This is a genomic window from Caballeronia sordidicola, from assembly GCF_000729995.1.
Taxonomy (GTDB): Bacteria; Pseudomonadota; Gammaproteobacteria; order Burkholderiales; family Burkholderiaceae; genus Caballeronia; species Caballeronia sordidicola_A.
In genome coordinates this window covers 1-44,839 of record NZ_JNFG01000049.1, presented here as the reverse complement: position 1 = coordinate 44,839, position 44,839 = coordinate 1, and the positions used below count along the sequence as shown (strand labels likewise).

Below are 44,839 nucleotides of genomic sequence, written 5' to 3'. Positions count from 1 at the left end.
GGGTTACCCCGGAAAACACCACCACGCTTAAAGCCAAGCACCAAGCGCCCACACTTATCGGCTGTTAGTTTTTAAAGAACATTCGCTACCCACCGCACGATTCCCATCCCTCAGAACCCTGCCGCTTTCGCGTCGCTGCTCGTGCAGCACAGAAACGAGATTATGTCCTGCGTTTCGCTTTTCGTCAACAGGTTTTTTTACCGCTTCGTGACAAACATCATCTCGACCACCCGGACCTTCCAATTCCGCCAAAGTGCCGTCCTGCTTGGCTCTCCGGGTACCGAAATTGAACAGCTAACGCCTTACTTCCCGCTTCTCTTCGCCTCATCCAGAAGCGAAGAGGCCGAATTCTAGTACCCCCTTAGTCGTTGCGCAAGGGGTTTGTGAAAAGAGTATGAATGGCACGTGAAGAGTACAAGCGAAGCGCGCATGGGTTCGGCAAAAATAAGAGGAGAACTGGGCGCTCACGTGACGTCCATCGAGAAGACTTCCAGACGGACGTGCAGGTCGGACATGGGCTGCCTCGCTACCACTCACGCTCTTCCTTGTAAGGCCGCGCAAGCACCAATGCCCCAAGAACTGCAGCGATTGCTTAATTCCATCGCACTGTTTCAAAAATTACTTCATCTCAGAAATGCGCACGCTTGGTCAATCCACGTGCTGCATTACAGTGAACGGCCCGCAAAGTGCCCACGAGGGGCAAAGCCAATCGCACTATTCAACGCAAAACGATTAATGCCCACCGAAAACAAAAAACCCCGCGAACCGTTACCGGGCGCGGGGTCGAACAACATCTTGATACTTCTTGAAAACCTAAACTGGTGCCGGCTGCAGGACTCGAACCCGCCACCTTCTGATTACAAATCAACTGCTCTACCTGATGAGCTAAGCCGGCGAAGTCAGCGATTTTACTTCATTTGACGACCTTGAGGTGGCCCCGACCAGATGATTTAGATCCATCGTCGTCAGGAGGCGACTCATCGTCATCTCGGGTGTCTCGCGCAGACGCCATCGGCTCGCGCTGCTCGATCCGTTCAGAGCCATTTTCTTCCGGTCCCAGCTCCGACGAACGCGGCCCACCGCCCTCGCCCGACACATCCGGCGCCGCGCCGATCGCAGCAGGATCGACGGGAAAAGCCATGCCCTGGCCATTCTCTCGCGCATAGATAGCCAGCACGTTGGTGACCTGTACCTCGATCTTGTGCGACTTGCCAGAAAAGCGCGCACTGAACTCGATCCACTCGTTACCCATCTGCAACTGGCTCGTGGCCTCGAAGCTGATGTTCAGCACGATCTCGTCATTGCGTACGAACTGGCGCGGCACGCGTGTGCCGTTGTCGACCCGCACCGCGATATGCGGCGTAAAGCCGTTATCCGTGCACCACTCATAGAGCGCGCGCAGTAGATAAGGCTTGGTGGATATTTCTTGCATCGACTTGCCCTCTATCGAAAAGGAGCGCCGCCGGTCGAACCGGCACGCCCGCCAATCGAAAATATTAGCGACGCATCACTTTTTCCGAAGGCGTCAGCGCTTCGATGTAAGCCGGTCGGCTGAAAATCCGCTCGGCGTATTTCATCAACGGCGCAGCGTTCTTCGACAGCTCGATGCCATAGTGATCCAGGCGCCACAGCAGCGGCGCGATGGCGACGTCGAGCATGGAAAACTCTTCGCCGAGCATGTACTTGTTCTTCAGGAAAATAGGGGCGAGTTGCGTCAGACGATCGCGGATGGCGTTGCGCGCCTTCTCGTGATTCTTTTCAGCAGCCTTGCCCTTCTCGTTTTCCAGCGTGCCGACGTGCACGAACAGCTCTTTTTCGAAGTTCAGCAGGAACAAGCGAGCGCGGGCGCGCTGCACCGGATCCGCCGGCATGAGTTGCGGATGCGGAAAACGCTCGTCAATGTATTCGTTGATGATGTTCGATTCGTACAGGATCAAGTCGCGTTCGACCAGAATGGGAACCTGACCGTACGGATTCATCACCGCGATGTCTTCCGGCTTGTTGAACAGGTCAACGTCGCGGATTTCGAAGTCCATGCCCTTTTCGAACAACACCAGCCGGCAGCGCTGGGAGAACGGGCAAGTAGTGCCGGAGTACAAAACCATCATGATTAAAAGTCCCTTCAGAAAAACATAAGGGCCAGCGTGCGAAAAGCGCCTGCTAGGAGGCGCTTTGACGACGCTGACCCACACCGATCGCGGCGTGTTATTTAATTTGCTTCCAGTATGCCGCGTTGAGGCGCCACGCCAAAAAGCTCAAAACTCCCAAGAACATCAGGACCCAGACACCCAGCTGCTTACGCTCCTGCTGGGCCGGTTCCGCCATCCACGAAAGGTACGAAACCAGATCGGCCATAGCCGAATCATAATCTACTGGCGACATTGTCCCCGGAGTCACTTGGGTATAACCCGCGAAATGTTTGATCTTTTCACCGGTTTTTTCGTCGACTTCGGTATCGAACTTCGCCGTCCGCACACCCTGCAACTCCCACAGCACATGCGGCATGGCGACGTTTTCATACACGCGATTGTTCCAGCCGGTCGGCCGGGTATCGTCGCGATAAAAACTGCGCAAGTACGTGTAGATCCAGTCCTTGCCGCGCGCCCTCGCCTCCACCGACAAATCCGGGGGCGCCGCGCCGAACCACGTTTTTGCGTCTTCGGGACGCATGGCGATGGTCATCGTGTTGCCGACCTTGTCGGTCGTGAACAGCAAATTCTCCTGGATCTCCTTTGGATCGATGCCGATGTCCGTCAGCCGGTTGTAACGCATCAAATTCGCGCTGTGGCAATTCAGGCAATAGTTTACAAACAATTTTGCGCCATGTTGAAGCGAAGCAAAATTTTCGGAGCTATCGGGTGCGGCGTCCAGCGGTGCTTCCTGCGCGTGCGCCGGCGTCAAGCCGAACGACAGCAGCGCCGCGCCAATCACCGCGAGGGTAGAAAACCATTTTTTCATCGTCGTGTCTCCTGTGGGCGCGGGGGTCAATGCGGCTTGTACCGCACGCGGTCGGGCGGCTGCTTGAAGCGGCCGCGCGTCGTCCAGAAGGGCATGCCGAGGAAAAACGCGAAATAAATCAACGCACAGATCTGCGCGATCAGCGTGCTGGCCGGCGACGGCGGTTTCGTACCGAGATAGCCGAGCACCAGGAACGCGAATACGAAGATCCCGTAGAAGACCTTGTGGAAGAACGGGCGGTAGCGGATCGATTTGACCGGACTTCGGTCAAGCCACGGCAAGAAGAACAGCGACACCACCGCCGTACCCATCACCACCACGCCCCAGAACTTCGATTCGGTCAGCGCCATGAACACCACCACCAGCAAAGCCAGCACCGGCAAACCAATCCGCCATTTGCCACGCGCTCGCAGCAACGCCAGCACGCCCAGCAAGGCGACCAAGATCATCAGCACGATCTTGAACGGGTCGGTCGTGGCGCGGAGCATCGCGTAGAAAGCGGTGAAGTACCACACCGGCGCGATCTCGTTCGGCGTCTGCAGCGAATTGGCCGGCACGAAGTTGTTGGCTTCAAGGAAATAGCCACCCATTTCCGGCGCGAAGAAAATGATCGCGGCGAAGATAAACAGGAATACGCACACGCCCATGAAGTCGTGGACGGAGTAGTACGGGTGGAACGGGATGCCGTCGAGCGGAATGCCCTTCTCGTCCTTCTTCGCCTTGATCTCGATGCCGTCCGGGTTATTCGACCCCACTTCGTGCAACGCGACCAGGTGGGCGACGACCAGACCGATCAACACCAGCGGAATGGCGACCACATGGAACGCGAAAAAACGGTTGAGCGTCACGTCCGATACCACGTAATCGCCGCGAATCCAGAGCGACAGATCCGGGCCGATGAACGGAATGGCCGAGAACAGGTTCACGATCACCTGTGCGCCCCAAAACGACATCTGACCCCACGGCAGCAGGTATCCAAAGAAAGCCTCGGCCATCAGGCACAGGAAAATGGCGCAGCCAAAGATCCACACGAGTTCGCGCGGCTTGCGATAAGAGCCGTACAACAACCCGCGGAACATATGCAGATACACGACGACGAAGAACATCGACGCGCCCGTGGAGTGCATGTAGCGGATCAGCCAGCCCCACGGCACTTCCCGCATGATGTATTCGACCGATGCGAATGCGAGCGTCGCATCGGGCTTGTAGTTCATCGTCAGGAAGATGCCGGTGACGATCTGGTTCACTAACACCAGCAGCGCCAGCGAGCCGAAGATGTACCAGAAGTTGAAATTCTTCGGCGCGTAGTACTCGGAAACGTGTGCCTTCCAGGTCGATGTCAGCGGAAAGCGCCGGTCGATCCAGCCCAGAAACCCCGTTGTTTCCACTTCCTTGTCGGTAGCCGCCATTACGCCTCTCCCTTTTCGTCCTTGCCAATCACGAGTGACGTCGCCGAAGTGAACATATAAGGCGGGATGTCCAGGTTGTCCGGTGCGGGCTTGTTCTTGAAGACGCGGCCGGACAGGTCATAAGTCGAGCCGTGGCACGGGCAGAGAAAACCGCCGGGCCAGTCGTCAGGGAGATTGGGCTGGGCGCCTTCCTGGAAGCGCGGCGTAGGGGTGCAGCCGAGGTGCGTGCAAACGGCCACGGCAACCAGCAGGTTCTTGTGATCGGCGCGCGAACGATATTCGTTATTGCAGTATTCCGGCAGCGGCAAGCTGAATACTTTCTTCGACTGCGGGTCGGCGAGCTCGGGATCGGCCTTCTTCACATCGGCGAGCATTTCGTCGGTACGGTTCAGAATCCAGACTGGCTTACCGCGCCAGGCAACTGTCATCAGGTCGCCAGGCTTGAGACCTGATATATCGACTTCGACCGGCGCGCCCGCTGCCTTGGCTTTTTCCGACGGCGCAAACGACCCGACGAACGGGACGCAAGCCGCTACGCCACCAATTCCGCCCATTACGGTCGTCGTGATCAGCCAGGTTCGGCGGCTGCCGTCGACGCGTTGATCTTCGTTGTCTCGCATCACACGCCCCACTTCTGAGTTGGATTTATACCGTCAGTTCGTTCTACCGACGCTAGTGTGCGCGAATGGAGTCGTCATTTACAAGAGTTGAATAGCAAAAAACGCTCGAAGTCCTTCATTCTTAAGGGTTTCCCCGCACTTAATCGCGTGTATCGAATGAAGGGGTTATTTAACCCATATGATTATTTATTGCACCGCAAGATAATCACACTGGATTATCGATATCGATAAAGACATGCTCGATATCGAAATGCTCGGCCACATGGGCGCCAAGCGCCTGGACCCCGTACCGTTCAGTGGCATGGTGCCCCGCCGCAACGTAGGCCACGCCGCTTTCTGCCGCAATGTGCATGGTCTGCTCGGAGACTTCACCGCTGATGTAGACATCGGCGCCGGCGGCAATGGCTTCGTCGAAGTAACCTTGCGCGCCGCCTGTGCACCACGCCACGCGGCGCAGTTCCCAATCCGGATTGCCGAACACGAGCGGCTTGCGCCCGACTTCGTTTTCGACGGTCGCAGTGAAATGCTCAAGCGACAACGGCACGGGCAACGATGCGATCCAGCCGAGATCCTGGTCGCCGAAGCGGTTGTCTGCGATCAAGCCGAGGCGCGCACCAAGCTGGGCGTTATTGCCGAACTCGGGATGCGAATCGAGCGGCAGGTGGTACGCGAACAGGTTGATGTCGTGGTCCAGCAGCGTCTTCAGCCGGCGATATTTGCGGCCCGTGACCTGCGGCGCTTCGTTCTTCCAGAAGTAGCCGTGATGCACGAGCACGGCGTCGGCGCCCCACTCGATGGCCGCGTCCAGGAACGCCTGCGACGCCGTCACGCCGGTCGCGAGTTTGCCCACGCGACGCGAGCCTTCAACCTGCATACCATTCGGGCAATAGTCCTTGAAGCGCCCGATTTCCAGCAGATTGTTCAGATACAATTCCAGTTCGATCCGATCCATGAATTCCTCTATTCCATCAAATGCTTAGACGCTTCTGGCTGTTTTTTGCCCAAGCGGTGACCGTGCTTTTGGCGCTGATGTTCATCGTCGCGACCTTGAAACCGCAGTGGCTTCAACGCCAGGGAACGTTCGGCAAGCAACTCGCCGAACCGATCGTCGCGTTGCAGGAAGTTGCGCCAAGCATCGGTTCCCGGCCTGCCCAATCGTCGTATGCGGATGGCGCGCAGAAAGCGATGCCCGCCGTGGTCAACGTGTTTTCGAGCAAGGACGGCACGTTACCGCCCGATCCGCGCGCGAAAGACCCGCTGTTCCGCTATTTTTTCGGCGACAAAAACAAGCGCAAGGGCGACGAAACGCCGGCGTCGAATCTCGGCTCAGGCGTGATTGTCAGCTCCGAAGGCTACATTCTAACGAACCAACATGTCGTCGATGGGGCTGATCAGATCGAAGTTGCGTTGGCGGACGGACGGACTTCGTCGGCGAAAGTGATCGGCGTGGATCCGGAAACCGATCTCGCCGTGCTGAAGATCAACATGACCAACCTGCCCACCATCACGCTCGGCCGCATGGACCAGACGCGCGTGGGCGACGTCGTGCTGGCGATCGGTAATCCGTTTGGTGTCGGGCAGACGGTGACCATGGGGATTGTCAGCGCGCTCGGGCGCAATCACCTCGGCATCAATACCTTCGAGAATTTTATCCAGACCGACGCGGCCATCAACCCGGGTAATTCGGGCGGTGCGCTGGTGGACGTGAACGGTAATCTGCTCGGCATCAATACCGCAATCTATTCGCGCAGCGGCGGCTCGCTTGGGATCGGCTTTGCGATTCCCGTATCGACCGCGCGCAGCGTGCTGGAAAGCATCATCACCACAGGCACGGTCACGCGAGGCTGGATCGGCGTGGAGCCGCAGGACGTCACGCCGGAGATCGCGGAATCATTCGGGCTCGAGCAAAAGTCGGGGGCGATCGTGGCAGGCGTGTTACAAGGCGGACCGGCCGACAAAGCCGGCATCAAGCCCGGCGACATCCTGATCAGCATCAACGACGACACCATCACCGACACCACGCGCCTGCTGAATGTTGTCGCCCAGATCAAGCCGGGGACGTCGGTGAAGGTGCATCTGATGCGCAAGAGTAAGGAACTGGACGTCAGCGTGGTGATCGGCAAACGGCCGATGCAGCCCAAGCAGCCCCAGCCGCCTGACGATGACAACGGCGGTGGAGATCAAAATGACGAGTGAGAGAAGGACGTTGCTGCCGATTCGTTGACCTGCAATGCCTTGTAAGCGCATAAACCGAAGGGGCCGTTCCAACTCACGTTGGAACGGCCCCTTTTGCTTTCCTATCCGTCACCCGCTGGGTGAAACCTTCAATCCTCGTCCCGCTTCGCGTCCTCCGCGGCGTCCGCTTCCTGCTCCTTGATCTTGTCTTTGCCCACGATCAACCGTGCCGCAATGATGCCGACCTCGTAAAGAATGATCAGCGGTACGGCTAGGATCAGTTGCGAGAACACGTCCGGCGGCGTCACCACGGCCGAAATCACGAACGCGCCGACAATCACATACGGCCGGATCTGCCGCAGCTTCTTGATGGTGACGAACCCCATCCGCGCCAGGATCACCACGATGATCGGCACCTCGAAGGTCACGCCGAACGCGAGGAACATGGTGAGGACGAAGCTCAGGTAATTGTCGATATCCGTCGTCATTTGCGCGCCAAGCGGCGCGTTGTAATGCGCCATCACGCGGAAAATGGTGGGAAATACGACGAAATACGCGAACGCCATTCCGCACAGGAACAGGGCATAGCTGCTCCCGACCAGCGGCACGACCAGCTTCTTCTCGTGCTGATACAGCCCCGGCGCAATAAACGCCCAGATCTGATACAGCACAACGGGCAGCGCTATCACCAGCGCGACCATCATGGTCACTTTCATCGGAACGAAAAACGAACCGGTGACGTCGGTGACAATCATCTTGCCGTCCTTTGGCAAGTTTTCCATGAGCGGACGCGCGAGCAGCCGAAAGATATTCGGCGCCCAATAAACCAGTCCGATGAACACGACGATGACTGAAGCGCCTGCGCGAATAATGCGGTCACGCAGTTCGACCAGGTGCGAGATAAACGTCTCTTCGACGGGCTCGTCTTTAATCTGTTGCGGGTCGCTCACGCCGGCCCTCTGCTGGGATTCATCGATGGAAGGGAAGTTGGTGCTCGCGCAATAAACGCGGGGCAAACATCAGAAAAACCGCGTGGGACGCCGCAGCGTCTCAGGCGTATGCCGCGCCACGCGCGCCGCGCCTGATTGAACGCGCGTCTTGCGCAACGTGGTGCGCTTGTACCAGTTCGGAATGGCAGCCTGCTTGACACGCCAGTTCTTGCGTTTCCCGGGCGACGCGTTGCTGCTGCTGAACGTGTTGTCCGGGCTCGAACGCCAGGTGTCGCCAGAAACGTGAGTCAAATTCGGGTCGCCGCCGCCCGCCACGCTGTCTGAGACCGATGTGCCCTGGTTCCAGGCATCGTTGAGTTCGTTTTCGTGCTGGCGCAGATTGTCGTGAATCTTGTTCTCGACATTCGATGCCGCCGTTTCGAACTCGGTACGCATCTTCTTCAACTCGTCGAGTTCCATCTCACGCGAGACTTCGGCCTTGACGTCGTTGATATACCGCTGCGCGCGGCCGAACAGCGCGCCTGCCGTTCTTGCCACGCCGGGCAAGCGTTCCGGCCCGAGCACTACCAGCGCGACGACGCCGATCAGCGCCATTTTGGTCAGACCAAGGTCGAGCATGGAATCGAAGATCCTGAGGGTAGCAAGTGGAGGTGGCCGGTGCCGGGCTTACCGCGCTTAATCAACTTATTAGTCGGCTTACTCAGCGTGATCAGCGGTAATCGCTCGAACGGGTCTTGTCCTTCGCTTCCACGTCGACCGTGCCGTTGCGCGGCAATTCACGCTGCTCGGCCGGCGTTGCTTCGCCTTCCTTCATGCCTTCCTTGAAACCCTTCACCGCGCCGCCCAGATCACCGCCGATGTTGCGCAGCTTCTTTGTGCCGAAAACCAGTGCCACGATCAGCAGAACGATCAACCAATGCCAAATGCTCAACGAACCCATGACTGAAAACTCTCCTTGGCTTCGCCGCGCATGTCGCTCGCGACGAAGAATGTGGACCTTGCGGTCCGAGTCGGAGCGTCGACGCCCCGATGATTAAACCAATATTTTGCGCGCCCAATATTGCGCTGGAAAGACGCTTTCGTTTTCATTACATCCTGACCGAACGATCGCACGCCGGCCAGACGACCGTTCAACCCATCCGGCGCCACGGGCGTTCCCCAGCGAGGATATGCGCGTGAATGTGATACACCTCTTGCCCGCCACCAGGCCCGGTGTTGATGACCGTCCTGAAACCGGTGTCGCCGCCGGTGTACGCCACACCCAGTTCGTCAGCAAGCCGGGCCGTCAGGCTCAGCATTCTACCAAGCAGCGGCGCATCGGCTTCGGTGCAGCTCGACAGCGTCTCGATATGTTTACGCGGGATCACCAGCACATGGACGGGTGCGGCCGGATTAATATCGTGAAAAGCAACAAATTCATCGTCTTCATGGATTTTCTTGCTCGGAATTTCTCCCGCAGCGATCTTACAGAAAATGCAGTTCTCTTGGCTCATGTGTGTCGCGGGATATCCCGTTATGAATGCAAGTTAAGTGGGTCCTAAACCCAGGCACCCGGTTCCAGCGGCTTGTTCTCGTACAAGAACAGCCAGCCCTTTATAACGCGATAAAGCGTCCAGATGCCGACCACGAACAAAATGGGGAAACCGATAAACACCCAGATCAATGCTATGCCGATCACATGACCGAGCAGCGCGAACCAGAAGGTGCGGATCTGCCATCGAAAATGCGCTTCATAGGGCGTTCCGGCGACGTCATCGCGTTTCAGGTAATTGATGATCACCGCGATCAGCACAGTCAGCCCGCCGGTGAGCCAGTACGCGGCGTAGAGCGCGTAAAGCACATGGGTCAGCGTGCGCAAGCTTCGCAGGCGTTCGGATTCGGGCGAGTTTTGATAAACAGGCGGCGGATAAGGCTCGTAAGACTGATTCATTTCATCCTCCTCGGCGACCGGTCTAGCGCGACCCGGTCGAACATGACCCGACCAGAGCTTAGCCGCCGTTTTCGTTTTGCTCGCGATCGCGGGATTTGCGCAACGCCTTTTCTTCGATTCCCGACATCCCCTCCCGTCGCTCCAGTTCGGCAATGACCTCTGCCGGACCGAGATCGAAATGGGACAGCATCACGAGACAATGGAACCACAAGTCGGCCACTTCGCCGACAAGCGCCTTGGGTGCACCACCGTGTCGCGTGTCCTTGGCGGCCAGCACGACTTCGGTTGCTTCCTCGCCGATCTTCTTGAGAACGGCGTCGTCACCTTTATGAAAGAGTCGGGAAACGTAAGATTGTTCCGGGTCTCCGCCCTTACGGCTATCGATAATTGCCGCGAGGCGCAGCAGCGTGTCTTGCGTGGAAAGCGTGGCTTGAGTCATTACTTATAGATATGTTCTGGGTCCATCAAGACCGGTTCAACCGCGACCCAGTCGCCCGTTTCCACCGATCCCTCGAATTTCTGGAAAAAACACGAATGGCGACCGGTGTGGCACGCAATGCCCGACACCTGCTCCACTTTCAGCAATACGACGTCTTCGTCGCAATCGAGGCGCACTTCGTGCACGTGCTGGACGTGCCCCGATTCCTCACCCTTGAACCACAGGCGCTGGCGCGAACGCGAGTAATACACCGCGCGCTTCAATTCGATGGTTTTCGCCAATGCCTCGCGGTTCATCCACGCGAACATCAGCACGTCGCCCGTTGTGGATTCTTGCGCGATCGCCGGCACGAGGCCGTTCGCGTCCCATTTGACTTTATCGAGCCAGCTCGCTTCTTCCGTTTGTGCAGTCACCACTTAAATCCTCACCGAGATGCCCTGATCGGCCATGAAGCGTTTTGCCTCGCCGACCGTGTGTTCGCCATAGTGGAAGATGCTCGCGGCAAGCACCGCATCGGCGTGACCTTCGGTGATGCCGTCGGCGAGATGGGCAAGCGAACCCACGCCGCCCGACGCAATCACCGGAATGGAAATAGCGTCCGATACCGCGCGCGTCAGCGCAAGGTCGAAGCCGCTTTTCGTGCCGTCGCGATCCATGCTGGTCAGCAGGATTTCGCCCGCGCCGAATTCCGCCATCTTGCGCGCCCATTCGATCACGTCGAGTCCTGTGTTCTTACGGCCGCCGTGCGTAAACACTTCCCAGCGCGGGGTTTCGCCCGCAGCGCTAACGCGCTTCGCGTCGATAGCCACCACGATGCACTGCGAGCCATGTTTATCCGACGCATCGCGCACGAGTTGCGGATTCGCCACTGCCGACGAATTCATGCTGATCTTGTCGGCGCCCGCGTTCAGCAGCCGACGCACATCTTCCACCGCGCGCACGCCGCCGCCAACCGTTAGCGGGATAAACACCTGCGACGCCACCTGTTCGATGATCGGCAGGATCAGGTCGCGCTGGTCAGAGGTGGCGGTGATATCGAGGAACGTGAGTTCGTCGGCGCCCTGGTCGTCGTATCGGCGAGCAATTTCGACGGGATCGCCCGCGTCACGCAATTCGAGGAAATTGACGCCCTTGACCACACGGCCAGCGGTGACGTCGAGACACGGGATGATGCGTTTTGCGAGAGCCATGTTGGTGCGAATGCCGTTGCGCTGCTAGTGAGTGCTTAGGATAAGCGAGGCGGTTTAAGCGAAATTAACCGTCGCGGAAAGAAACGCCGCCCCGCCTGAACTTGAGGCGCGGCCTCGATCAAGCTGAACAGAAAGCCGTCCAGAAGCACATAAGGTGCTTAAATCACGCGTACTGAAAAGGTCGCCGCGTCGTCAGGTTACCCACCCACGACTGCGCGGCGCCCACGCAACATGCGTCGGATCAGGCGTCGTCGGCTTCGCGCAGCTTGTCGGCGCGCGCTTGCGCAGCGGCGAAATCCAGATCGCCCGAATAGATCGCACGTCCGCAGATCACGCCGGAAATGCCTTCGTCTTCCACTTCGCACAGGGAGTCGATGTCGCTCAGATTCGACAATCCGCCGCTCGCGATCACCGGAATCTTGACGGCCTGCGCGAGGCGCACAGTGGCTTCAATGTTGATGCCCTGCAACATGCCGTCGCGGCCGATATCTGTATAAATAATCGCCTCGCAGCCGTAGTCTTCGAACTTGCGGCCGAGGTCGATCACTTCGTGCCCGGTCAGCTTGCTCCAGCCGTCGGTGGCGACCTTACCGTCCTTCGCATCCAGCCCGACGATGATATGACCCGCGAACGCGGTGCACGCATCTTGCAGGAAGCCCGGATTTTTCACCGCCGCCGTGCCGATGATCACGTACTCCAGGCCGTCGTCCAGATACCGCTCGATGGTGTTCAGGTCGCGAATGCCCCCGCCGAGCTGCACCGGGATGTCGTTACCGACTTCCTTGATGATGGCGCGAATGGCTTCTTCGTTTTTCGGCTTGCCGGCGAATGCGCCGTTCAGGTCGACGAGATGAAGCCGCCGTGCGCCCCGATCGACCCATAGCCGGGCCATTGCCGCCGGATCTTCGGAAAAAATGGTCGCCTGGTCCATATCGCCTTGTTTGAGGCGTACGCACTGACCGTCTTTTAGATCGATGGCCGGAATGAGCAACATAGAAATAGCGTTATCGGATAAGGGTTAATCGAACGGTTGCAAACCCGGCGCGAAGCGCCTTTGTTTTGCTTGCCGTCTCGCTAGTGTAGTACAAGTGATGCAAGGCTCGTTCGCTGCAAACGGCATAAGCCAAAACGTCAAACCATCGCTAAAACAGCACCAGAAACGCGAACCTTACGGTTTCCAGTGTACGAAGTTTCGATACAGCCGCAAGCCCGCGTCTGCGCTCTTCTCAGGGTGAAACTGGGTCGCGAACAAATTGTCCCGGGCGATGGCTGAGGTGAACGGCGCGCCGTAGAGGGTTTCGCCGGACGTATGCGCCGGATTGTCCGGGACGCCGTAATAACTGTGCACGAAATAGAAAAACGATTCGTCCGGCACGCCGTCCCACAGCGCGTGCTGCTGCGTCTGGCGCACGCGGTTCCAGCCCATCTGGGGGACTTTGAAACGCGAACCGTCGTCCTGCAATTGACCTTCCAGATCGAAGCGCAAGACCTTGCCGGGTATCAGGCCAAGGCCGTTCGTACCCTTCTCGCCCCCTTCCTCGCTCCAGTCGAACAGCATCTGTTCACCGACACACACGCCCAGCATGGGTTTGTCGCGGGCGGCTTCCATGACGGCTTCCTGCAAGCCCGACGCGCCGAGGTGCGCCATGCAATCGCGCATGGCGCCCTGTCCCGGCAGCACGACACGCTCCGCTGCGCGGATTGCTTCGGGCTGCTCGACGATCGCCACGTCCGCTTCGGGCGCGGCTTTGCGCAGCGCCTGATAGACGGAGCGCAGGTTGCCCATGCCGTAATCCACGATTGCTATTGAAGTTTTCATCGAAGTATTCAATTCAGCACGTTCCAGAACGCTATTTCAAAGAGGGCAGCAACGCCTTCAATCCATTGACGATAAATTCCACCGCCAGCGCCGACAACATCAAACCCATCAACCGCGTACCAATGTTAATCCCGGTCCGCCCGACCCAGCGCGCAATGGGTTCAGCGAGCATCAACGAGCCGAAACACAGTCCCGCCAAAACCGCCCCGATCACGACCAGCCCTAGACGGTCATACCAGTGCACCACACTTGCAGAATAGACGATCACCGTGCTGATGGAGCCCGGCCCCGTCAGCAGCGGAATGGCGAGCGGCACGACGGCGATGCTGTTCTTCATCTCGGCTTCGTGGCGCTCTTCCGGCGTGGAGCGCGTGTTGCCAACTTGCGCGTTCAACATATTGATCGCCATCAGCAACATGATGATGCCGCCGCCCACTTCAAGAGAGCCGACGGAAATCCCGAAAAACGCGATGATCTGCTGCCCGAGCAGCGCCGTCACAGCAATCACGCAGAAGACCGAAATGGACGCGATCCGGATCGTGCCGGCCTTTTCCGAGCTCGACATATCGGTCGTCAAGCTCAGGAAAAACGGGATCGCGCCGACCGGATTGATCAGCGCGAGCAGCGAAATAAATGATTTGAGTAGATTCATCGCAGGCCGACGTGGCTCATATCGACGCGGACGGCCAGGACGCACTTGAGAGCACGTCCTGCGTTTGCCGGTTTTCCGCGTTATTTAGAAGGCGCTTAAAGGCTGCCCTTGGTCGATGGAATCTGCCCTGCCGCGCGCTCGTCCAGCTCGACAGCCATGCGCAACGCGCGGCCGAATGCCTTGAAGACGGTTTCCACTTGATGGTGCGCGTTGATGCCGCGCAAATTATCGATATGCAGCGTCACCCCAGCATGATTCACGAAGCCGCGGAAGAATTCGATGGTGAGATCGACGTCGAACGTACCAATGCGTGCACGCGTGAACGGAACGTGAAATTCCAGTCCCGGCCGGCCCGAAAAATCGATCACCACGCGCGACAGCGCTTCGTCGAGCGGCACGTAGGAATGGCCGTAGCGGCGAATGCCCTTGCGATCGCCAATGGCCTTTGCCACCGCTTGTCCCAGCGTGATGCCCGTGTCTTCGACCGTGTGGTGGTCATCGATATGAAGGTCGCCATGCGCTTCGACTTCAAGGTCGAAGAGGCCGTGACGCGCGATCTGGTCGAGCATGTGGTCGAGAAACGGCACGCCGGTGGCGAGCTTTTGCTTACCGGTGCCATCCAGGTCGAGCTTCACACGGATCTGCGTTTCGCTGGTGTTGCGAACGACTTCCGCAATGCGCATGGTGTTTCCTTTGAGACTTTTAAGAGATTTCAGTGCAGCGCGAGTTTCAGTGCGGCGATCATTTGCGCATTCTCTTCTGCCGATCCGACCGTCAAACGGACGCAATTTGCCAATAACGGATGCATTTTACTCACGTTTTTGATCAAAACCCGCGATGTCAGCAGGGTTTCGAAGACGACAGCGGCATCGGGAACACGAACGAGCAGGAAGTTTCCTGCGCTCGGGAAAACAGTCGCGCCGGGCAGCGACTTGATTGCTTGTTCCAGACGCGTGCGCTCGGCACGAAGTTCTGTGGCCTGGGCATCGAGGACATCGAGGTGATCGAGCATGAAATCCGCGGCCGCTTGCGTCAGCACATTGACGTTGTACGGCGGGCGCACTTTATCGAATTCCGTGGTCCACGACGCCTTGCCCGCCAGATAACCCAGGCGAATACCCGCCAGACCCAGCTTCGACATCGTCCGCATCACGACCACGTTGTCGAAATCTGCCGCGCGCGGCAGCCAGCTTTGCTGGGCGAACGGTTGGTACGCTTCATCGATTACAACCAGGCTATTCGATGCCGCCGCGATCACGCATTCAATGTCCGCGTCATCGTAAAGCGTGCCAGTCGGATTGTTCGGATAGGCGAGGTACACGAGTGCCGGATTGTGCGTTTCGATCGCGGCGATCAGCGCATCGACGTCGAGCGTGAAATCCTCGTTCAACGGCACGCCGATAAACTCAAGCCCCGCGAATTTCGCCGACATCTCGTACATCACGAAGCCGGGAACCGGCGCGACGACTGCGGCGCCGGGTTTCGCACACGCCATCGACATCATGCTGATCAACTCGTCCGAACCGTTGCCGAGCAGCACCTCGCACGCGGCAGGCACCTGCATGACGCGTTTGATCTTCTCGAGCAACGCGGTCGGGCGGGGTTCCGGGTATCGGTTCAACGCGACGTCCGCCAGCCGCTCACCCAATTCAGCAGCCAGCTTCCCCGGCAAGCGATACGGATTTTCCATCGCGTCGAGCTTCACGAGGCCGGTTGAATTCGGCACGGGATAACACGTCATTGCAAGGACGTCGGGGCGCAGAATGTCTTGTGGTCGTGTCATGGTATTGCCGGACTCCAGCGCCGGACGTTGGGCGGCTCTAAGGCCGCCTCGGTGTTTAACTCGGTTCGCGTCTTTACTTGTAGTTGCTTACTGCGACGTGTTTTTCATCCGGTATTCAGCGCTGCGCGCATGCGCCTGCAAGCCTTCGCCATACGCCAGTTCGGCTGCAATCTCGCCGAGCGTCTGCGCGCCTTCGGCGCTGACTTCAATCACGCTCGAGCGCTTCAGGAAGTCGTACACACCCAGCGGCGATGAGAACCGCGCAGTGCGGGAAGTCGGCAGCACGTGGTTCGGTCCCGCGCAGTAATCGCCGAGGCTTTCGCTCGTGTAGCGGCCAAGGAAAATCGCGCCCGCGTGACGGATCTGCGCGGCCCAGTGATGCGGATCGAGCGCGGAGATTTCGAGGTGTTCCGGCGCGATGTCGTTCGCGATCGCGCAGGCTTCGTTCATGTCGGCGACCTTGATCAGCGCGCCGCGGTCTTCAAGCGAGCGCTGGATCACATCGCGACGGGGCAACGTGGGCAGCAATTCGTTGATCGCGTCTTCCACGCGCTGGATGAACGCGGCGTCCGGGCACAGCAGGATGGATTGCGCGAGTTCGTCGTGTTCGGCTTGCGAGAACAGGTCCATTGCGACCCAGCGCGGGTCCGTGGTGCCGTCGCAGATAATCAGGATTTCCGACGGTCCCGCGATCATGTCGATACCGACCGTGCCGAACACGCGCCGTTTCGCCGATGCCACGTACGCGTTGCCCGGGCCGCAGATTTTATCGACGGCGGGAATGGATTGCGTGCCGTAAGCCAACGCGCCGATCGCCTGCGCGCCGCCGATGGTGAACACGCGATCCACGCCGCCCAGCAAGGCGGCCGCGAGCACCAGCGGATTTTTCACGCCGTCCGGCGTGGGCACGACCATCACGATTTCCTTCACGCCGGCAACGCGCGCGGGAATCGAGTTCATCAGCACCGACGACGGATACGCCGCCTTCCCGCCTGGGACATAGATACCGGCGCGATCCAGCGGCATGACTTTCTGGCCGAGCACTGTGCCGTCGGCTTCCGTGTACTGCCAGCTATGGCTGCCGCACTCGATCCGCTGTTTCTCGTGATAACCGCGCACGCGCGCCGCCGCCGCTTCCAGCGCGGCACGTCGTTTCGGCTCAAGCCCTTCGAGCGCCTCTTCCAGTTCGGCCTGCGGCAATTCCAGCGACGCGACGCTTTCGGCCTTCAGCCGGTCAAACTTGTTCGTGTAGTCCAGGACGGCGTCGTCGCCACGCGTTTTGACATCGGCGAGAATTTGCGCGACCGAGCGCTCGATAGCTTCGTCCTCGCTCGCCTCGAACGCGAGCACCGCGTGCAGCGCCGTGTGAAAACCATTGGCGCTGGAATCGAGTTTGCGAATCTTGATAGACATGCTGGTATCCGTTTATTTGCCCTACTTTTACGCGCCCACCGACGCGCGTTCGAACGCATCGAGATACGGTTTCAACGCAGCGCGCTTCAGTTTCAGCGCAGCCTGGTTGACGACCAGACGCGACGATATTTCCATGATTTCTTCAACTTCGACCAAATCATTCGCACGCAACGTATTACCGGAGCTGACCAAGTCGACAATGGCGTCGGCCAGACCGACCAGCGGCGCCAGTTCCATCGATCCATACAGCTTGATCAGATCGACGTGAACGCCCTTCGCCGCGAAATGCTCACGTGCCACTTCAACATATTTTGTCGCGATGCGCAGCCGCGCACCTTGGCGCACGGCAGTTTCGTAATCGAAGCCATTCTTCACCGCCACCGACATCCGGCAGCGCGCTATGTTCAGATCGATCGGTTGATACAACCCGCCGCCGCCATGCTCGATCAACACGTCTTTCCCTGCCACGCCAAAATCCGCCGCGCCGTATTCGACGTAGGTCGGGACATCGGTTGCGCGCACGATGATCACGCGCAAATTCGGATTCGTGGTCGGCAAGATCAGCTTGCGCGACGTTTCGGGGTCTTCGGTCACCTCAACGCCGGCTGCGGCGAGCAGCGGCAGGGTTTCATCGAAGATGCGTCCCTTCGATAACGCCAGCGTCAGCATCGCGCTCGACGGCACCGAACTCAACGATCGGGAAGTTTGCAGCGAACTCATTGCTCGCCTCCGCTACCCTTGATGCGCCGCACGTTCGCGCCCACCGCCGTGAGTTTGCTTTCCATACGGTCGTATCCGCGATCGAGGTGATAAATACGGTCAATCAGCGTTTCGCCTTCCGCGCACATGGCGGCGATCACCAGACTCGCCGATGCCCGCAGGTCAGTCGCCATCACCTTCGCGCCCGACAGTTTCTGCACGCCGTTCACCAGCGCCGTGTTCCCGTCGATGGTAATGCTTGCGCCGAGACGGTTCAGTTCCTGCACGTGCATGAAGCGGTTCTCGAAGATGGTTTCCACCGCTTGCGACGTGCCTGTCGCGAGCGTGTTGAGCGCCATGAACTGAGCCTGCATGTCCGTGGGGAACGCCGGATATTCCGATGTGCGGAAGCTGACCGCGCTCGGACGTTTATTCATCCGCACGCGAAGCCAGTTCTCGCCTTCCTCAATAGATACACCCGCTTCGTGCAGCTTTTCAATCACTGCTTCAAGCAGCGAGGGATTCACGTTGCGTAACGTCACGTCGCCGCCGGTCGCCGCGACCGCGCACAGGAACGTGCCTGCTTCAATACGATCCGGCACAACCGAATGACGCGCGCCGTGCAACTTGTCGACGCCCTGGATCACCAGCCGGTCCGAGCCGATGCCATCGATCTTTGCGCCCATCGCGACGAGCAGATTCGCGAGATCGCTGACTTCCGGCTCGCGCGCCGCGTTCTCGATAACCGTTTCGCCTTCCGCCAGCACCGCCGCCATCAGCAGGTTTTCCGTGCCGGTGACGGTGATCATGTCGGTGACAATGCGCGCGCCCTTCAGACGCTTCGCGCGCGCTTCGATGAAACCATGCTCGATCGTGATCTCGGCGCCCATCGCCTGAAGGCCCTTGATGTGCTGGTCGACGGGACGCGCGCCGATCGCGCAGCCACCCGGCAACGACACCTTCGCTTCGCCGAAACGCGCGAGCAGCGGCCCGAGCACGAGAATCGACGCGCGCATGGTCTTGACCATTTCATACGGTGCGACGAGGTTGTCGACCTTCGATGCATTCAACCAGACACGCCCGTCCGACGATTCCGAACGCAAGCCCATCTGGTTGAGCAATTTGAGCATCGTGCGCACGTCTTGCAGGTTGGGCACGTTTTCCAGATGCACGTCGTCCGCCGTGAGCAGACTGGCGCAAAGAATGGGCAGCGCCGCGTTCTTCGCACCCGATACGACGATTTCGCCTGAGAGCTTCGCGCCCCCGACAATCACGAGTTTGTCCATGCTTGGCGTTCCTTCTACGGAGCTTCCTGCTGCGGCGCCGTTATCGGCGTCGCGGTTGTCTTGAGTGAATCGCACTAAATTTTCAGCCAGTCGGTTACGGGTGATGCGTTGACATCATCAAATGTTGGGAACGCTGCTCAGACGGGTTTCCACTCGGCTGGGGTCAGCGTTTTCATGCTCAGCGCGTGGATTTCCGCGCGCATGCGGTCGCCGAGCGCCGCGTAGACGAGTTGATGGCGAGCGATGGGTCGCTTGCCTTCGAATGCGTCGCTCACGATGGTCGCGAAGAAATGCTGGCCGTCGCCTTCTACTTCGACATGCTGGCAAGCAAGGCCGCCTGCAATGTATTCCTTCACTTGTTCCGGAGTCGGCAACATGGAAGTCTCCTGAAAATTAAGCGAATTGATGGATGACGCTATCAATGACGCGACTAATGACGCAGTTTGTAACCACTTGCCAGCAAGCGCACGGCGATGACGGCCAGCACGATAAAAAACCCGCCGACAATGCCAAGGCTCACAAGCGGATTGATATCGGACATGCCGAAGAAGCCGTATCGGAAACCGTCGATCATGTAGAAGAACGGATTCAGCCGCGACACTTCGCGCCAGAGTGGCGGCAGCGTATGGGTGGAGTAAAACACGCCGGACAGGAAAGTCAGCGGCATGATCAAAAAGTTTTGGAATGCCGCAAGCTGGTCGAATTTATCGGCCCAGACGCCGGCGATCAATCCGAGCGTTCCTAGAATGGCAGAACCGAGAATCGCAAAGCCGAGAATGTAGAACGGCGCGGCGAAACTCATGGGAATGAACCACACCGTGACGATGAACACGCCGAAGCCGACCGCAATTCCGCGCACGACAGACGCAAGCACGTAGGCGAAATACATCTCCCAGTGCGACAACGGCGGCAGCAGCACGAACACCAGGTTGCCCGTGATCTTCGACTGGATCAGCGACGACGAACTGTTTGCGAACGCGTTCTGCAACACGCTCATCATCACGAGGCCCGGCACGAGGAAGCTGGTGTAGGCCACGCCCGGATAAACCTCGACGTGATTCGTGAGCGCGTGCCCGAAGATCATCAGGTACAAAAGCGCCGTGATGACCGGCGCGAGCACCGTTTGAAACGCAACCTTGTAGAAGCGCAAGATTTCTTTATAGAACAGGGTACGAAAGCCGCTCATGAAAGGCCCTCGATGACTTCCGGCTCGTTCATCACCTGCACGAACACATCCTCCAGATCGGCTTTGCGCACATCGATTTCATCGAATGTGCAGCCCGCCGCGCGGCATTTCGCCAAAATTGGCTCAACGTCGTCGTAGCTGGCGAGCCGCAACAAATGATTGGTCCCGGAGGCTGCGCGCGGATCGACCTCCAGCGCGCGCAACTCGACGGGCAATACGCCCTGAGAGAAACGCAACGAAAGCTGCATGCCGGCGAAACGCTGCAACAGCGTGCTGGTTCGTTCAAGCGCGACGACTTCACCACGACGCAGCATGGCGAGCCGGTCGCACAGCGCCTCGGCTTCTTCAAGATAGTGCGTCGTCAGCACGATGGTGTGGCCTTCGCGATTCAGCCGGGAGATGAACTTCCAGAGCGTCTGGCGCAATTCGACATCGACGCCTGCGGTTGGCTCGTCGAGCACGATCACCGGCGGCTTGTGGACCAGTGCCTGAGCCACCAGCACTCGACGTTTCATTCCACCTGACAGCGCGCGCGTGTTGACGTCGGCTTTCTCGGTGAGATCGAGATTGGCCATGATTTCGTCGATCCAGTCGTCGTTCTTGCGCAGGCCGAAATAGCCGGACTGAATGCGCAGTGACTCGCGGACGGTGAAAAACGGATCGAAGACGAGCTCCTGCGGCACCACCCCCAGCGCGCGGCGCGCCAGGCGAAAGTCGGTCACCACGTCGTGGCCGAGCACGGAGATAGCTCCGCTATCGGCGCGCGCGAGGCCCGCGAGGATGCTGATGAGGGTCGTTTTACCAGCGCCGTTGGGGCCGAGCAGGCCGAAAAACTCGCCTTCTTCTACGACGAGGTTCACGCCTTTGAGCGCTTGCAGCTCTTTGTAGCGCTTCTTGACGTTGCGTATTTCTATGGCTGACATGACAGTGCGCGCGCCGGCAGGGGCTGCGCCTCGATGTGTGCGGATCGGAACCGGAACCGGCCTTTACAAAATGAAAGGCGAGTAGCAGGCCGAAAAAACGGTTGATTATAGGCTAAACGCGGCAGAGGTTAGCCGCTGGCGAGTCCAGAACAAACCCTGCAAGGTGCGTTCGATCGATATCAAACGCGCCGATGATTCAGCAGGACAGGGTCAATGTCGGAAGGTGAGGAGCGTGTCTACGCCATAGGCTTGCGCGAGACTGGCAAGCCCGGAGGGAAGGTTGACGACGGTGAGCGCCGCGCCGCGAGCCGCTGCCGCGCGTTGCCACGCGAGCAGCACGGCGAGCGCCGACGAGTCGAATTGCTTGAGCGACGCGCAATCGACTTCGGTCGCGCCCGCGGCGATCCGCGACAAACCCGCGTCGAGCGCGCTTCTTGCGCTCTCGTGCGTGAGCGTCGCGGCGGTTTCGAAGCGACTCACGATGCCTTGCCGTTCGCCAGTTGCTGGTTACGCTGCGTGAGGAACTGGACCAGCCCGTCCACGCCGTGTTGCTGGATCTGCTCGTTGAACTGCTGCTGGTAAGCCTGGATCAGCCACGCGCCGAGCACGTTGATGTCATAGACCTTCCAGCCCTGCGGTGTCTTGTACAGACGGTAGTCGAGCTCGATCGGCGAACCGTTGTTCAGCACCACCGAGCGCACCACCACGTCTGTGTCGCTAGGATCCGCGCGGAACGGCTTGTACTGGACTTGCTGGTCGCGAACCTGCGCCAGCGCACCCGAATACGTGCGGATCAGCAGCATCTTGAACTGCTCGACAATGTCTTTCTGCTGTTGCGGCGTGGCCGTATTCCAGTTGCGTCCCATGACGAGACGCGTGGTACGCGTGAAGTCCGTGTACGGCAGGATCTTCTCGTTCACCAGTTGCGTAATGCGCGAGAGGTTGCCCGACTGGATCTGCTTGTCGCCCCTGATCTGATCAAGCACTTGCGACGTGACCGTCTTGACCAGCCCGTCCGGGGTGGACATGTCGGCAGCTTGCGCGAACGCGCCGCTACAAAACGCCATCAGCACAGCAAACAGGGGAAGTAGAAATAGTTTTTTCATTACGGACTCTGCAAAAAAAGTGGCCTGAGTTTGAGCGTGGTGTTCAGCATGAGTTCATCTTCCACGCCCATTCAGCCATCGAAGTGCTTTCGTTATATTACCGGGTCGTCATCCTGCACGCTTTTAACGCAGCCTGAACGACGGGAATGACGGAATCCGCGGGGGCACCATTTGGTCCGGCCGCACTGAAGTCTCGCCGGGCCCGCTCGCGCCAGCCGCGCCGGAAGCCGCTTCCGATCCCGACGCCGCTGCAGCCGGCGCTGCCGTAGTTGCCGTGGTTGCTGAAGCAGGCGCCGCGCCTGCTGCCGCGCCACTGTCCACATCCTCGTACTTCGGCAAGGATTCGTTACTATCGCTCGCGCTGTTATCGCCGCCGATAAGATACTGGCGGCGCTGCAGGTACGCATTGCGCACGAACGAATACTTGTCGAGCGCAGCGCCCGACAGCACATCGCCCGCGCCGAGCAGGTTGGCCCGCGTGTTGACCAGTTGCACGCCGAACAGCGTGGTGCGGATCCAGGCCGGATCCACATAGCTTGTCACGCTGCCGAAATAATCGACAACCGTGCCCGCCGTATCACGCACAGTACTCGGCCCCAACAGCGGCAGCACGACATACGGACCCGCCGGCACGCCGTAATGGCCCAGCGTCAGGCCGAAATCCTGCGTGTGCTTCGGCAGCCCGGCAACACTCGCGACGTCGAATAAACCGGCCACGCCGAAGATTGAGTTCATCACGACACGCATGATGTCGGACACGCCGTCGGCAATCTTCAACTGCACCAGATTGTTCGCAGCCGTATAAATATCGCCGATATTGCCGAAGAAGTTCGTGACGCTGTCGCGCACCGGCTGCGGTGTAACGTACACGTAACCCTTCGCAATCGGCTTGAGCGCGACTTCATCGATCTTGTCGTTGATCGTGAACATCGTCCGGTTGTAACTCTCGAACGGATCGCCTTTGGTCGGTGTCGTGACGGTTGCACACCCGGCAAGCACCGCCACAGCCACCATCACAGCCGCGCTACTTACGCGCATTGCCTGCATTTCTTTTTCTCCTTATTGATGCTGACCCGAAGGCTGGCCCGTACTGCGAGATCGGCCTGCCTTCGACTGCCTGGAATTTCCCGGCTCACTTAGCTACTCACCGAGCGACTCACTTAGCGGCCGCGCTCGCGCCCATCGCACTCGCGGCGCCCGGGGATGCCGGGGCGGCAGGCGTTGCAGCGGAGCTTGCCGGGCTCTTGGAGGCACCCGAATCCGCCGCCTTGTTGTACAGGAATTGCCCGATCAGATTCTCAAGAACCACCGCCGATTGCGTCATCGAAATGGTGTCGCCAGCTTTGAGCATCTGGTCGTCGCCACCCGGCTCCAGGCCGATGTACTGCTCGCCGAGCAAGCCCGACGTGAGAATCTTTGCCGACGAATCCTTCGGAAACTGGTATTGCTTGTCGAGATCGATCGTAACCAACGCCTGATACGTGTTCTGGTCAAAGCCGATGGAATCCACGCGGCCCACCGTCACGCCCGCGCTCTTAACCGGCGCACGCGGTTTCAGCCCGCCGATATTGTCAAATTTCAGCCTCACCGCGTAGGTCGGCTGAAACGACAGCGAACTCATGTTGCCCGCCTTCAACGCAAGGAATAACAGCGCCACAAAGCCCAGCACCACGAAGAGGCCGACCCAAAAGTCGAGAGCAGCAGTCTTTTTCATCGTCTTCCCAAAGAATCTTGTCGCAGTTTTTTGCGTGAAGGACTGTGCCCTTCACAACGTCCACGAACCGGTGAGCAGAATCGCCCCGCAAAAAGCGTCGCGGTCCTGACCGGAGTAGTCAGTTGAACATCAGCGCGGTCAGCAGGAAATCCAGCCCGAGCACGGCCAGCGAGCCGTACACCACCGTTTTCGTGGTTGCGCGCGAAACGCCTTCCGGCGTCGGCTGGGCTTCATAACCCTGGAACAACGCGATGAACGTCACGGCGAAGCCGAACACCAGGCTCTTGATCACGCCGTTACCTACATCGCTCCATACGTCGATGCCGCCTTGCATCTGGGACCAGAACGCTCCCGAATCCACGCCAATCATCAGCACGCCGACCACATAACCGCCGAAAATGCCGACCGCGCTGAAAATGGCCGCTAGCACCGGCATGGCGATGATGCCCGCCCAGAAGCGCGGCGCGACCACCACCTTGAGCGGATCGACGGCCATCATTTCCATGGCGGTGAGCTGCTCGCCGGCTTTCATCAGGCCGATCTCGGCCGTCAGCGACGTCCCCGCACGGCCGGCGAACAGCAACGCGGTTACCACCGGCCCGAGTTCGCGCACCAGCGACAGCGCGACCAGGAGGCCGAGCGCCTGTTCGGAGCCGTATCGGTTGAGGGTGAGATACCCCTGCAAACCGAGCACAAAACCCACGAACAAGCCCGAAACCGCAATGATCAACAGCGAATAATTACCGACAAACAGGATCTGTTTCGTGACAAGGCGCGGCCGGCGCATCAAAGGAAAGAATTCGACGACCAGGCGCAGGAACATCCGCGTCGCGTAACCAATCGTGCCGAAGCTGCCGAGCACCGTACGTCCGATGGCGCTGATCATGCCTTTGCTCCGAGTCCAAAGTCCGCCGCCAGCGGCGTCGTGCTTGGATAGTGAAATTTGAACGGGCCGTCCGGCGTACCGTCGATAAACTGCCGAATCGACGGGTCCTGAGACGCTCGCAACTGCGCCGGCGTGCCTTCAGCCAGAACGCCGCCGTTCGCGATGAAATACACGTAATCAGCAATGGCGAACGATTCCGGCACGTCGTGCGTCACCAGAATGGATGTGGCGCCCAGCGCGCTGTTCAGCGTGCGAATCAGGTTCGCCGTGATGCCGAGCGAAATGGGATCGAGGCCGGCGAACGGCTCGTCGTACATCATCAGTTCGGGATCCAGCGCAATGGCGCGGGCGAGCGCCACGCGGCGGGCCATACCGCCGGATATTTCCGACGGCGCGAGATCGCGCGCACCGCGCAAACCGACCGCGTTGAGCTTCATCAGCACGAGGTCGCGCAAGAGCTCTTCGGGGAGGTCGGTGTGTTCCCGCAGCGGGAACGCGACGTTATCGAATACGGATTGGTCGGTGAAAAGTGCGCCGAACTGGAACAGCATGCCCATCTTGCGGCGAAGCTCGTAAAGGCCCTCGCGCGTCTGTGTGCCGACATCCTTGCCGCCGAACAACACCTGGCCGCGTTTAGCCTTCACCAAACCGCCGATCAGGCGCAGCACGGTCGTCTTGCCGCAGCCGGAACCGCCCATGACAGCCACGACCTGACCGCGCTTGAAGCGCATGTTCAGGTTCGACAGAATGAGCCGGTCGCCGTAGCCGAAATCGACGTCGCGAAGCTCTAGCAAGGTCTCGGGAGAAGCTGACACGGAGGCTGACAATCCTTTTACGCGAGAGGCCGAATTATAGGGCCTCTGCATGACAGGTGTCGTGGCGGCCCCTTTCGACTGGTTTAATGATCTGAACTTTCTTCCGAATGCGGGGCATTATCGCCCGAATTCGTGTTGCAGCGCAGAAATGGCCGCAGCCAGTTCCGGCGCCTCTGTAACAGCCCGTACTACTGCTGCGCTTCCAACACCAGTCGACAGAACCTGCCGCAAAACCGCGCCGTTCACGCCGCCGATTGCAACAAGCGGCACGATGCCGTCCAGCAAGCGCACGTAACGCGTCAAACGCGACAAACCTTGTGGCGCCGTCGGCATGACTTTCGTCGTGGTGGGGAACACCGCGCCGAGCGCAAGGTAGCTGGGCTTGAAATGCAGCGCCTTCAGCATTTCATAGTAGCCATGCGTCGACAGTCCGAGGCGCAGGCCCGCTTCGGCGATCGCGTTCAGGTCGGCCGTTTCCACGTCCTCCTGGCCGAGATGCACGCCGTACGCGCCAGCCTTGATGGCTTCTTGCCAATGATCGTTGATGAAAAGCTGTGCCTCGTGCTTCGCGCCCGCAGCCACCGAACGTTCTATTTCCTGCTTGAGATCGCCGGAATCGGTGGTCTTGCGCCGTAACTGCGCCGTTTGAACACCTTGATCAAGCACCCGTTCGACCCATTCCGCGCTCGGGAGGACCGGGTACAAGCCCAATCTGTCCGGGCAAGGAGGGAACGGCTTTGAAGGCGCCGCCGGCAAATTCGCGACCTTCGGGAACGTGGAAAAATCGACGGGCCACGCCTCGAGTTCATCCAGATTGGCCGGGCGCCACGCTAGCGCCAAAACGAGCGCGTCGTGAGGCTCGAAACCGCAATCGAGGAACGCGGCCAGCGCAGCCGGCCAATCATCCGACCATTCGCCTTCCAGCACGTACTCGACGTTGTCCAGATGCAGCGTCGCCCGCCCCGTTTCTACCGCCAGGCGCCCAACTCCCTGCGGCAGCGGCTCAACGCCACCATCGACGATCAAATCGCCCGGGCGCGGATGATCCAGTTCGCTCAGGCAAATGCGCCATAGCTTCGATCCCGCCGGCCAGTCACCCAGCCGCCGCCGGATTCGCTCGGCGGCTTCCAGGAGTTCATCGGCGGGCGGCCAAAATACTTCCTTGTCCAGCGACAACATGCTCATGCAGCACTCCCGTCTTGATGCCAGAACGGCATGCCGACAACCGGCGTGCTCGCTTGTGCGCTATCGCGCTCGGCCATTGGCCCGGCGAGATAGGCCATCCGCCCCGCCTCGACGCCCAGCGCAAACGCGCGCGCCATCTGGGGCGGAAACGTCGCCTGTGAGACGGCGGTGTTCAGCAACACACCGTCGAAACCCCATTCCATCACCTGGCACGCATGCGACGGCACGCCAAGACCCGCATCGACGATAAGCGGCACATCCGGCAACCGCTCGCGCAGCGTGCGCAATCCGTAGGGATTCGTCACACCTTTTCCCGTTCCGATAGGCGCGCCCCACGGCATCAACGCCTCGCAGCCGACATCGAGCAGACGCCGGCCGATCACCAGATCCTCCGTGCAATATGGCAGCACCTTGAAACCTTCGCGGATCAATATTCCAGCCGCTTCCACGAGGCCGATCGGATCGGGCTGCAGCGTGTAGTCATCGCCGATGAGTTCGAGCTTCAGCCACGGGGTATCGAAGAGTTCGCGCGCCATCCGCGCCGTGTTCAGCACTTCGTCCACGGTCTGGCAGCCGGCCGTGTTGGGCAGCAACGCGACGCCGTGACGCTTGAGGACATCGAAGAAACCAGCTTCGCCCGTACTCGATTGCCGCCGCAACGCGACGGTGACCATGCCGGGACGGGCGGCATCGATGGAATCCGACAGCGATTGCAGCGACGGATAGCGCGATGTCCCCAGCAGCACCCGGCTCGGGAATGACGTGCCGTAGAGCGTGAGGGTATCGGCTGTGGTGATGGTGGAAGCCATGATTCGATTCCTTTAGTGGAGCTCAGCCGCCGGCGACCGGCGAGACGACGTCGAGTTTGTCCCCGGCGGCGAGCACCTTCGATGCGTGTTCGCCACGCGCGACGAATTGCCCGTTCAGAGCCACCGCGAACGGCGGTTTTGCGCCGAATGCCGCGAGGGCGTCGGTGATGGTCGCCACGTCGGGCATGGAAAACGGCTGCTGATTGATGTGAATGTTCATGATGAAAGTCAAAGCACAGACGCCGCGTGTTCGCAGCGCAGCAAGGCGGACCAGCGGGCTTGGCGGCGCCAGTCGTCGAAGGAATCAGGGTCGGTGATCGCGCCGCCGAGCAGCGCTTCGGCAAGCGCTCGGGCGGAATCGGCGACTTCGGGCGCGATCATATAGCCGTGTCGATACAACCCGTTCACCCGCAAGGTTCGTGCGCCGTCCCAGACAATCGCCGGACGATGATCGGGCAAGGTCGGCCGGCATTGCGAATTGAGCTCGAGAATGCGCGCCTCGCCGAAACCCGGATGAACCGCGAACGCCGCGCTCAGGAGCTCGAGCGCCGAACGCACGGTCATCGGCGACATGTCTTCGCCTTCCACTTCGGTCGCGCCGATTACATAAAGGTCATCCTGCTTCGGCGCGATGTAGAGCGGATAGCGCGGATGCAGCAAGCGCACAGGCCGCGTCAGCCCGATTCCCGGAGCGTGCACACGCGCCACTTCGCCGCGAATGCCTCTTAACGCCGGCCACGCCGGTTTCCCGCCGAGGCCGCGGCAATCGATGACGAAATGCGCGTCCGGCGAGGTATGGGTATCGATCGTCGTATTCCAGTGGAGGTCAACGTGACGTTCGGCTAATGCCGCTGCCAGCGCGCTCAGCACCTGCCGGTTGTCGAGCTGGCCTTCGTTCGGCAGCAGCCAGCCTTGCGGAAAACGCGTGCCCAGAGACGGCTCCGCCGCCGCGACTTGCGCGCCGGAGAGTTTGACGAAGCCATCGCGGAAGAGCTCTGAAGGCGCGTTCGCGCGCAAACGGCGCTCGAACAGCGGCGCTTCGGCGCGGTCGCCGGCATGCCAGACGACCAGCGTGCCATTACGCTGGAAAAACACCGGTTCCGGCATATCGGCGATAAAACCCGGCCAGCGCTCAAGTGATGCCGCGCCGAGTTCAGTGATCAGCAATTCCGCGCTGGCGGCCTCGGCGAGCGGCGCGAGCATTGCCGCCGCGACCCATGCAGCCGATTGCGTGCCGGCGGCGTCGCCGCGGTCGTACAGCGCCACACGGTGCCCCGCACCCGCCAACAACCAGGCGACCAGCCGTCCGCACAAGCCACCGCCGACGACGGCAAAGTCGTCTCGCCAGGACGCACGGGAATGGGTGGAATGCACAACGGTGTTCACGATGACGATGCCTCCTCAGCAGACGCTGCAGAACGCACGGAGCACAGCACGGAAATCGAGATCGGGAGAAACGCCGGTTTCGAGCCCTGGTTGCACGCGCGGCGCACAAAAACACATTTCAGGGACGAAACCACGGCGAGAGATCGGAGAGAGCGGCTTGGGAGCGCATTGCGTGCGGCTCCTGTGCCAGCCAATACTGGAAGAAACTGGAAACGCGGCGGTTTCCGGAAACTTCCCTCGCCGGTATTACCCGGATCGGGTGCAAAGGGACTCTCTCAGCCTCGCCGCGCGTTTCTCCATTGTTTCCAAGGAGGGAGACGCGTGCCGAAGCACCCCTGTTTCGTCATCGATCATTAAAACATAAAAGCGAAACGACCCGCAAACGGGGCGGCCCGCGTAGGGCGGCCCGCTCTAAGGAAAAGCCCGGGGGCCCGTCGCGGACAAGATCGGACAGCCTTCCCTTTCGTTCGCGGTGCGCGCACTCTGGCACAATGCCGCGAACGTCAGGTTCGTCTGCCGCGGACGCATACGGCAAGCGCCTGGCTGTTGCATTGCATCGGCGGGTCAGTCGTCAGCCGGGCTGAGGATTAAGGAACAATTAAGCCACGCCCGAAACAATGCTCCGGCGCGCGCCGTCTTTAATGGCCTCTTACGATCATTGAGACGGGGCAAGACCATCCGCATCGATACCGCCAAGTTACAACCTGCCGCCGAGCCGGCACGTCTTCAGGAAGCTCATGACCACCACACCTCCCGGCAACACAGAACAAGACGCCGACAAAGTGTCGGCGTGGAGTCTTATCAAGCCTTACTGGGTATCGGAAGAACGCGGCATTGCATGGCTTTTACTGATCTCGATCATCGCGATCAATATGGCGGTCGTGTACATCAACGTCCGCCTGAACACCTGGAGCGCGGACTTCTACAACACGCTGCAAGCCAAGAGGGTCGCCGAGTTTCCGCGCTTGCTGCTGATCTTCGCGGGCCTCGCGTTCGCGTACATCCTGCTCGCCGTGTATGGCCGGTACCTGCGCCAGATGCTCGGCTTCCGGTGGCGCCAGTGGCTCACCCACCGATACCTCGAACAATGGCTCGGCGATAAAGCCTTCTACCGCATAGAACGCGATCGTCTCGCCGATAACCCCGACCAGCGGATTAGCGACGACCTGCAATCTTTCGCCACGACCACGCTTTCGTTGTCGCTGGACTTGTTATCGACGCTTGTCACGCTCGTGACCTTCATCACGATCCTGTGGACGCTGGCGGGCGCGCTGAGCTTTTCGTTGTTCGGTACGCCGATCAATATTCCGGGCTATATGGTCTGGGCCGCCGCACTGTACGCGGTGCTCGGCTCGCTCCTGATCCAGCGTTTTGGCCATCCGCTGGTATCGATTAATTACCAGGCGCAGAAAGTGGAAGCCAACTTCCGTTTCGGCCTGATCCGCATTCGTGAGAACGCCGAGCAAATCGCGTTCTATGACGGCATCGCGACGGAAAACCGCAACGCCAGGACCATCTTCGAAACGATCCGCCAGAACTACTGGCAGATCATGAAGTACACGCGGCGGATGACCTTCGTGCTGTCCTTCTACGGCCAGATCGCGATTATTTTCCCAATCATGGTCGCGGCTCCCCGCTACTTTGCAGGCGCATTCACGTTCGGCGTGCTGATGCAGATCAGTTCGGCGTTCGGCACGGTCAGCGACTCGTTTTCCTGGTTCATCAACAGTTACTCGACCTTGGTCGAATGGCGCGCCACCGTAAACCGGTTGCGCGAATTCAAGCGTGTGATGCGCTCCACGCACATCAAGGAAGCGATCTCACCGGCGACTGTCCACGGCGGCATCAACCTGCATTACACGAGCACCGACGCGTTGACCACGACCGGACTGAAGCTCGCGTTGCCAAACGGCACGCCACTCGCGAACGTCGCCGATGTGGTGGTGAAGCCGGGCTCGCGCTGGCTCGTGCAAGGTCCGTCCGGTTCAGGGAAAAGTACGTTGATGCGCGCGTTAGCCGGCTTGTGGCCGTTCGGTGACGGCACGATCGACGCGCCTGTCGACGCCAAGCTGATGTTCATTCCGCAGCAAAGCTACTTGCCGATCGGCACGTTGAAAGCGGCGTTGAGTTACCCGTCGACAGCGGAAGTCTTCTCCGATGATGACTGCCGCGAAGCCTTGCGCGCCTGCAACCTGAACGCCTACGGCACGCGTCTGGAGGAGTCCGGACACTGGGCGAAGATGATGTCGCCGGGCGAACAGCAGCGGCTGGCGGCTGCCCGTGTATTACTGCACAAGCCGGACTTCATGTTCCTCGATGAAGCCACCAGCGCGCTCGATGCCGAGAACGAGATGCTGATCTATACGGCCATCATCGATGCGTTGCCGAACGCCGCGATTGTCAGCGTGGCGCATCGCGAGTCGGTGACTGGGTTCCACGAGAGCCGAATCGAGATCGAGCGGGCGGGGGCTGAAAGCGTGGTGGTTTGAGATCGAACCACGTGCTCCATGTCCGGTAAGCACGGCCCTGAACGCGATGTGAATCCACAAGCAGGTTCTTTTTGACCTGCTTTTCCCGTTGAACGACGCACCGTAGAATGCTCCTGCGCCTGTACGGCAGGCTTTGAACGGGAGACGGGATTTGCGAGCGTTCGAGTGGTTCACCGAGCTGACGACGCGCGAGCGCCGCACGCTTTACGCGGGTTTCGGCGGTTACGCCGTCGATGCCTTCGACTTCATGATCTACTCGTTCCTCATTCCCACGCTGATCACCGCGTGGGGCATGACGAAGAGCGAAGCCGGGATGATCGCGACGAGCTCGCTGATTTCATCGGCTATTGGTGGCTGGCTCGCCGGCATTCTCTCCGACCGATACGGCCGCGTCCGCGTCTTGCAGTGGACGATCGGCACGTTTGCGTTCTTCACGTTTCTTTCCGGCTTCACGCATTCGTTCGGGCAGTTGCTGACCACGCGCACGCTGCAAGGCGTGGGCTTCGGCGGCGAATGGTCCGTGGTCACCGTGATGATGGCCGAGACCATTCGTTCGCCGCAGCATCGCGCCAAGGCAGTGGGTACCGTGCAGAGCAGCTGGTCATTCGGCTGGGGCGCCGCGGCGATCCTCTACTGGGCATTTTTCGCGTTGCTGCCGGAAGATACCGCTTGGCGCGCATGCTTCTGGATCGGTATCTTGCCGGCGCTGTGGATCCTCTACATTCGCCGCAACGTCAGCGACCCTGAGATCTATCTCGCCACACGCCGGGCGCGTGATGCCGGGACTGAAACCGCCACTTTCTCCGATATCTTCAAAGGCTCGCACCTCAAGACAACGATCCTCGGCAGCGCGTTGTGCACCGGCATGCTCGGCGGTTATTACGCCATCACCACGTGGCTGCCGACGTATCTCAAGACCGAGCGGCACCTGTCCGTGTTCAATACGAGCGGTTATCTCGTGGTGCTGATCGTCGGCTCGTTTTTGGGCTACGTGTTCGGGGCCATTCTCTGCGACAAGATTGGGCGGCGCGCGTCGTTCGTCCTGTTTGCTATCGGCTCGTTTCTGCTCGGGATGATCTACACAATGATCCCCATCACCGACCACACCATGCTGTTGCTCGGCTTTCCGCTCGGCATTGTCGTACAGGGGATATTTGCGGGCGTGGGCGCGTATTTATCGGAGCTGTACCCGAATGCGATACGCGGCTCGGGGCAGGGGTTTTGCTACAACCTCGGGCGCGGGTTAGGCTCGTTTTTCCCGATTCTTGTAGGCGTGCTTTCGCAGGGAATGTCGCTTGTCAAAGCGATTGGCATGGTGGCAGGGACCGGGTATTTGTTGGTGATCGTCGCGGCACTGTTGTTGCCGGAAACGCGAGGGAAGGTGTTGGATGCGGTGACGGGGTGACTTTCTTGATGATGAAGACGAAGCGGTTTTAGCCTGCGCTAAAACCGCTTCTTGTCTTACAGCGCGCCGTCTTTCGACGGGTGATTTCTCAGCGAGGTCGGATCACTCCACGTCCCAAATCTCACGTCCGTTGAGCGCTTGCACCGGGCGTTGATTGCCGTGATAAAAGCGCTGCATGGAATCGAGTTGCTGCTGCGTGATGATCATCCGTTCCTTGAACTCGATCCACGTCACGCCTTCCGAACACGGCGGCGTAGTCAGTGAACCGCTATACGTGTAGTAGCTCGTTTGTTTGGGCAGCAGGTCGAACGGATTCACCATCACAGCATTCACCTTGAACTCCGCCCCCTTCTCCTTCGGGATACGGTCCAGCATCGTCTGGATGACGGGATTGGGATGATCGCCGATCTGGAACTGAACGGCCAAAACGAGGAGCTTGCCGTCCTCGGATCGGTGGACGAGGTGAGCGTCCATCACGCTTTCCTTGCCAGCAAAACGTTCTTCACCCGGTGAATGAAAGTGGAACTGAACGAGTTGGTAGGCTTGATCGCCGAGCGTGATGCCTTCGGTACCGGGCGTCGCGTTAAATTGAACGGCGTGGCCGGTGTTGATGATATCGATGGGAAGGGGCTTGTAGTTGATCTTCAGGCGGGGCATATCGGCTGGCGCTTTCTTTGCCTTCGCGATGTCAATCGGTGACTCGGCGCGGCCGCTTTCGCATGCGTGGAAGGCTTCGCCCATGGCGCCCCAGTGAGCAGGTCCGTGTTCGCCTTCGTACGTCCACCCGTGACCAGTGGTTTCAGCCGATGCGGTGAGTGAAACGAACGCCGCAAATAAGAACGCGCCGCTGGAGAATCGCTCGATCTTGTTCATTCCACGCCCCTGAATTTGTGAGGGCATGAGCATGCGCTGAGGCCTAACGCGAGGCTATCGGAGAAGTCGCAATAGCGGGGGATGGAAAGGGAAACAGTGCGACGAGCCTCACCATCCTCGCTCACCAATCCGCGGCGGTAGGCCGGAGCGGGCGCGCAACGCCTCGTACAACTGTCCGGGGCCCAGAAGGATGTCTTTGAGGCCGGCGCGCACTCGCGCAGAACTAAGTGCTTGGGTGCTCATCGTTGCATGGGCATCGAACGCATAATTGCGTTCTGCAACGCATCGGTGAGATCAGGAGAGTTGTCGAACTGTTGCTTACTATTGCTCATTGCTTGTTGCGCCAGCGTGTCGATCTCAAGGAGCTTGCTTTCGTCGCAGTGCTTCGTTCGACTTGCTTCTCATCGATTTCCCGACCGTCGTGTGCCGGTTTAAACGCGAGTTTGATTCCCCCGGCGCGTACGGCGAGATACGGCTTTGCAATATATGGCCGTAATCGAACTTGCGACCGCTATGCCCGTCGTCGGAAAGCGTATTGCCACCGGTGATATTGCTGACGTCTTGCCCTTTAATCAGCATGTCAGCTATACAGACGGCATAGGATTCGTCGTTCAGCGCCTTGCCCAAACATAGTCAGCCGCGCAGCCGGATCATGCTGAAGCAGAAACTCGCCTGCCATGGACAGCATTCCACCAGTACCCGCTGTTAGATCGTAAATAGCTCGGACTACTGCACTTCTAGATTTAAGCACGACATTGTCTTCAATGAACAGCAGGCTCACCATCAGGCGAACCACTTCGCGCGGTGTGAAGTGTTCACCCGCCGTCTCATTCGAGATCTCGGCGAACTTGCGGATCAACTCTTCGAAGGCCAATCCCATTAGATGGTTGTCGACCGCGCCCGGATACAAGTCGAAACCGGCATACTTCTCAGTGACGAGGTAAAGCAAGTTGAACGCGGCAAATTTTTATATCATTACAACCAGCTTTCGGGATAAAAATCCTGGGAGAGAATCTCTTCGACCGACCACGCGCAGCCTTCCGGGAACACATCCAAGCCGGTTTCATCGACGGCTTTACTTACCCCGTCCGACCAACTTTCTGCGAGCCAGTCCGGGTCCGTAAGCGATCCGTTAAGGCTTGGCGTTTTCTTCAACCGCAAACCAAGCACTTTGCGTTGCTCCTTGATGGTTCGTTTCCAACTGCTGGTTCGATGGCTCGGCTGATACTCCCACTTGAGCAGATGGGCCAATAGCACAGCCATGCGGCTGCCCAAGTCGCGTTGCTCGCTCCTGCCCACGTCCTCGATCTCCTCGGCGATATGTTCGATATCGATAGCCGATAGCTTCCCCGAGCGCAGCAACGCCGCCTGCTCTTGAGCCCAGGCCACCACGTCTTGTTTGTAGGTCGTTCCCATGCACATCCTCCCGCTCTTGGATCGAGTTGCTCTAGCAAGCCTCATCGACGGCAGTATCGCGAGTTTAACTTTGGGGAATACAGATAAAAAAACGGGCTCACATCGAGCCCGGTTTCCTTTCCAGCACCACGCGACAAACGATCTCAGCGCGGCAACTCGGTACACCCCATCAAAAACGCATCCACCGATCTTGCGCACTGCCGCCCTTCACGAATCGCCCAAACAACCAGCGACTGGCCACGCCGCATATCCCCAGCGGTGAACACCTTGGGCACTGAAGTGAAGTAAGCCTTCTCCCCTTCGGTAGAAGCCTTCACATTCCCGCGCGCGTCTTTATCGACACCAAACGCCTCGAGCACGGGCGACGCGGGTTGCGTAAAGCCCATCGCGAGCAGCACCAGATCGGCCTTCATTTCGAACTCCGATCCCGCCACTTCCTGCATCTTCCCGTCCTTCCATTCCACGCGCACGGCGATCAGCTTTTCAACCTTGCCGTTCTTGCCTTCGAAGCGCTTGGTCGCCACAGACCAATCGCGCTCGCAACCTTCCTCATGCGACGACGACGTACGCAACTTGATCGGCCAGTACGGCCAAACCAGCGGCTTGTTCTCGACTTCAGGCGGCTGCGAAAGCAACTCGAACTGCGTCACGCTTTTCGCGCCATGCCGATTCGATGTCCCAACGCAATCCGAACCCGTATCGCCGCCACCAATCACGACAACGTGCTTGCCCTTCGCGATCAACTGATCGACGACCGTGTCGCCAGCATTTACCTTGTTCTGCAGCGGCAGGAATTCCATTGCGTAATGGATGCCTTGCATTTCACGTCCAGGCACCGGCAAATCACGCGGCGTTTCCGATCCACCTGCAATCACGACAGCGTCGAACTGCTCGCGCAACTCTTCGGGCGAAATGGTTTCACGCGATGAATTCGCGATATGCCCCGGCAACGGATCTTTACCGATAAACACATTGGTCCGGAACGCCACGCCTTCGGCTTCCATCTGCCGCATGCGGCGATCGATCAGCCACTTTTCAAGCTTGAAATCGGGGATGCCATAGCGCAGCAATCCACCAATCCGATCGTTCTTTTCGAACACGGTCACGTCATGCCCCGCACGCGCGAGTTGCTGCGCAGCGGCCAATCCGGCAGGACCCGATCCGACCACGGCCACCTTCTTGCCGGTCTTGTGCTTCGACGGCAAGGGAGCGACCCAGCCTTCGGCCCACGCTTTATCGATGATCGCGTGTTCGATCGACTTGATGCCGACCGGATCGTCGTTGATGCCAAGCGTGCACGCGGTTTCACACGGCGCCGGACAAATGCGCCCAGTGAACTCCGGGAAGTTGTTCGTGGAATGCAGCACTTCAATGGCCGTCTTCCAGTTCTGCTGGAACACCAGGTCGTTGAAGTCTGGAATGATGTTGTTCACCGGACAGCCGTTGTTGCAGAACGGAATGCCGCAATCCATGCAGCGCGCGCCCTGGATCTTCGCGTTCTCGTCCGACAGCGCGTGAACGAATTCCTTGTAATGCTTGACGCGAGCGAGCGGCGCTTCGTACGTCTCATGCTGGCGCTCGAACTCGAGAAAACCGGTTGCTTTGCCCATGTGGTTCTCTTTCTCTGTATTGGGGGTTAATCCACCCTTCGACGTCTAACGCCGAAGGGCCGTACTAGATCAGGTTCCGCGGAAAATTCAGGCCGCGATCGCTTCCTTCGCTTTCTTCGCACCCATCTCGCCAAGCGCACGCTTGTACTCTGTCGGGAATACCTTCACGAATTGACGACGTGATGCATCCCAGTTCTCGAGCAACGCTTTCGCACGCGTCGACCCGGTGGACTGGAAGTGTCGCTCGATCAGCTCCTTGAGCAACGCTTCGTCGGTCTTGCCGGTGTGCCACAAAGCCCGGTCCACCGTGCGTTCCTGTTCTGCCTGCTGCAAGACAGGATCGAGTGCGACCATCGCCTTGTTGCACTTGCCGCCGAAGGTGCCGTCTGCATCGAAGACAAACGCCATGCCGCCCGACATGCCCGCCGCGAAGTTGCGCCCGGTTTCGCCGAGCACGACCACCGTGCCCCCGGTCATGTATTCGCAACCGTGATCGCCGGTGCCTTCCACGACCGCCGTCGCGCCCGAGTTGCGCACGGCGAAACGCTCGCCCGCGACGCCCCGGAAATACGCTTCGCCTTCAATCGCGCCGTACAACACCGTGTTGCCGCAGATGATGTTTTCCTCCGACTTGCCGCGGAAGTCGTTAGTCGGGCGAATGATGATGCGCCCGCCCGACAACCCCTTGCCGACGTAGTCGTTGCCATCGCCGACGAGATCCAGCGTGATGCCCTTCGCCAGGAACGCACCGAAACTCTGGCCCGCCGTGCCCTTCAACTGGATGTGAATCGAGTCGTCAGGAAGGCCGTCGTGACCGTACTTGCGCGCGATCAAACCGGACAACATCGCGCCGACCGTGCGGTTCACGTTGCGCACCGGCTGAATGAACGAGACATGCTCGCCCTTCTCAATAGCCGCCGCCGACTTCTCGATCAGCACATGATCCAGCGCCTTCTCAAGCCCGTGATCTTGCGTCTCGACGTGCTTCGTCGCAATGCTGCCGTCGTTCGGCACTTGGTAAAACACCTTCGAGAAGTCCAGGCCCTTCGCCTTCCAGTGCTCGACGCCCTTCTTCGTATCGAGCAATTCAGCGTGACCGATCAGGTCATCGAACTTGCGGATGCCCAGTTGCGCCATGATTTCGCGCACTTCTTCCGCGATAAAGAAGAAGAAGTTCACCACATGTTCCGGCTGTCCCGTGAACTTGGCGCGCAGCACCGGATCTTGCGTCGCGACGCCGACCGGGCACGTGTTCAGGTGACACTTGCGCATCATGATGCAACCCTGGACGACGAGCGGCGCGGTCGCGAAACCGAATTCATCGGCGCCGAGCAGCGCACCGATCACCACGTCGCGGCCGGTCTTCATCTGACCATCGGCCTGCACGCGGATACGGCCGCGAAGGCGGTTGAGCACCAGCGTTTGCTGCGTTTCGGCCAGACCCAGTTCCCACGGCGTGCCGGCGTGCTTCAACGACGACAAGGGCGAAGCGCCCGTGCCGCCATCATGCCCCGCAATCACGACGTGATCGGCCTTCGCCTTTGCAACGCCGGCGGCAACGGTGCCAACGCCCACTTCCGACACCAGCTTCACCGACACGCTCGACGACGAGTTCACGTTCTTCAGATCGTGAATGAGCTGCGCCAGATCTTCGATCGAATAAATATCGTGGTGCGGCGGCGGCGAAATCAGGCCCACGCCCGGCACCGAATACCGCAGCTTGCCGATGTACTCGCTGACCTTGTGACCCGGCAGTTGTCCGCCTTCGCCCGGCTTCGCGCCCTGCGCCATCTTGATCTGGATCTGATCAGCCGACGACAGGTACTCCGCGGTCACGCCAAAGCGACCGGACGCCACCTGCTTGATCTTCGAGCGCAGCGAATCGCCGTCTTTCAACGGGATATCGGTGACGACTTCATCGCCGATCACGGACTTCATCGTGTCGCCGTTCTTGATCGGAATGCCGCGCAATTCGTTGCGATACCGGTTCGCGTCTTCACCGCCTTCACCCGTGTTCGACTTCCCGCCAATACGGTTCATGGCCACAGCCAGCGTGGCGTGCGCTTCGGTGCTGATCGAACCCAGCGACATCGCGCCAGTCGCGAAACGCTTGACGATCTCTTTCGCCGGTTCCACTTCGTCCAAAGGAATCGCCTTCGCTGGATCGACCTTGAACTCGAACAAACCACGGAACGTCATGTGACGCCGGGTCTGGTCGTTGATCAGATGCGCGTATTCCTTGTACGTCTGATACGAGTTGCTGCGCGTGGAATGCTGCAGCTTGGCGATGGCATCCGGCGTCCACATATGCTCTTCACCGCGCACGCGATACGCATATTCACCACCAGCATCGAGCATGGTCGCGAGCACGGGGTTCTCGCCAAACGCCTCGCGATGCAGGCGAATCGCTTCCTCGGCCACTTCGAAAATACCGATGCCGCCAACCTTCGACGCCGTGCCCTTGAAGTACTTCTCCACGAGTTCACTGGAAAGCCCGACCGCTTCGAAAATCTGCGCGCCGGTGTACGACATGTACGTGGAAATGCCCATCTTCGACATGACCTTGTACAAGCCCTTGCCCACCGCCTTCGTGTAGTTGTAGATGGCTTTATCGGCGGAAAGATCGCCCTTCAGGCCTTCGGCCATTTGTGCGAGCGTTTCCAGCGCGAGGTACGGATGCACGGCTTCCGCGCCGTACGCGGCGAGCAACGCAAAGTGATGCGTCTCGCGCGCCGAGCCCGTTTCCACGACCAGACCCGTGCTCGTGCGCAGACCGTGCTGCACGAGGTGCGTATGGATGGCGGACGTAGCGAGCAGCGCCGGAATAGCGAGGTTGTCGCGATCCATCTTGCGATCGGAGACGATCAGCATGTTGTAGCCGGATTTCACAGCATCCACCGCTTCCGCGCACAGCGAAGCGAGGCGCGCTTCCACGCCTTCATTGCCCCACACCACCGGATAGCAGATGCTCAACTCATACGAGCTGAACTTGCCGCCGGTGTATTTGTCGATAGCGCGAATCTTCGCGATGTCCTTGAAGTCGAGCACGGGCTGCGAGACTTCGAGACGCATCGTCGGGTTGATGTTGGTCGTGTCAAGCAAGTTCGGCTTCGGGCCGACGAACGACACCAGCGACATCACCATGTTCTCGCGGATCGGGTCGATCGGCGGGTTCGTGACTTGCGCGAAGAGCTGCTTGAAGTAGTGATACAGCGTCTTGTTCTTGTTCGACATTACCGCCAGCGGCGAGTCGTTCCCCATCGAACCGACGGCTTCTTCGCCCAGCTGCGCCATGGGCGCCATCAGGAACTTGACGTCTTCCTGCGTGTAGCCGAACGCCTGCTGACGATCCAGCAAAGCGGCTGCTTCACGGCGCTGCGTATCGACTTCCTCGGCCTTCGGCTCGATCTCGTCGAGCTTGATGCGCACAGCGTCGATCCAGCTCTTGTACGGCTTGCCGTTCGCGAGGTTGTCCTTGAGTTCCTTGTCGTCGATGATCCGGCCTTGCTCCATATCGATCAGGAACATCTTGCCCGGCTGCAGACGCCACTTCTTCACGATCTTCGATTCCGGCACCGGCAGCACGCCCGATTCCGATGCGAGGATCACGAGGTCGTCGTCGGTGATGACATAACGCGCCGGACGCAGGCCGTTACGGTCGAGCGTAGCGCCAATCTGGCGGCCGTCCGTGAACGCGATCGCAGCGGGGCCGTCCCACGGCTCCATCATGGCAGCGTGATATTCGTAGAACGCGCGGCGGTTGTCGTCCATCAGCGTGTGCTGTTCCCAGGCTTCGGGAATCATCATCATCATTGCGTGGACGAGCGGATAACCCGCCATGACCAGGAGTTCGAGGCAGTTATCGAACGATGCCGTGTCCGACTGGCCCGGATAAATCAGCGGCCACAGTTTCGGCAGGTCGTCACCCAGCACGTAGCTGGCGATCGCGCCGGTACGCGCGTTCAGCCAGTTGACATTGCCCTTCACGGTGTTGATTTCACCGTTGTGCGCAATCATCCGGTACGGGTGAGCGAGTTCCCACGCGGGGAACGTGTTCGTCGAGAAGCGCTGGTGCACGAGCGCGAGTGCGGAAACGGCGCGTTCGTCCTGCAGGTCGCGGTAATACACGCCCACCTGACCGGCCAGCAGCAGGCCCTTATAAACGACCGTACGCGCCGACATCGACGGCACGAAATATTCCTTGCCGTGCTTGAGCTTGAGCGCCTGAATCCGATGGCTGGCGGTCTTGCGGATCACGTACAGCTTGCGCTCGAGCGCATCGGTCACAACAATGTCCTTGCCCCGGCCGATAAAAATTTGCCGGATCAGCGGTTCGCTGGCCTTCACGGTCGGCGAAATGGGCATGGTGGCGTCGACGGGCACATCGCGCCAGCCGAGCACGAGCTGGCCTTCGGCCTTCACCGTGCGTTCCAGTTCCTGCTCGCACGCGAGACGCGACGCGTTTTCCTTCGGCAAGAAGATCATGCCGACGCCGTACTCGCCTTCCGGCGGCAGCGTCACGCCTTGCTTCGCCATTTCCTCACGATAAAACCCGTCCGGAATCTGGATCAGGATGCCCGCGCCGTCGCCCATCAGCTTGTCGGCGCCGACAGCGCCGCGATGGTCGAGGTTTTCGAGGATCTTCAGACCCTGCTGGATGATTTCATGGCGCTTCTTGCCCTTGATGTGCGCAACGAAGCCGACGCCACAGGAGTCGTGTTCGTTTTCGGGGTCGTACATGCCCTGCGCGGCGGGAGCGGAACCGAGAGTCGGCGGCAATTGATCGTTCATAGGTCACCGTGTTCTGTGGGGGGCCGCGGGCGGCCGTTGAACATGTTGTTGCGTTGTTTTGCGTTGCTTTTGTGCGTTGGTCGCGCCTCCGGCAGGCCAAGACCCTGAACCTGGGCGAAAAACGCGACGCCGGTCGAGCAAATTGACGCAACGCGTCACGAACTGCCGGAAAACGAAATATACGCGATGAATCAAAAAGTTGGCAATCAAAATGCGTTGATCTGACACCTATTATCGAGTTGGTGCATGATTGCCCCATTTAATTAGTTCCACATCAAATTCAGAGAAAAATAAACGGCATGCCGATTTTTGTCGTCATGCCGCTGAGTCATTCTTCAGTTCCAGCGCGAAAACGCCGTTAACGGGTCTGTGGAGTCTCGCGGATCTTGCGAGGACGGCCACGAGGCAACGGTGAGACGCGCCGGTTGGCGGCGCGCCCTGCCCACTCCCTGTACGAGTCGCTGCCGAGCACCCAGCCTTTGAGCGTCGCCTGCAGCAGCCGGTTGGCTTCGCGTTCGTCGAGCGGCTGCTCGCACAGCTCTGTATAGGCGCGCTGGCGTTCAAACGGTGTGTTGCCGAGCTTCCAGTACAGCGGGTGATCGGTTATGAGGCTGTCGAGCGTCACGCCGATGTGATGGCGATAGCTCGACCATTTGTAGTCTTGCGGGAGGGGCACGAGCTCTGCATGCACCGGCGCCATCTCGACTACGCGGCTCGCGAGCAGGAAGTAGGTTTCACCTTCGATCACCGTCGCCCGGTAGCGGCCTTCCCACAAGGTGCCGCGGCGGGCATAACGGCGATTGAAATGCGCGACATAGCGCCGGCCGACCGCCTGCATGGCTTTCGGGAGACTGGCTTCGTCTCGGGGAGTGACGAGGAGATGTACCGCCCCTGGCATCAGCGCATAAGCGTGGATGGCGAGATGGTGGTCGCGGGAGGCCGTGCGCAGGCATTCGATGAAAAGCTCGTAGTCCGGAGCTTCGACGAAAGCGGGCTGCTGGTCGAGACCGCGCAAGATGACATGCTGCGGCTGTTCGGGAACGTAGAGTCGTGCTAGCCGTGCCATGCTGGATTTTCCGTTGGTCGAGCGTTGGTCGGGTATTCCGGCGGTCCGTTAAAGCCACATTCTGGGCCACCTTGAAAATTTTCGTTCAAGTCGTGCGAGGGGATGCGTCAACCCATGCATCAACCATGCATGGATCGGGGAAATCAGGGGCTTGGCGCCGCGCTAACCCAATTAGAGCCAGCATTCTTCTTAGGGAAAACGCTCTGAGGCGAAGCATGGTTTGTTTCAAATGTTCTGTTCATAATTAGCGTGCTTTTTCGGAGGAGCACTCAATGAAAATAAAACGGGTTGTTACGGGGGTCGCCGCATTCGCGTGCATGTCTGGCGCAGCACATGCACAGTCGGCAAACACTTTTTTCGTCACGACAGGTTGGCTCCATTTCGCGCCTCTTTCCAGCAGCGGCCCGCTCAAGGAAACGAGCGTAGGTGGATCGCCGGTCGGCGTTGAACTACCCAACACGGGCGCGAGCCTCTCCAGCGGGGACACCGCAGGCTTCACCGCCGGCTACTTTGTCACCGACCATATTGCCGGCGAATTCGTTCTCGGCATTCCGCCCTCGTTCGACTTGAAGGGTGAAAAGGGGTATTCGCAATATGGCACGCTCGGTTCGGCCAAACAGTGGAGCCCAACGCTGCTGCTGAAGTACTACTTCATGCAACCGCAGTCGAAAATTCGTCCGTACGTGGGCATTGGCGTGACGCACATTTCGTTCACCGACGCCAAGATCACGAATACCGACTTCGAAACTAACGTGCTGCATGGTCCGACCGACGTATCGACGGATAGTTCGTGGGCGCCCGTGTTTAATGCAGGCCTTACATACGCGTTCACCGATCATTGGTTTGCAGGTTTCTCCATCTCATTCATACCCGTTCACGCCACCGCCAAGCTTACAACCCAGGCGCAGACCCCGGTTGGCCAGCTCACCGTGAATTCGGAAGCGAAGCTGAAGCTGAACCCGATCGTGACGTATTTGAACGTCGGGTACCGGTTCTAAACGCGGTTCTAAATGCGGTTTTAAGCATCACCTTCCGCTCTGTTTTTATCGCTGTCCGTCTAAGCAAGACATGAAACAAACGCCGTTGCGAGGAATCCTCGCAACGGCGTTTGTCTTTCAGTGCTTGTAAATATGACGCGCGGCAAGCTTTTTTCCGCGCCTATCCTGGCAGTTTCTACTTTTTTTGATTTTCTGCTTTTCGCTGGATGGCTTGCGCGGCAAGGCTCGAGCGTGCAATGTTGAACGCCGCCGATCAACCGGCATCCAACTTGCTCACCTAGTATTTTTCCGCAACTTCGCGGCCCATCCACGATTCATCCATCGACGGAGCGATCCTATGAACGCATTCCCCAATACGCGAGATGCCCTCGGAGATTCATGGAACTCCACCAGCCGGCGCGCACGCCGCATTTCGCGTCACAGCCGCGACGCGGCGCAGGACATCGGCGGCGAATTGCGCACGCTGATTTCGGAGATTGAAGAAACGCTGTCGGAAGGGACGTCAGCTGACGTCTCCGCGCTGCGGGCCCAATTGGGCAAGAGCGTGGACTCTGCACGCGCACGTTTGAACGACACACAAGACGCCGTTCGCGCCCGCGCGAATGCGGCGCTAGCCGATGCGGACACCTACATTCACGACAAACCTTGGCAAACCATTGCCCTGGTCGGCGGCCTGGCGCTTGTAGCGGGCGTTTTGCTGGCCCGCGCCCGATAAGTTTTTTGCTTGTATCGATCGGCATAGGGGACGGCCAAGAGGCCGTTCCCCTGCCACACCACCCGGCATGCGGGTCCGCACCGGGCGGTTCGAGAAGTTGAGGTTATGAGAGTCGAGGTACACCCAGCCGGTCGAAGTAAGCG

Annotated in this window: 45 protein-coding genes, 1 tRNA gene, 2 pseudogenes and 1 riboswitch; of the genes and pseudogenes, 5 read left to right on the top strand and 43 right to left on the bottom strand. The window is 59.5% G+C overall.

What is annotated here, in order from left to right; translation table 11 throughout:
• Nucleotides 1-819: 819 nt before the first annotated feature.
• From FH08_RS0131620 to FH08_RS0131590, 7 genes are all read right to left on the bottom strand, one after another.
• Nucleotides 820-895, bottom strand: a tRNA-Thr gene (locus FH08_RS0131620).
• 18 nt (nt 896-913) lie between these two features.
• Nucleotides 914-1,432, bottom strand: a complete 519-nt coding sequence (locus FH08_RS0131615; protein WP_031362200.1) for a ClpXP protease specificity-enhancing factor — start codon at nt 1,430-1,432, stop codon at nt 914-916.
• A 64-nt stretch (nt 1,433-1,496) separates the two neighbouring features.
• On the bottom strand, nt 1,497-2,108 hold the full coding sequence (locus tag FH08_RS0131610; protein ID WP_031362199.1) for a glutathione S-transferase N-terminal domain-containing protein: 612 nt from the start codon (nt 2,106-2,108) through the stop codon (nt 1,497-1,499).
• A gap of 97 nt (nt 2,109-2,205) precedes the next feature.
• A complete protein-coding gene (locus FH08_RS0131605) occupies nt 2,206-2,958 on the bottom strand; it encodes a cytochrome c1 (RefSeq protein WP_031362198.1) in 753 nt (250 codons plus the stop codon).
• A 26-nt stretch (nt 2,959-2,984) separates the two neighbouring features.
• Nucleotides 2,985-4,367, bottom strand: coding sequence for a cytochrome b (locus tag FH08_RS0131600; protein ID WP_031362197.1), 1,383 nt, complete (start codon nt 4,365-4,367; stop codon nt 2,985-2,987).
• The gene (gene petA / locus FH08_RS0131595) at nt 4,367-4,987 is read right to left on the bottom strand and encodes a ubiquinol-cytochrome c reductase iron-sulfur subunit (RefSeq protein ID WP_031362196.1); all 621 of its coding nucleotides are present in this window, start codon (nt 4,985-4,987) and stop codon (nt 4,367-4,369) included. Before petA ends, FH08_RS0131600 begins: the two co-directional genes overlap by 1 nt.
• 205 nt (nt 4,988-5,192) lie before the next feature.
• A complete protein-coding gene (locus FH08_RS0131590) occupies nt 5,193-5,939 on the bottom strand; it encodes a Nif3-like dinuclear metal center hexameric protein (protein ID WP_031362195.1) in 747 nt (248 codons plus the stop codon).
• Nucleotides 5,940-5,959: 20 nt separating this feature from the next.
• Between FH08_RS0131590 and FH08_RS0131585 the strand changes: the two genes are divergently transcribed.
• Nucleotides 5,960-7,183, top strand: a complete 1,224-nt coding sequence (locus FH08_RS0131585; protein ID WP_031362194.1) for a Do family serine endopeptidase — start codon at nt 5,960-5,962, stop codon at nt 7,181-7,183.
• Nucleotides 7,184-7,311: 128 nt separating this feature from the next.
• On the opposite strand, the gene tatC is transcribed toward FH08_RS0131585, so the two are convergent.
• The 29 genes from tatC to FH08_RS0131435 all read right to left on the bottom strand — a co-directional run bounded on the left by tatC (nt 7,312) and on the right by FH08_RS0131435 (nt 29,333).
• A complete protein-coding gene (tatC, locus tag FH08_RS0131580; protein ID WP_031362193.1) occupies nt 7,312-8,112 on the bottom strand; it encodes a twin-arginine translocase subunit TatC in 801 nt (266 codons plus the stop codon).
• Between the two features lie 69 nt (nt 8,113-8,181).
• Entirely contained in the window at nt 8,182-8,730 is a 549-nt protein-coding gene (gene tatB / locus FH08_RS0131575; RefSeq protein ID WP_031362192.1) for a Sec-independent protein translocase protein TatB, read from the bottom strand.
• A 91-nt stretch (nt 8,731-8,821) separates the two neighbouring features.
• The gene (gene tatA, locus FH08_RS0131570) at nt 8,822-9,052 is read right to left on the bottom strand and encodes a Sec-independent protein translocase subunit TatA (protein WP_031362191.1); all 231 of its coding nucleotides are present in this window, start codon (nt 9,050-9,052) and stop codon (nt 8,822-8,824) included.
• Nucleotides 9,053-9,242: 190 nt separating this feature from the next.
• A complete protein-coding gene (locus tag FH08_RS0131560) occupies nt 9,243-9,605 on the bottom strand; it encodes a histidine triad nucleotide-binding protein (RefSeq protein WP_031362189.1) in 363 nt (120 codons plus the stop codon).
• A 44-nt stretch (nt 9,606-9,649) separates the two neighbouring features.
• Nucleotides 9,650-10,042 (bottom strand): DUF4870 family protein, encoded by a 393-nt coding sequence (locus FH08_RS0131555; RefSeq protein ID WP_031362188.1) that lies wholly within the window; start codon nt 10,040-10,042, stop codon nt 9,650-9,652.
• Between the two features lie 58 nt (nt 10,043-10,100).
• Complete coding sequence (locus FH08_RS0131550; protein ID WP_031362187.1) at nt 10,101-10,481, bottom strand: phosphoribosyl-ATP diphosphatase; 381 nt, start codon at nt 10,479-10,481, stop codon at nt 10,101-10,103.
• Nucleotides 10,481-10,894, bottom strand: coding sequence for a phosphoribosyl-AMP cyclohydrolase (gene hisI, locus FH08_RS0131545; RefSeq protein ID WP_031362186.1), 414 nt, complete (start codon nt 10,892-10,894; stop codon nt 10,481-10,483). The genes FH08_RS0131550 and hisI overlap by 1 nt, the downstream gene beginning before the upstream one ends.
• 3 nt (nt 10,895-10,897) lie before the next feature.
• A complete protein-coding gene (gene hisF, locus FH08_RS0131540) occupies nt 10,898-11,671 on the bottom strand; it encodes an imidazole glycerol phosphate synthase subunit HisF (RefSeq protein ID WP_031362185.1) in 774 nt (257 codons plus the stop codon).
• A gap of 241 nt (nt 11,672-11,912) precedes the next feature.
• Nucleotides 11,913-12,665, bottom strand: coding sequence for a 1-(5-phosphoribosyl)-5-[(5-phosphoribosylamino)methylideneamino]imidazole-4-carboxamide isomerase (gene hisA / locus FH08_RS0131535; RefSeq protein WP_031362184.1), 753 nt, complete (start codon nt 12,663-12,665; stop codon nt 11,913-11,915).
• Between the two features lie 174 nt (nt 12,666-12,839).
• Complete coding sequence (gene hisH / locus FH08_RS0131530) at nt 12,840-13,490, bottom strand: imidazole glycerol phosphate synthase subunit HisH (protein WP_031362183.1); 651 nt, start codon at nt 13,488-13,490, stop codon at nt 12,840-12,842.
• Nucleotides 13,491-13,521: 31 nt separating this feature from the next.
• On the bottom strand, nt 13,522-14,142 hold the full coding sequence (locus FH08_RS0131525) for a MarC family protein (protein ID WP_031362182.1): 621 nt from the start codon (nt 14,140-14,142) through the stop codon (nt 13,522-13,524).
• Between the two features lie 95 nt (nt 14,143-14,237).
• Nucleotides 14,238-14,825: an imidazoleglycerol-phosphate dehydratase HisB gene (gene hisB / locus FH08_RS0131520; protein ID WP_031362181.1), complete on the bottom strand. Its 588-nt coding sequence runs from the start codon at nt 14,823-14,825 to the stop codon at nt 14,238-14,240.
• Nucleotides 14,826-14,854: 29 nt separating this feature from the next.
• On the bottom strand, nt 14,855-15,925 hold the full coding sequence (hisC, locus tag FH08_RS0131515) for a histidinol-phosphate transaminase (RefSeq protein ID WP_031362180.1): 1,071 nt from the start codon (nt 15,923-15,925) through the stop codon (nt 14,855-14,857).
• 87 nt (nt 15,926-16,012) lie between these two features.
• The gene (gene hisD, locus FH08_RS0131510) at nt 16,013-17,338 is read right to left on the bottom strand and encodes a histidinol dehydrogenase (protein ID WP_031362179.1); all 1,326 of its coding nucleotides are present in this window, start codon (nt 17,336-17,338) and stop codon (nt 16,013-16,015) included.
• 27 nt (nt 17,339-17,365) lie between these two features.
• Entirely contained in the window at nt 17,366-18,058 is a 693-nt protein-coding gene (gene hisG, locus FH08_RS0131505; RefSeq protein ID WP_051888681.1) for an ATP phosphoribosyltransferase, read from the bottom strand.
• Nucleotides 18,055-19,323: a UDP-N-acetylglucosamine 1-carboxyvinyltransferase gene (gene murA, locus FH08_RS0131500; protein WP_031362177.1), complete on the bottom strand. Its 1,269-nt coding sequence runs from the start codon at nt 19,321-19,323 to the stop codon at nt 18,055-18,057. The genes hisG and murA overlap by 4 nt, the downstream gene beginning before the upstream one ends.
• A 137-nt stretch (nt 19,324-19,460) precedes the next feature.
• Entirely contained in the window at nt 19,461-19,700 is a 240-nt protein-coding gene (locus tag FH08_RS0131495; protein ID WP_031362176.1) for a BolA family protein, read from the bottom strand.
• Between the two features lie 53 nt (nt 19,701-19,753).
• Nucleotides 19,754-20,509 carry an ABC transporter permease gene (locus tag FH08_RS0131490; protein WP_031362175.1) on the bottom strand — a complete coding sequence of 252 codons (756 nt, stop codon included), beginning with the start codon at nt 20,507-20,509 and terminating at the stop codon, nt 19,754-19,756.
• The gene (locus FH08_RS0131485) at nt 20,506-21,432 is read right to left on the bottom strand and encodes an ABC transporter ATP-binding protein (RefSeq protein ID WP_031362174.1); all 927 of its coding nucleotides are present in this window, start codon (nt 21,430-21,432) and stop codon (nt 20,506-20,508) included. Before FH08_RS0131485 ends, FH08_RS0131490 begins: the two co-directional genes overlap by 4 nt.
• 210 nt (nt 21,433-21,642) lie before the next feature.
• Nucleotides 21,643-21,912: an STAS domain-containing protein gene (locus tag FH08_RS0131480; protein ID WP_031362173.1), complete on the bottom strand. Its 270-nt coding sequence runs from the start codon at nt 21,910-21,912 to the stop codon at nt 21,643-21,645.
• Nucleotides 21,909-22,538 (bottom strand): MlaC/ttg2D family ABC transporter substrate-binding protein, encoded by a 630-nt coding sequence (locus tag FH08_RS0131475; RefSeq protein WP_031362172.1) that lies wholly within the window; start codon nt 22,536-22,538, stop codon nt 21,909-21,911. Before FH08_RS0131475 ends, FH08_RS0131480 begins: the two co-directional genes overlap by 4 nt.
• Before the next feature lie 123 nt (nt 22,539-22,661).
• Nucleotides 22,662-23,585, bottom strand: a complete 924-nt coding sequence (locus tag FH08_RS0131470) for a VacJ family lipoprotein (RefSeq protein WP_031362171.1) — start codon at nt 23,583-23,585, stop codon at nt 22,662-22,664.
• Nucleotides 23,586-23,694: 109 nt separating this feature from the next.
• On the bottom strand, nt 23,695-24,252 hold the full coding sequence (gene mlaD / locus FH08_RS0131465) for an outer membrane lipid asymmetry maintenance protein MlaD (protein WP_031362170.1): 558 nt from the start codon (nt 24,250-24,252) through the stop codon (nt 23,695-23,697).
• Between the two features lie 118 nt (nt 24,253-24,370).
• Nucleotides 24,371-25,138, bottom strand: a complete 768-nt coding sequence (gene mlaE, locus FH08_RS0131460) for a lipid asymmetry maintenance ABC transporter permease subunit MlaE (protein ID WP_031362169.1) — start codon at nt 25,136-25,138, stop codon at nt 24,371-24,373.
• The gene (locus tag FH08_RS0131455; protein ID WP_031362168.1) at nt 25,135-25,953 is read right to left on the bottom strand and encodes an ABC transporter ATP-binding protein; all 819 of its coding nucleotides are present in this window, start codon (nt 25,951-25,953) and stop codon (nt 25,135-25,137) included. The genes mlaE and FH08_RS0131455 overlap by 4 nt, the downstream gene beginning before the upstream one ends.
• 117 nt (nt 25,954-26,070) lie before the next feature.
• Nucleotides 26,071-27,132: a thiamine phosphate synthase gene (gene thiE / locus FH08_RS50715; RefSeq protein ID WP_075583403.1), complete on the bottom strand. Its 1,062-nt coding sequence runs from the start codon at nt 27,130-27,132 to the stop codon at nt 26,071-26,073.
• 2 nt (nt 27,133-27,134) lie between these two features.
• The gene (locus FH08_RS0131445; protein ID WP_031362166.1) at nt 27,135-27,947 is read right to left on the bottom strand and encodes a thiazole synthase; all 813 of its coding nucleotides are present in this window, start codon (nt 27,945-27,947) and stop codon (nt 27,135-27,137) included.
• 22 nt (nt 27,948-27,969) lie between these two features.
• Nucleotides 27,970-28,167 (bottom strand): sulfur carrier protein ThiS, encoded by a 198-nt coding sequence (thiS, locus tag FH08_RS0131440; RefSeq protein ID WP_031362165.1) that lies wholly within the window; start codon nt 28,165-28,167, stop codon nt 27,970-27,972.
• 8 nt (nt 28,168-28,175) lie between these two features.
• The gene (locus FH08_RS0131435; RefSeq protein WP_235210563.1) at nt 28,176-29,333 is read right to left on the bottom strand and encodes an FAD-dependent oxidoreductase; all 1,158 of its coding nucleotides are present in this window, start codon (nt 29,331-29,333) and stop codon (nt 28,176-28,178) included.
• 215 nt (nt 29,334-29,548) lie between these two features.
• Nucleotides 29,549-29,680: riboswitch (TPP riboswitch) on the bottom strand.
• Nucleotides 29,681-30,070: 390 nt separating this feature from the next.
• Between FH08_RS0131435 and FH08_RS0131430 the strand changes: the two genes are divergently transcribed.
• Nucleotides 30,071-31,822, top strand: coding sequence for an ABC transporter ATP-binding protein/permease (locus FH08_RS0131430; RefSeq protein WP_031362163.1), 1,752 nt, complete (start codon nt 30,071-30,073; stop codon nt 31,820-31,822).
• A gap of 151 nt (nt 31,823-31,973) precedes the next feature.
• Nucleotides 31,974-33,227, top strand: a complete 1,254-nt coding sequence (locus tag FH08_RS0131425; protein WP_031362162.1) for an MFS transporter — start codon at nt 31,974-31,976, stop codon at nt 33,225-33,227.
• A 102-nt stretch (nt 33,228-33,329) separates the two neighbouring features.
• Here FH08_RS0131425 and FH08_RS0131420 read toward each other — a convergent pair whose 3' ends face one another.
• The 7 genes and pseudogenes from FH08_RS0131420 to FH08_RS0131390 all read right to left on the bottom strand — a co-directional run bounded on the left by FH08_RS0131420 (nt 33,330) and on the right by FH08_RS0131390 (nt 42,983).
• Nucleotides 33,330-34,100 carry a carbonic anhydrase gene (locus FH08_RS0131420; RefSeq protein ID WP_035567564.1) on the bottom strand — a complete coding sequence of 257 codons (771 nt, stop codon included), beginning with the start codon at nt 34,098-34,100 and terminating at the stop codon, nt 33,330-33,332.
• 108 nt (nt 34,101-34,208) lie between these two features.
• Nucleotides 34,209-34,474, bottom strand: a pseudogene (locus FH08_RS53635) (hypothetical protein); the annotation flags it as partial.
• 118 nt (nt 34,475-34,592) lie between these two features.
• Nucleotides 34,593-35,055 (bottom strand): annotated as a pseudogene (locus FH08_RS0131410) (HsdM family class I SAM-dependent methyltransferase); the annotation flags it as partial.
• 20 nt (nt 35,056-35,075) lie between these two features.
• Entirely contained in the window at nt 35,076-35,516 is a 441-nt protein-coding gene (locus FH08_RS0131405) for a DUF29 domain-containing protein (RefSeq protein WP_031362158.1), read from the bottom strand.
• Between the two features lie 143 nt (nt 35,517-35,659).
• Nucleotides 35,660-37,126, bottom strand: a complete 1,467-nt coding sequence (locus FH08_RS0131400; RefSeq protein WP_031362157.1) for a glutamate synthase subunit beta — start codon at nt 37,124-37,126, stop codon at nt 35,660-35,662.
• 87 nt (nt 37,127-37,213) lie between these two features.
• Nucleotides 37,214-41,917, bottom strand: coding sequence for a glutamate synthase-related protein (locus FH08_RS0131395; protein WP_031362156.1), 4,704 nt, complete (start codon nt 41,915-41,917; stop codon nt 37,214-37,216).
• Between the two features lie 358 nt (nt 41,918-42,275).
• Nucleotides 42,276-42,983, bottom strand: a complete 708-nt coding sequence (locus FH08_RS0131390) for a transposase (protein WP_031362155.1) — start codon at nt 42,981-42,983, stop codon at nt 42,276-42,278.
• 272 nt (nt 42,984-43,255) lie between these two features.
• On the opposite strand from FH08_RS0131390, the gene FH08_RS0131385 reads away from it, so the two are divergent.
• Together FH08_RS0131385 and FH08_RS0131380 are read left to right on the top strand one after the other, a co-directional pair.
• Nucleotides 43,256-43,981 (top strand): OmpW/AlkL family protein, encoded by a 726-nt coding sequence (locus tag FH08_RS0131385; protein ID WP_031362154.1) that lies wholly within the window; start codon nt 43,256-43,258, stop codon nt 43,979-43,981.
• A gap of 337 nt (nt 43,982-44,318) precedes the next feature.
• Nucleotides 44,319-44,696: a DUF883 family protein gene (locus tag FH08_RS0131380; protein ID WP_031362153.1), complete on the top strand. Its 378-nt coding sequence runs from the start codon at nt 44,319-44,321 to the stop codon at nt 44,694-44,696.
• Nucleotides 44,697-44,839 lie beyond the last annotated feature (143 nt).

What these genes read in the sequence shown, in the direction of transcription:
- FH08_RS0131615 (WP_031362200.1), bottom strand. Translation starts at nt 1,432, where the DNA reads ATGCAAGAAATATCCACCAAGCCTTATCTACTGCGCGCGCTCTATGAG.
- FH08_RS0131610 (WP_031362199.1), bottom strand. Translation starts at nt 2,108, where the DNA reads ATGATGGTTTTGTACTCCGGCACTACTTGCCCGTTCTCCCAGCGCTGC.
- FH08_RS0131605 (WP_031362198.1), bottom strand. Translation starts at nt 2,958, where the DNA reads ATGAAAAAATGGTTTTCTACCCTCGCGGTGATTGGCGCGGCGCTGCTG.
- FH08_RS0131600 (WP_031362197.1), bottom strand. Translation starts at nt 4,367, where the DNA reads ATGGCGGCTACCGACAAGGAAGTGGAAACAACGGGGTTTCTGGGCTGG.
- petA (WP_031362196.1), bottom strand. Translation starts at nt 4,987, where the DNA reads ATGCGAGACAACGAAGATCAACGCGTCGACGGCAGCCGCCGAACCTGG.
- FH08_RS0131590 (WP_031362195.1), bottom strand. Translation starts at nt 5,939, where the DNA reads ATGGATCGGATCGAACTGGAATTGTATCTGAACAATCTGCTGGAAATC.
- FH08_RS0131585 (WP_031362194.1), top strand. Translation starts at nt 5,960, where the DNA reads ATGCTTAGACGCTTCTGGCTGTTTTTTGCCCAAGCGGTGACCGTGCTT.
- tatB (WP_031362192.1), bottom strand. Translation starts at nt 8,730, where the DNA reads ATGCTCGACCTTGGTCTGACCAAAATGGCGCTGATCGGCGTCGTCGCG.
- tatA (WP_031362191.1), bottom strand. Translation starts at nt 9,052, where the DNA reads ATGGGTTCGTTGAGCATTTGGCATTGGTTGATCGTTCTGCTGATCGTG.
- FH08_RS0131560 (WP_031362189.1), bottom strand. Translation starts at nt 9,605, where the DNA reads ATGAGCCAAGAGAACTGCATTTTCTGTAAGATCGCTGCGGGAGAAATT.
- FH08_RS0131555 (WP_031362188.1), bottom strand. Translation starts at nt 10,042, where the DNA reads ATGAATCAGTCTTACGAGCCTTATCCGCCGCCTGTTTATCAAAACTCG.
- FH08_RS0131550 (WP_031362187.1), bottom strand. Translation starts at nt 10,481, where the DNA reads ATGACTCAAGCCACGCTTTCCACGCAAGACACGCTGCTGCGCCTCGCG.
- hisF (WP_031362185.1), bottom strand. Translation starts at nt 11,671, where the DNA reads ATGGCTCTCGCAAAACGCATCATCCCGTGTCTCGACGTCACCGCTGGC.
- hisA (WP_031362184.1), bottom strand. Translation starts at nt 12,665, where the DNA reads ATGTTGCTCATTCCGGCCATCGATCTAAAAGACGGTCAGTGCGTACGC.
- hisH (WP_031362183.1), bottom strand. Translation starts at nt 13,490, where the DNA reads ATGAAAACTTCAATAGCAATCGTGGATTACGGCATGGGCAACCTGCGC.
- FH08_RS0131525 (WP_031362182.1), bottom strand. Translation starts at nt 14,142, where the DNA reads ATGAATCTACTCAAATCATTTATTTCGCTGCTCGCGCTGATCAATCCG.
- hisB (WP_031362181.1), bottom strand. Translation starts at nt 14,825, where the DNA reads ATGCGCATTGCGGAAGTCGTTCGCAACACCAGCGAAACGCAGATCCGT.
- hisC (WP_031362180.1), bottom strand. Translation starts at nt 15,925, where the DNA reads ATGACACGACCACAAGACATTCTGCGCCCCGACGTCCTTGCAATGACG.
- hisD (WP_031362179.1), bottom strand. Translation starts at nt 17,338, where the DNA reads ATGTCTATCAAGATTCGCAAACTCGATTCCAGCGCCAATGGTTTTCAC.
- hisG (WP_051888681.1), bottom strand. Translation starts at nt 18,058, where the DNA reads ATGAGTTCGCTGCAAACTTCCCGATCGTTGAGTTCGGTGCCGTCGAGC.
- murA (WP_031362177.1), bottom strand. Translation starts at nt 19,323, where the DNA reads ATGGACAAACTCGTGATTGTCGGGGGCGCGAAGCTCTCAGGCGAAATC.
- FH08_RS0131495 (WP_031362176.1), bottom strand. Translation starts at nt 19,700, where the DNA reads ATGTTGCCGACTCCGGAACAAGTGAAGGAATACATTGCAGGCGGCCTT.
- FH08_RS0131490 (WP_031362175.1), bottom strand. Translation starts at nt 20,509, where the DNA reads ATGAGCGGCTTTCGTACCCTGTTCTATAAAGAAATCTTGCGCTTCTAC.
- FH08_RS0131485 (WP_031362174.1), bottom strand. Translation starts at nt 21,432, where the DNA reads ATGTCAGCCATAGAAATACGCAACGTCAAGAAGCGCTACAAAGAGCTG.
- FH08_RS0131475 (WP_031362172.1), bottom strand. Translation starts at nt 22,538, where the DNA reads ATGAAAAAACTATTTCTACTTCCCCTGTTTGCTGTGCTGATGGCGTTT.
- FH08_RS0131470 (WP_031362171.1), bottom strand. Translation starts at nt 23,585, where the DNA reads ATGCAGGCAATGCGCGTAAGTAGCGCGGCTGTGATGGTGGCTGTGGCG.
- mlaD (WP_031362170.1), bottom strand. Translation starts at nt 24,252, where the DNA reads ATGAAAAAGACTGCTGCTCTCGACTTTTGGGTCGGCCTCTTCGTGGTG.
- mlaE (WP_031362169.1), bottom strand. Translation starts at nt 25,138, where the DNA reads ATGATCAGCGCCATCGGACGTACGGTGCTCGGCAGCTTCGGCACGATT.
- thiE (WP_075583403.1), bottom strand. Translation starts at nt 27,132, where the DNA reads ATGTTGTCGCTGGACAAGGAAGTATTTTGGCCGCCCGCCGATGAACTC.
- FH08_RS0131445 (WP_031362166.1), bottom strand. Translation starts at nt 27,947, where the DNA reads ATGGCTTCCACCATCACCACAGCCGATACCCTCACGCTCTACGGCACG.
- thiS (WP_031362165.1), bottom strand. Translation starts at nt 28,167, where the DNA reads ATGAACATTCACATCAATCAGCAGCCGTTTTCCATGCCCGACGTGGCG.
- FH08_RS0131430 (WP_031362163.1), top strand. Translation starts at nt 30,071, where the DNA reads ATGACCACCACACCTCCCGGCAACACAGAACAAGACGCCGACAAAGTG.
- FH08_RS0131420 (WP_035567564.1), bottom strand. Translation starts at nt 34,100, where the DNA reads ATGAACAAGATCGAGCGATTCTCCAGCGGCGCGTTCTTATTTGCGGCG.
- FH08_RS0131405 (WP_031362158.1), bottom strand. Translation starts at nt 35,516, where the DNA reads ATGGGAACGACCTACAAACAAGACGTGGTGGCCTGGGCTCAAGAGCAG.
- FH08_RS0131400 (WP_031362157.1), bottom strand. Translation starts at nt 37,126, where the DNA reads ATGGGCAAAGCAACCGGTTTTCTCGAGTTCGAGCGCCAGCATGAGACG.
- FH08_RS0131395 (WP_031362156.1), bottom strand. Translation starts at nt 41,917, where the DNA reads ATGAACGATCAATTGCCGCCGACTCTCGGTTCCGCTCCCGCCGCGCAG.
- FH08_RS0131390 (WP_031362155.1), bottom strand. Translation starts at nt 42,983, where the DNA reads ATGGCACGGCTAGCACGACTCTACGTTCCCGAACAGCCGCAGCATGTC.
- FH08_RS0131385 (WP_031362154.1), top strand. Translation starts at nt 43,256, where the DNA reads ATGAAAATAAAACGGGTTGTTACGGGGGTCGCCGCATTCGCGTGCATG.
- FH08_RS0131380 (WP_031362153.1), top strand. Translation starts at nt 44,319, where the DNA reads ATGAACGCATTCCCCAATACGCGAGATGCCCTCGGAGATTCATGGAAC.